The organism is Actinokineospora sp. NPDC004072, assembly GCF_053604195.1.
Genome location: NZ_JBSGHB010000028.1, coordinates 1 through 56,569, shown reverse-complemented (window position 1 = coordinate 56,569; position 56,569 = coordinate 1). Strand labels below are relative to the sequence as shown.

General features: G+C 73.5%; 51 protein-coding genes and 2 pseudogenes (1 of these 53 cut by a window edge). 33 read left to right on the top strand and 20 right to left on the bottom strand.

Annotation, left to right across the window (positions count from 1 at the left end; translation table 11 throughout):
* Nucleotides 1-375, bottom strand: the start of a protein-coding gene (locus ACWEPX_RS30740) for an ABC transporter substrate-binding protein (RefSeq protein ID WP_451900765.1). The gene continues 654 nt to the left of window position 1, outside the view; only the first 375 of its 1,029 coding nucleotides appear in the window; it begins with the start codon at nt 373-375; its stop codon lies beyond the left edge, outside the window.
* Between the two features lie 617 nt (nt 376-992).
* On the opposite strand from ACWEPX_RS30740, the gene ACWEPX_RS30735 reads away from it, so the two are divergent.
* From ACWEPX_RS30735 to ACWEPX_RS30720, 4 genes are read left to right on the top strand one after another with little or no spacing between them, the layout of a single operon-like run.
* Nucleotides 993-3,950: a nitrate- and nitrite sensing domain-containing protein gene (locus ACWEPX_RS30735; protein WP_451900764.1), complete on the top strand. Its 2,958-nt coding sequence runs from the start codon at nt 993-995 to the stop codon at nt 3,948-3,950.
* Nucleotides 3,947-4,369, top strand: a complete 423-nt coding sequence (locus tag ACWEPX_RS30730; protein ID WP_189208627.1) for a roadblock/LC7 domain-containing protein — start codon at nt 3,947-3,949, stop codon at nt 4,367-4,369. Before ACWEPX_RS30735 ends, ACWEPX_RS30730 begins: the two co-directional genes overlap by 4 nt.
* Nucleotides 4,370-4,379: 10 nt before the next feature.
* Nucleotides 4,380-5,060 carry a DUF742 domain-containing protein gene (locus ACWEPX_RS30725; protein WP_451900763.1) on the top strand — a complete coding sequence of 227 codons (681 nt, stop codon included), beginning with the start codon at nt 4,380-4,382 and terminating at the stop codon, nt 5,058-5,060.
* On the top strand, nt 5,041-5,646 hold the full coding sequence (locus tag ACWEPX_RS30720; protein WP_451900762.1) for a GTP-binding protein: 606 nt from the start codon (nt 5,041-5,043) through the stop codon (nt 5,644-5,646). Before ACWEPX_RS30725 ends, ACWEPX_RS30720 begins: the two co-directional genes overlap by 20 nt.
* 54 nt (nt 5,647-5,700) lie before the next feature.
* Here the strand turns inward: ACWEPX_RS30720 and ACWEPX_RS30715 are convergent, their stop codons facing one another.
* Together ACWEPX_RS30715 and ACWEPX_RS30710 are read right to left on the bottom strand one after the other, a co-directional pair.
* Nucleotides 5,701-7,584 (bottom strand): hypothetical protein, encoded by a 1,884-nt coding sequence (locus tag ACWEPX_RS30715; protein WP_451900761.1) that lies wholly within the window; start codon nt 7,582-7,584, stop codon nt 5,701-5,703.
* A gap of 437 nt (nt 7,585-8,021) precedes the next feature.
* Nucleotides 8,022-10,220: a helicase-associated domain-containing protein gene (locus ACWEPX_RS30710; RefSeq protein WP_451900760.1), complete on the bottom strand. Its 2,199-nt coding sequence runs from the start codon at nt 10,218-10,220 to the stop codon at nt 8,022-8,024.
* 51 nt (nt 10,221-10,271) lie between these two features.
* On the opposite strand from ACWEPX_RS30710, the gene ACWEPX_RS30705 reads away from it, so the two are divergent.
* The 4 genes from ACWEPX_RS30705 to ACWEPX_RS30690 are packed head-to-tail and all read left to right on the top strand — an operon-like array spanning nt 10,272 to nt 13,286.
* Nucleotides 10,272-10,454, top strand: coding sequence for a hypothetical protein (locus ACWEPX_RS30705; protein ID WP_451900759.1), 183 nt, complete (start codon nt 10,272-10,274; stop codon nt 10,452-10,454).
* Nucleotides 10,455-10,506: 52 nt separating this feature from the next.
* Nucleotides 10,507-11,892 (top strand): malic enzyme-like NAD(P)-binding protein, encoded by a 1,386-nt coding sequence (locus ACWEPX_RS30700; protein ID WP_451900758.1) that lies wholly within the window; start codon nt 10,507-10,509, stop codon nt 11,890-11,892.
* Nucleotides 11,893-11,901: 9 nt separating this feature from the next.
* Nucleotides 11,902-12,369 carry a cyclic pyranopterin monophosphate synthase MoaC gene (gene moaC / locus ACWEPX_RS30695; protein ID WP_451900757.1) on the top strand — a complete coding sequence of 156 codons (468 nt, stop codon included), beginning with the start codon at nt 11,902-11,904 and terminating at the stop codon, nt 12,367-12,369.
* Entirely contained in the window at nt 12,366-13,286 is a 921-nt protein-coding gene (locus ACWEPX_RS30690; protein WP_451900756.1) for a molybdenum cofactor biosynthesis protein MoaE, read from the top strand. Before moaC ends, ACWEPX_RS30690 begins: the two co-directional genes overlap by 4 nt.
* Before the next feature lie 154 nt (nt 13,287-13,440).
* Here ACWEPX_RS30690 and ACWEPX_RS30685 read toward each other — a convergent pair whose 3' ends face one another.
* The 3 genes from ACWEPX_RS30685 to moaA form a co-directional block, all read right to left on the bottom strand.
* Nucleotides 13,441-14,088 carry a transglycosylase family protein gene (locus tag ACWEPX_RS30685; RefSeq protein ID WP_451900755.1) on the bottom strand — a complete coding sequence of 216 codons (648 nt, stop codon included), beginning with the start codon at nt 14,086-14,088 and terminating at the stop codon, nt 13,441-13,443.
* Nucleotides 14,089-14,526: 438 nt separating this feature from the next.
* Entirely contained in the window at nt 14,527-14,781 is a 255-nt protein-coding gene (locus ACWEPX_RS30680; RefSeq protein WP_451900754.1) for a MoaD/ThiS family protein, read from the bottom strand.
* 5 nt (nt 14,782-14,786) lie between these two features.
* Entirely contained in the window at nt 14,787-15,836 is a 1,050-nt protein-coding gene (gene moaA, locus ACWEPX_RS30675; protein ID WP_451900753.1) for a GTP 3',8-cyclase MoaA, read from the bottom strand.
* Between the two features lie 127 nt (nt 15,837-15,963).
* Between moaA and ACWEPX_RS30670 the strand changes: the two genes are divergently transcribed.
* The 6 genes and pseudogenes from ACWEPX_RS30670 to ACWEPX_RS30645 all read left to right on the top strand — a co-directional run.
* A complete protein-coding gene (locus ACWEPX_RS30670) occupies nt 15,964-16,356 on the top strand; it encodes a TOBE domain-containing protein (RefSeq protein WP_451900752.1) in 393 nt (130 codons plus the stop codon).
* Nucleotides 16,353-17,054, top strand: a complete 702-nt coding sequence (gene modA, locus ACWEPX_RS30665; protein WP_451900751.1) for a molybdate ABC transporter substrate-binding protein — start codon at nt 16,353-16,355, stop codon at nt 17,052-17,054. Before ACWEPX_RS30670 ends, modA begins: the two co-directional genes overlap by 4 nt.
* Nucleotides 17,051-17,899: an ABC transporter permease gene (locus ACWEPX_RS30660; protein ID WP_451900750.1), complete on the top strand. Its 849-nt coding sequence runs from the start codon at nt 17,051-17,053 to the stop codon at nt 17,897-17,899. The genes modA and ACWEPX_RS30660 overlap by 4 nt, the downstream gene beginning before the upstream one ends.
* Nucleotides 17,896-18,906, top strand: a complete 1,011-nt coding sequence (locus ACWEPX_RS30655; RefSeq protein ID WP_451900749.1) for a sulfate/molybdate ABC transporter ATP-binding protein — start codon at nt 17,896-17,898, stop codon at nt 18,904-18,906. Before ACWEPX_RS30660 ends, ACWEPX_RS30655 begins: the two co-directional genes overlap by 4 nt.
* Nucleotides 18,907-18,916: 10 nt before the next feature.
* Nucleotides 18,917-19,702, top strand: a complete 786-nt coding sequence (locus ACWEPX_RS30650; RefSeq protein WP_451900748.1) for an HAD-IIA family hydrolase — start codon at nt 18,917-18,919, stop codon at nt 19,700-19,702.
* Nucleotides 19,699-20,502 (top strand): annotated as a pseudogene (locus ACWEPX_RS30645) (metallophosphoesterase); the annotation flags it as partial. The gene ACWEPX_RS30650 and the pseudogene ACWEPX_RS30645, both read left to right, overlap by 4 nt.
* Here ACWEPX_RS30645 and ACWEPX_RS30640 read toward each other — a convergent pair.
* Nucleotides 20,500-20,871, bottom strand: coding sequence for a YccF domain-containing protein (locus ACWEPX_RS30640; protein WP_451900747.1), 372 nt, complete (start codon nt 20,869-20,871; stop codon nt 20,500-20,502). The pseudogene ACWEPX_RS30645 and the gene ACWEPX_RS30640 sit on opposite strands and share 3 nt — an antisense overlap.
* 70 nt (nt 20,872-20,941) lie before the next feature.
* On the opposite strand from ACWEPX_RS30640, the pseudogene ACWEPX_RS30635 reads away from it, so the two are divergent.
* Nucleotides 20,942-22,384 (top strand): annotated as a pseudogene (locus tag ACWEPX_RS30635) (AMP-binding protein).
* 46 nt (nt 22,385-22,430) lie between these two features.
* Nucleotides 22,431-23,003, top strand: a complete 573-nt coding sequence (locus ACWEPX_RS30630; protein WP_451900786.1) for an HAD family hydrolase — start codon at nt 22,431-22,433, stop codon at nt 23,001-23,003.
* Here ACWEPX_RS30630 and ACWEPX_RS30625 read toward each other — a convergent pair.
* Nucleotides 22,960-23,169: a hypothetical protein gene (locus tag ACWEPX_RS30625; RefSeq protein WP_451900746.1), complete on the bottom strand. Its 210-nt coding sequence runs from the start codon at nt 23,167-23,169 to the stop codon at nt 22,960-22,962. The two genes, ACWEPX_RS30630 and ACWEPX_RS30625, sit on opposite strands and share 44 nt — an antisense overlap.
* A gap of 185 nt (nt 23,170-23,354) precedes the next feature.
* On the opposite strand from ACWEPX_RS30625, the gene ACWEPX_RS30620 reads away from it, so the two are divergent.
* Complete coding sequence (locus ACWEPX_RS30620) at nt 23,355-23,741, top strand: cold-shock protein (protein ID WP_451900745.1); 387 nt, start codon at nt 23,355-23,357, stop codon at nt 23,739-23,741.
* On the opposite strand, the gene ACWEPX_RS30615 is transcribed toward ACWEPX_RS30620, so the two are convergent.
* Genes ACWEPX_RS30615 through ACWEPX_RS30605 form a run of 3 tightly spaced genes read right to left on the bottom strand, consistent with a single transcriptional unit; the run spans nt 23,738 to nt 27,010 of the window.
* Entirely contained in the window at nt 23,738-24,190 is a 453-nt protein-coding gene (locus ACWEPX_RS30615) for a DUF2771 family protein (protein WP_451900744.1), read from the bottom strand. The genes ACWEPX_RS30620 and ACWEPX_RS30615 overlap by 4 nt on opposite strands.
* Nucleotides 24,191-24,200: 10 nt before the next feature.
* Complete coding sequence (locus ACWEPX_RS30610; protein WP_451900785.1) at nt 24,201-26,177, bottom strand: MFS transporter; 1,977 nt, start codon at nt 26,175-26,177, stop codon at nt 24,201-24,203.
* A gap of 47 nt (nt 26,178-26,224) precedes the next feature.
* On the bottom strand, nt 26,225-27,010 hold the full coding sequence (locus tag ACWEPX_RS30605; RefSeq protein WP_451900743.1) for a glutaminyl-peptide cyclotransferase: 786 nt from the start codon (nt 27,008-27,010) through the stop codon (nt 26,225-26,227).
* A 59-nt stretch (nt 27,011-27,069) separates the two neighbouring features.
* On the opposite strand from ACWEPX_RS30605, the gene ACWEPX_RS30600 reads away from it, so the two are divergent.
* Entirely contained in the window at nt 27,070-27,945 is an 876-nt protein-coding gene (locus tag ACWEPX_RS30600; protein ID WP_451900784.1) for a DUF3027 domain-containing protein, read from the top strand.
* Complete coding sequence (locus ACWEPX_RS30595; RefSeq protein ID WP_451900742.1) at nt 27,942-30,857, top strand: sacsin N-terminal ATP-binding-like domain-containing protein; 2,916 nt, start codon at nt 27,942-27,944, stop codon at nt 30,855-30,857. Before ACWEPX_RS30600 ends, ACWEPX_RS30595 begins: the two co-directional genes overlap by 4 nt.
* Before the next feature lie 445 nt (nt 30,858-31,302).
* Here the strand turns inward: ACWEPX_RS30595 and ACWEPX_RS30590 are convergent, their stop codons facing one another.
* Nucleotides 31,303-31,569, bottom strand: a complete 267-nt coding sequence (locus ACWEPX_RS30590) for a DUF2530 domain-containing protein (protein WP_451900741.1) — start codon at nt 31,567-31,569, stop codon at nt 31,303-31,305.
* Nucleotides 31,570-31,588: 19 nt separating this feature from the next.
* Between ACWEPX_RS30590 and ACWEPX_RS30585 the strand changes: the two genes are divergently transcribed.
* From ACWEPX_RS30585 to ACWEPX_RS30575, 3 genes are all read left to right on the top strand, one after another.
* Nucleotides 31,589-33,046, top strand: coding sequence for an NCS2 family permease (locus tag ACWEPX_RS30585; protein WP_451900740.1), 1,458 nt, complete (start codon nt 31,589-31,591; stop codon nt 33,044-33,046).
* A 48-nt stretch (nt 33,047-33,094) separates the two neighbouring features.
* A complete protein-coding gene (locus tag ACWEPX_RS30580) occupies nt 33,095-33,523 on the top strand; it encodes a MarR family winged helix-turn-helix transcriptional regulator (RefSeq protein WP_451900739.1) in 429 nt (142 codons plus the stop codon).
* Between the two features lie 89 nt (nt 33,524-33,612).
* A complete protein-coding gene (locus ACWEPX_RS30575; RefSeq protein WP_451900738.1) occupies nt 33,613-34,887 on the top strand; it encodes an MFS transporter in 1,275 nt (424 codons plus the stop codon).
* Nucleotides 34,888-35,128: 241 nt separating this feature from the next.
* Here ACWEPX_RS30575 and ACWEPX_RS30570 read toward each other — a convergent pair whose 3' ends face one another.
* On the bottom strand, nt 35,129-36,625 hold the full coding sequence (locus ACWEPX_RS30570) for a glutamate--cysteine ligase (protein ID WP_451900737.1): 1,497 nt from the start codon (nt 36,623-36,625) through the stop codon (nt 35,129-35,131).
* A gap of 177 nt (nt 36,626-36,802) precedes the next feature.
* On the opposite strand from ACWEPX_RS30570, the gene ACWEPX_RS30565 reads away from it, so the two are divergent.
* From ACWEPX_RS30565 to ACWEPX_RS30555, 3 genes are all read left to right on the top strand, one after another.
* Complete coding sequence (locus tag ACWEPX_RS30565; protein WP_451900736.1) at nt 36,803-37,630, top strand: TrmH family RNA methyltransferase; 828 nt, start codon at nt 36,803-36,805, stop codon at nt 37,628-37,630.
* On the top strand, nt 37,608-38,171 hold the full coding sequence (locus ACWEPX_RS30560; protein WP_451900735.1) for a DUF2537 domain-containing protein: 564 nt from the start codon (nt 37,608-37,610) through the stop codon (nt 38,169-38,171). The genes ACWEPX_RS30565 and ACWEPX_RS30560 overlap by 23 nt, the downstream gene beginning before the upstream one ends.
* Before the next feature lie 77 nt (nt 38,172-38,248).
* On the top strand, nt 38,249-39,076 hold the full coding sequence (locus ACWEPX_RS30555; RefSeq protein WP_451900783.1) for a phosphotransferase: 828 nt from the start codon (nt 38,249-38,251) through the stop codon (nt 39,074-39,076).
* Between the two features lie 13 nt (nt 39,077-39,089).
* On the opposite strand, the gene ACWEPX_RS30550 is transcribed toward ACWEPX_RS30555, so the two are convergent.
* Nucleotides 39,090-40,919, bottom strand: coding sequence for an ABC transporter ATP-binding protein (locus ACWEPX_RS30550; protein WP_451900734.1), 1,830 nt, complete (start codon nt 40,917-40,919; stop codon nt 39,090-39,092).
* Entirely contained in the window at nt 40,916-42,679 is a 1,764-nt protein-coding gene (locus ACWEPX_RS30545; protein ID WP_451900733.1) for an ABC transporter ATP-binding protein, read from the bottom strand. Before ACWEPX_RS30545 ends, ACWEPX_RS30550 begins: the two co-directional genes overlap by 4 nt.
* 124 nt (nt 42,680-42,803) lie before the next feature.
* Here ACWEPX_RS30545 and ACWEPX_RS30540 point away from each other — a divergent pair, with 124 nt between their 5' ends.
* From ACWEPX_RS30540 to ACWEPX_RS30530, 3 genes are all read left to right on the top strand, one after another.
* The gene (locus ACWEPX_RS30540; protein ID WP_451900732.1) at nt 42,804-43,046 is read left to right on the top strand and encodes a hypothetical protein; all 243 of its coding nucleotides are present in this window, start codon (nt 42,804-42,806) and stop codon (nt 43,044-43,046) included.
* Nucleotides 43,047-43,113: 67 nt separating this feature from the next.
* On the top strand, nt 43,114-43,995 hold the full coding sequence (locus ACWEPX_RS30535) for an AraC family transcriptional regulator (RefSeq protein WP_451900731.1): 882 nt from the start codon (nt 43,114-43,116) through the stop codon (nt 43,993-43,995).
* Nucleotides 43,996-44,058: 63 nt separating this feature from the next.
* The gene (locus tag ACWEPX_RS30530; protein ID WP_451900730.1) at nt 44,059-44,880 is read left to right on the top strand and encodes a dioxygenase family protein; all 822 of its coding nucleotides are present in this window, start codon (nt 44,059-44,061) and stop codon (nt 44,878-44,880) included.
* Nucleotides 44,881-45,477: 597 nt separating this feature from the next.
* Here ACWEPX_RS30530 and sepH read toward each other — a convergent pair.
* The 4 genes from sepH to ACWEPX_RS30510 all read right to left on the bottom strand — a co-directional run bounded on the left by sepH (nt 45,478) and on the right by ACWEPX_RS30510 (nt 50,536).
* Nucleotides 45,478-46,614 carry a septation protein SepH gene (sepH, locus tag ACWEPX_RS30525; protein WP_451900729.1) on the bottom strand — a complete coding sequence of 379 codons (1,137 nt, stop codon included), beginning with the start codon at nt 46,612-46,614 and terminating at the stop codon, nt 45,478-45,480.
* Nucleotides 46,615-46,787: 173 nt separating this feature from the next.
* A complete protein-coding gene (serC, locus tag ACWEPX_RS30520) occupies nt 46,788-47,924 on the bottom strand; it encodes a phosphoserine transaminase (protein ID WP_451900728.1) in 1,137 nt (378 codons plus the stop codon).
* Nucleotides 47,925-47,998: 74 nt separating this feature from the next.
* Nucleotides 47,999-49,360, bottom strand: coding sequence for a serine hydrolase domain-containing protein (locus ACWEPX_RS30515; protein WP_451900727.1), 1,362 nt, complete (start codon nt 49,358-49,360; stop codon nt 47,999-48,001).
* Nucleotides 49,361-49,408: 48 nt separating this feature from the next.
* Nucleotides 49,409-50,536 carry a citrate synthase 2 gene (locus ACWEPX_RS30510; RefSeq protein WP_451900726.1) on the bottom strand — a complete coding sequence of 376 codons (1,128 nt, stop codon included), beginning with the start codon at nt 50,534-50,536 and terminating at the stop codon, nt 49,409-49,411.
* A 296-nt stretch (nt 50,537-50,832) separates the two neighbouring features.
* Here ACWEPX_RS30510 and pdxH point away from each other — a divergent pair, with 296 nt between their 5' ends.
* Complete coding sequence (gene pdxH / locus ACWEPX_RS30505) at nt 50,833-51,504, top strand: pyridoxamine 5'-phosphate oxidase (RefSeq protein ID WP_451900725.1); 672 nt, start codon at nt 50,833-50,835, stop codon at nt 51,502-51,504.
* A gap of 43 nt (nt 51,505-51,547) precedes the next feature.
* Nucleotides 51,548-52,843 (top strand): MFS transporter, encoded by a 1,296-nt coding sequence (locus ACWEPX_RS30500; protein ID WP_451900724.1) that lies wholly within the window; start codon nt 51,548-51,550, stop codon nt 52,841-52,843.
* A 20-nt stretch (nt 52,844-52,863) separates the two neighbouring features.
* Here the strand turns inward: ACWEPX_RS30500 and ACWEPX_RS30495 are convergent, their stop codons facing one another.
* Nucleotides 52,864-53,217 (bottom strand): ArsR/SmtB family transcription factor, encoded by a 354-nt coding sequence (locus ACWEPX_RS30495; protein ID WP_451900723.1) that lies wholly within the window; start codon nt 53,215-53,217, stop codon nt 52,864-52,866.
* A 44-nt stretch (nt 53,218-53,261) separates the two neighbouring features.
* On the opposite strand from ACWEPX_RS30495, the gene ACWEPX_RS30490 reads away from it, so the two are divergent.
* Genes ACWEPX_RS30490 through ACWEPX_RS30480 form a run of 3 tightly spaced genes read left to right on the top strand, consistent with a single transcriptional unit; the run spans nt 53,262 to nt 56,348 of the window.
* Complete coding sequence (locus ACWEPX_RS30490) at nt 53,262-54,191, top strand: cation diffusion facilitator family transporter (RefSeq protein ID WP_451900722.1); 930 nt, start codon at nt 53,262-53,264, stop codon at nt 54,189-54,191.
* A gap of 56 nt (nt 54,192-54,247) precedes the next feature.
* A complete protein-coding gene (locus ACWEPX_RS30485) occupies nt 54,248-55,129 on the top strand; it encodes an aldose 1-epimerase family protein (RefSeq protein WP_451900721.1) in 882 nt (293 codons plus the stop codon).
* A 10-nt stretch (nt 55,130-55,139) separates the two neighbouring features.
* The gene (locus ACWEPX_RS30480) at nt 55,140-56,348 is read left to right on the top strand and encodes an amidohydrolase (RefSeq protein ID WP_451900720.1); all 1,209 of its coding nucleotides are present in this window, start codon (nt 55,140-55,142) and stop codon (nt 56,346-56,348) included.
* Nucleotides 56,349-56,569: the final 221 nt, after the last annotated feature.

Here is a 56,569-nt window from a genome sequence, read left to right as displayed (position 1 = left end):
CTTGAAGTCGGCCATCCGCTTGCTCTGCGCGGTGAAGGTGGCCGCGTAGGTCGAGAAGCTGATGTCCAGCGAGCCGCTCATGATGCCCTGGAGGGCTTCGTGGCCGCTCTTGACCACGACCGTCTCGACCTCCAGGCCCTCTTCCTTGAAGTAGCCGTTGTCGATCGCGTAGTGCAGCGGGGCGATGTCGACGACCGGGATGGTGCCCACCTTGATCTTGGTCTTCTCCAGCCCGCCCGGCCCGGGGTTGGCGGTGCCGCCGTCGTCGTCCCCGCCCAGCAGGCCGCAGCCGGTGAGGGTGGCGGCCAGCGCCACGGCCAGGGCCGCGATCGGCAGGCGGACGCGGGCAGTCCGCCTGGTAACGCTTCGGAGCATGAAGCTCTCCTCGTAGGAGGTTGGCAATTGTCGAGGTTGTGGGCCCCCCTGGCACCAGGTGGCACTCTAGAGACTTAGCACCGTTGTCACAATGAGTGCGCACCACTCTCCACCCGGTGAACTCTCTCACTGAATCAGGGGATGTCGTTGCCCCACTTGGCGCAATTACGCCGTGCTGCTGACCTGGGGTTTACCGACCGTGACCAATTGAGTGAACGGACGTTCACAATCGCCCCATTTGGCGCAACGCCTACGTCGGAATATCGCCTTTTGGATCACCCGCTGAGGATGTTGCCGACGCTAACTACCTGATACGGGGTGTGATGATGCCCTGGAAGGGTTACATCGTGGCCTAGACTTCGCTACCTTCTGTGCCCACAGTGCGGGTGCAGACCCAGCTGTAGCGGTAGGAGCGGTCTTGATGCGCGCATGCCACGTCGGTCCGAGGTGGCCCGGGGGCGTGCTGCATCATGGAGCGTCGGGGGCGTCCGCATGGATTGACCGGTTCGAGCTGGACACCGAGTAACGGGCACGGCTCAGATGCAGGGAGTGCGCATGCAGTGCCCGACGACCCAGATGGGGTCGACGCAGGCCAAGGGAAAGACGGTGGTGCTGCCGTGTCCGAGGTAGAGACGGGCGCGCAGACGCCCCGGCTGCCTGCCCGCAAGACCGTCGAAGGCGGCTCGCGCTGGAAGCTGCGCAACTGGCGGTTGCGCACCAAGCTGATCGCGGTCCTGCTGGTCCCGGTCCTGACCGCGATCGCGCTCGGCCTGCTGCGCGCGAGCTCGGAGCTGGAGCGGGCCCAGACCTTCGACGACGCCGCCAAGGCGGTGACCTCGACCCTCGACGTGGTGGCCCTCGTGCACGAGCTGCAGTACGAGCGGACCCTCGTCGTCGACTACGTCGCCCGCGGCCGCACGGGCGACAGCGGCCCGATGAACGGCCAGATCCAGAAGACCAACGCCTCGCTGACCCGGCTCAAGCAGGCCGCGGCCAACGTCTCCACCGACCGCGGCGACCTGCTGGTGGGCCTGCGCGACCAGCTGGAGGCCATCGACTCGGTCCGGCAGGCGGCCATCGACAGCGACTACCCCGACGTGGGTGTCTACCGCTCCTACTCGACCCTGCTCAGCTCGGTGCTGGGCGCGGGCGCGGAGTTCACCTCGTCGCTGGTGCAGTCGGAGATCTCCCGGCTCGGCGCGGCCTCGCTGGCCATCGTCGAGGCCAAGGAGTTCCTCAACCAGCAGAACGCCGCGCTGACCATCGCCGCCCGGCGCGACGCCTTCCCGCCCGGCTTCCTCGACCAGGCCCGCGCCGCCGACGCCAGCTTCGTGGCCTCGATCGACAACTTCCGGGCCAACGCCGAGACCGCCGAGGCGCAGTTCTTCGCCGACACCTACACCGGCGCCGAGGTCGACATCCGCGAGCGGATCAAGCTGACCGCGATCAGCCGCGCCGAGCGCGGCCTGCCGCTGCAGCTGGACATCAACGAGCTGGCCGGGTCCGCGCGGGAGGCCAGCGAGGCGCTGCGCAAGGTCGAGACCACGCTGCTGACGAAGCTGGGCAAGGCCGCGGAGGACGCCGCCGACGACGCGCTGGCCAACGCCTGGCGCGACGCGGTGATCGTGCTGCTGGCGGTGCTGGCCGCGATGGCCGTGACCTTCGTGGTCGCCCGCTCGCTGCTGGTCCCGCTGCGCGTGCTGCGCCGCGACGCCCTGGACGTGGCCAACCGGCGCCTGCCGGAGACGGTCCAGCGCATCCTCGCCGACCCCGACCCGGTCGAGGCGGCCAAGAACGCCGTCGAGCCGGTGCCGGTGTTCACCCGGGAGGAGACCGGCCAGCTGGCCCGCTCCTTCGACGCGGTGCACGACCAGGCGGTCCGGATGGCGACCGAGCAGGCGCTGCTGCGCGACAACATCAACTCGATCTTCGTCAACCTGTCCCGCCGGTCGCAGACGCTGGTCGAGCGCCAGCTCGCCCTGATCGACCGGCTGGAGCAGGACGAGCAGGACCCCGACCAGCTCGCCTCGCTGTTCGAGCTGGACCACCTGGCCACCCGCATGCGGCGCAACTCCGAGTCGCTGCTGGTGCTCTCCGGCTCCGGCCTGTCCCGCCAGCTCTCCCGCCCGGTGCCCGCCGCCGAGGTCGTCGGCGCCGCGGTCTCCGAGGTCGAGCAGTACGCCCGCATCGAGGTGCTCTCCGCCCCGGACATCTCGGTGCAGGGCCGCGCGGTCTCCGACCTGGTGCACCTGATCGCCGAGCTGCTGGACAACGCCACGTCGTTCTCCGAGCCGGACAAGAAGGTCTACGTCCGGATGGCCGTCACCCGCAAGAAGGAGCTGGCCGTCCAGATCACCGACTCCGGCGTGGGCATGTCGGCCGACGAGATCGAGGCCGCCAACCTGCGCCTGGCCGACCCGCCGGACCTCGACGTCGCCGTGACCAGGCGGATGGGCCTCTACGTGGTCGCCCGGCTGGCCAAGCGCCACGACATCAAGGTCAGGCTGCGGGAGAACGAGGACATCGAGGGCGGCCTGATCGCCCGGATCACCGTGCCCGCCGCGCTGGTGCACGCCAGCCCGGCCGCCGCGCAGCCCACGGCCGCGCTGTCGCTGCCGTCGATGCCCTCCCAGCCGTCCATGCCGTCCATGCCGGGATCGATGACCGGCTCGATGTCCTCGGCGGGCTCGCCGCTGACCCCCTCCGGCGGCTTCCCGCTGCCCCCGGCGGCCGACGAGACCGCCGCCCGGGCCAGCGGCATCGCGGGGGCCTTCACCGGCAGCACCCCGCGGGTGCGCACCGAGGGCGGCTTCCTCAGCGAGTCCCAGGTCGACCGCCCGGCCGAGGAGGTCGCCGCGCTGCCGCCGTTCCAGGTCGGCGGCGAGCCCGACGACACCGGCGGCTGGGGCCCGCCCGCCTCGCCGGAGGAGATCCGGGCCCGGCTCAACGGCCACCTGGTGGACACCGAGGAGGCGCACGCGCTCTTCGGCGCCCCGCTGGCCGCCGAGCCCGAGCCCGCCGAGCCCGCCCAGGCCGAGCACAGCGGCAACGGCATCGCCACGGCGTTCATGAAGCCCGTCGAGCGGGTCGTGGACGCGCCGACCGAGCGGCTGCCGATCTACGAGGCCGTGCTCTCCCAGTGGTTCGAGGCGGGGGAGACCGGCGCGCAGGACAAGGTCGACGAGGAGGGCGCCCCGGCCCCGGCCCCGGCCGCGGCCGAGCCCGCCCCGCAGGAGACCGGCTGGACCTCGCCCGCCGACGACGGCTGGCGGCGCGCCCGCGCGCTGCTGGACTCGCCGCCGGAGACGACCAGCACCAGCGCCGGGCTGCCCAAGCGGGTGCCCAAGCAGCACCTGGTCCCCGGGTCGGCAGCCCCGCGCGAGACCCCGGCGTCGGCCAGCACGGCCGAGCACCCGCTCGCGCCCGCGCTGCCGCCGCGCACGGCCGACGCGATCCGCGGCCGGATGTCCAGCTTCCAGCAGGGGGTGCGCCGAGGTCGACACGCCCTCATCGACGCCTACGCTGGTGACCAGAACGGTTCCGAGGAGAGCCGCCGAGACGAGGAGCAGGAGTGACCGCGTCCGCACAGCAGCCCGGCAGTTTCGGGTGGCTCATCACTGATTTCGTCCGCCAGGTGCCCGGCGTGGCCCACGCCGTGGTCGTCTCCGCCGACGGCCTGCTGCTGGCCAGCTCGCAGGGCCTGCCCCGCGACCGCGCCGAGCAGCTGTCCGCGGTGGCGTCCGGGCTGGTCAGCCTCACCCAGGGCGCCGCCCGCTGCTTCGAGGCGGGCGGGGTCAACCAGACCGTCGTGGAGATGGACCGCGGCTACCTGTTCCTGATGTCCATCTCCGACGGCTCGTGCCTGGCCGTGCTGGCCGCGCCCAACTGCGACATCGGCCTGGTCGCCTACGAGATGACGCTGCTCGTCGAGCGGGTCGGCCAGCAGATGACGCCGGAGCTGCGGGCGCAGCTCCAGGGCACGCAGCGCAGGTGAGGGGCGAGCGATGACGGGTCGTAGAGCCGCCGACCGGCGTGCCGAGGAGGACTACCCGTACCGGGACCTGTTCGACTCCGAGACCGGAGCGGACTACGACAGGTTCGACTACGGCCAGGCCGAGCGGAGGGCGACGGACATGTCGGAGCGCGGTTGGGAGGACTTGCCCGAGCACGGCGAGCCGCCGAACAGGTTCGACATCGGCGGCTTCCAGGCCAGGCTCTTCGGCGGCCCGTCCGCGGGCCTCTACGGCGACTCGGGCATCCCGGCGCAGTCGGACTGGGACTCCAAGGAGATCCCGGCCGTCGAGCCGGACCCGGTGCCGGACCCGGCCGAGCCCGCTCCGCACGAGACCGGCTCGCTGGTCCGCCCGTACACCAAGACGGGCGGGCGCACCCGCCCGGACTACGACCTGGCCATCGAGGCCTTGGTCTCCACCAGCGACCGCGGCCGCATGCCCGACCCGTCGGTGCGTGCGGAGCACCGCACCATCTGCGGGCTGTGCATGGACACCCGCTCGGTCGCCGAGGTGGCCGCCTACCTCCGGCTGCCGCTGGGGGTGGCCAGGGTGCTCATCGGCGACATGGCCGGGCTCGGGCTGGTCTCCATCCACCAGAGCGGCATGGTCGTCGGTGACCGGCCTTCGATCGAATTCATGGAAAGGGTGCTCAGTGGGCTCCGCAGGCTCTAGTCCCCTCAGCGCGCACGACGCTGCGCCGCAGCCCACCACCTCGGCCAAGATCGTGGTCGCTGGCGGGTTCGGTGTCGGCAAGACGACGTTGGTCGGCTCGGTCTCCGAGATCGTCCCGCTGACCACCGAGGCCGTCATGACCGAGGCCAGCGTGGACGTCGACGACCTGTCGTCGACCCCGAACAAGGTGACCACGACCGTCGCTATGGACTTCGGGCGCGTGTCCCTGGACTCGGATCTGATCCTGTACCTGTTCGGCACGCCCGGCCAGCACCGCTTCTGGTTCATGTGGGACGACCTGGTGCGCGGCGCGATCGGCGCGGTCGTGCTGGTCGACACCCGCAGGCTGGCCGACGCCTTCGCGTCCATCGACTTCTTCGAGGACCGCGGGCTGCCGTACATCATCGCGCTCAACTGCTTCGACCGCGTCCTGCACCACCGCATCGACGACGTCCGCGAGGCCCTGACGATCGACGCGGGCGTGCCGATCGTGACCACGGACGCGCGTGACCGCGAGTCGACCAAGGAGGTCTTGATCACCTTGGTCGAGCACGCGATGCAGCAGCGGATGTCGCGCGCGGGCTGACCCGGAGCCGATGCGGGCCTGCCCCCGGCTTCCCCGGGGCAGGCCCGCATCCGCTCATCCGGCCGACATCGCGCCGCAGCCCGCCAGATCGGCCGCGCCGTCCCCGAGGCCGCCCGCGACGCCCGCGGACAGGAAGCCGACGCCCGCAGCGGGCTCCCCGGTGCCGTCGTCGGCCCCGTTGTGCACCATTTCGCCCGCGATGACGACATCCGGCGACAGCGAGCTGAAGCCCACCCCCTCGGGGATCAGGTCCGCGACCCGCAGGTCGCCCGCGACCATCGACCCCGCAGCCGTCGCCCCCGCGGCGTCGACGAGCGACTCGACGCCGGTGAGGGTGATGTCGAAGTCGACCAGCCGCAGGCCCTGCCCGCTCCACTGCTGCCACTTCTCCAGGAAGCTGGTCCAGTCGGAGTTGACCCACAGCCCGTAGCCGCCGGTCCCGGCCCGGAAGACCCCGGAGTAGCGGCGCTGCCCGCCGATGTCGACGGTGTCGAGGTCGACCAGCCGCAACCCCGCGGCGCTCCACTCCTGCCACTTGGCGGCGAAGTTGGCCCAGTCGGCGTTGACCCACAGGCCGTAGCCGCCCGCGCCCGCGGTGAACACCCCGGAGTAGCGCAGCTGGCCGCCGAAGTCGGTGATGGTGAGGTCGTCCAGCCGCAGGCCCTGGCCGCTCCACTCCTGCCACTTGGCCACGAAGTTGTTCCACTCGGCGTTCACCCAGAGCCCGTAGCCGCCCGTCCCCGCGCGGAAGACCCCGGAGTAGCGGGGCTGGCCGTCGATCTCGGTGATGTCGAGGTCGACCAGGCGCAGCCCGGCGGCGCTCCACTCCTGCCACTTGGCGGCGAAGTTGGCCCAGTCGGCCAGCGCCCAGAGGCCGTAGCCGCCTGCGCCCGCGCTGAAGACCCCGGAGTAGCGCAGCTGACCGCCCGGCTTGCTGATCTCCAGCTCGTCCAGCCGCAGCCCGGCCCCGCTCCACTCCTGCCACTTGGCGACGAAGTGGTTCCAGTCGGCGTTGACCCACAGCCCGTACCCGCCCGACCCGGCGGTGAACACCCCGGAGTACCGCTGCCCCTGGGGGAAGCCGAGGTGGTAGGGCGTGTGGTCGCAGACCTCCCACGAGTTGGACTTCATGATGCACGGCGCAGGCGCGGTGGCGCAGTTGTCGCAGTTGGCGTTGGGCTTGCCGAAGAACCCCCACGACCCGCCGCACGAGCACCCGGACGATGCGTACTCGTCGGGCGCGCCGAAGATGTGCCCGGTCTCGTGGGCGAAGACCCGGTCGATGTTGTCCGGCCCCCACCCGTCGTTGGCGTAGGCCATGACCAGCCGCGGCCCGCCGACGGTGGCGTACCCGAAGTGCTTGAGCGGGTACTTGGTGAAGAAGGCGACGTAGGCCCAGTCGGTCCGCAGCCCGGTGCGCAGCGACTCCGCGTAGGCGGTCACCCCCGCCAGCCCCGCCGGGAACCCCAGCGCCGCCATCGCCGGGTCCCGCCAGTGCGCTTCCTTCTGGTCGTCGGGCAGCCCGCCGTCGGCCTGCACGTCGAGCGCGACGGTCCGGACGCTGTGCACCCAGGTGACCCCGCCCGGCGAGCTCTGCGCCCCCAGCCAGCTCAACCCGTTCTGCACCTCGGCGACGACCTTCGTCCGCTCATCCGCGCTGAACCGCAGCGCATCGGTCGGCCCCTCCACGATCACCACCCCCACCGCGACCCGCCCGGTGAGCCGAGCGCTCAACGCCGCCCCGGCAGCATCCTGCGCCCCCGATTCCTCCTCACCGTCGAAGTGGTCCGGCGCGTCCCCTTCCCCCCAATCCACCCCATCCAACGGCCGCCGCGCCTTGGCAGCCGCGAACTCCGCCGACTCCCGCAACGCGAACGCCGCCACCCCCAACGCCCCCGTCTCATCGAGATCGCCAAAGACCCCGCCACTCTGCGGCACCACCACACCTTGCGGAACCACAACCCCCTGCGGCACCACAGCACCTTCCGGCACCACCACACCCTCCGGCACCGCAGCCACCACCACCCGATCCCCGTACTCATGGACCACCCCACCACCAACCCCCGCGGAACCAGCCCCATCCCCCCGAACCACCACCACTTCCCGAACCCCAATGTCGCCAGCCATGCCGACACCTCCCGATAGGGACCCGCCCCAGCAGAACCTTCCGCCCCGCCGCCCCCGACCGTGGCCCAACAAAAGTCTCCCCCCACACCCCCTCTACCCCCCTGCCCAAAGGTGCCGCCACATGGACACACCCACCGCACAACCAAGCACCACAAGGGACATCGACCGCATTTCCCCCTGCTCCCTCGTCCTGGCAGCAGTTAGCCCTCCCAGGGTTAAACAATCAAGCCAGAGGGAGCATGCGCGCTTCACTCGTCGACAACAGCCACAGACGAGATCCGATGCAACGGCACCCGATGCGTCTGCTCCCCCGCAACCCCCTCCAACACCCCACCCCCCACGCGCACCGGCACCAGCACATGCCGGGTAGCCACCCCATGATTGTCCACAACGGACACAACCACCCGCCGCCCCGCCGCCATCGCCTCGCCCAGCAGCTCCACGGTCCGGGCGGACCCGCCGCCCGCCGTCACCGTCCGCCCAGCCCGGGCCGAAGCCGCCTCATCCCCCAACCGCATCCCCCGCACCACATCCAGCAACGTCGACTCATCCACCTCGCGCCCGACCGCCGCCCGCCGCACGGCCCGGCCCCCGGCGACCCGCCGCCCCGCGGGCCGCAGGTCCACGATCTGCCCGTCGGCCCCCTCCGCGGCCGGGGCGAACCCCGCCGCCCGCAGCTCCTCCAGCACGTCCAGCAGCGGGACCGGCGACACCAGCACCGTCGGCGCGATCTTGCGCAGCCGCAGCCCCACCGCGGCCGGGCTGGCCGCGACCTCGGCCAGCAGCGCCGGGTCGTCGCAGCGCAGGAAGGACGCCGCCGCCCCGCCGCGCAGCCGCCCGTGCCGCCGCGCCACGTCGTCGATGAGGTAGGTGAGCCCCTGCGGCACCGGGGTGCGCGACCGCACCCGGAAGAAGTCGTGCAGGTCCTCGGCCGAGCGGCCCGCGTCCAGCGCCCGCCGCAGCGAGGTCTCCGTGACCCGGTACACCGTCGCCGCGCCCGCCGACTCCAGGTCCGCGACCTCGGCGACCCGGGCGGCCAGGTGCGGTTCCAGCGGTCCCGGCGCCACCACCGTCAGGTCGGCCTGCACCAGGACGTGGTCCACCGGCTCGGGCATCGCCTCGGCCATCCGCTTGGCCGCGGCGGGCACGTCCTCGTCCAGCAGCGCCCGGCCCGGGCCGCTGAGCGCGCCCAGCGCGACCACGCCCAGGGCGGTGGCCTCGGCCATCGTCCAGCGCACGACGTCGTCGCGCAGCCGCCCGCCGCGGCGGGGCGCCCGCCAGGCCAGCACGGCGGCCAGCTCGTCGGCCGAGACCACGCCCGCGTCCGGGGGCAGCGCCCGCAGCACGCGCAGCCGCTCGGCGGGCGCGGTGGGCCTGCGCAGGTCGTCGGAGAGCGGGGCGAGCAGCTTGTCCCGGGCGTCCTTGCGCCCGCCGAGGCCGGGCAGCCGGGGGAGGTCGATCCAGGCGGCGGCCAGCGCGGCCCACCGGTTGGGCAGACCCGCCGCAAGCCAGGAGTCCGCCAGCGTGGTCGGCGCCCACTCCGGCTCGACCTCGCCGCTGTCGGCGACCAGCCCCGCCCCCGCGGCCAGCTCCACCAGCAGCCCCGCGCGCGCCTCGCCGACCTCGGCGGCCTTGGCGACCCGGCGGATCTCGCGCACGCCGAGCCCGCCCGCCTTGCGCACCGGCGCGGGCTCCTCCGACCACAGCCGCAGCAGGACCTCGACGTGGCGGACCAGCTCCATCGCCTCGCCCGCCGCGGTCCCGTCCACGGTCGCCCGCTGGTGCGGGACCGTGCGCAGCGGCGGCTCCACCAGCGCGGCCGGGGCGCCGCGCAGCGCGGCGGCGACCTGGCCGGGCAGGGTGACCGTCTCCCCGTCGCGGCGCACCAGCAGGCCGCGCGCGAGCAGCCGCTGGATGGGCGTCACCGCCTGATCGGGTGAACCGGTGAAGTCGGCGTCCTTGGTGCGGCCGATGCCGGTGCCGTGGGCGAGGGTGTCGAGCACCTGCCGCTCGTCGTCGTCCAGGGCCGCGAGCAGGCCGGGCACCTCGGCGGGCGCGGGGGAGGGGGTCGACGGCGGCAGGTTGCCGACCTCGCGCGCGGCGGGCACCAGCCAGACCGCGGGCCGGCCCCAGGCCAGCGCGAGCCCGCGCAGGGTGTCCACAGCGGCGGCGACCCGCTCCGGCGGCAGCTCGATGTCCAGCTCGTCCGGTGCGACCGGACCGCGGTCGGCCCCGGCGACCAGCAGCGCGTCCAGCACGGCCAGGGTGGCGGTGTCCAGGCCGTCGGCGGCCCTGGCCACCGAGGCCCGGCTCGCCGCGCGCGCGGCGAGCACGGTGGTGTCCGCGGGGCGCGGGGTGGCCAGGTCCGGGCGGGCGCGCAGCAGCGCCACCACCTGGGCCTCGTCCGCCTCGCGCAGCCATTCGGTGAGGGTGGACACCCTGACCACGGTATACGGCGTCGGGTAACCTCCGTACTGCCGCTCAGCCGAGGAGGAACAGTGGGCAAGGTAGCCAAGTCCGACCGGGTCGACCCGCACTGGAAGGGCGACGACGACAACGGCTCCCACCCCGTCAGCGAGTTGACCGCCGACCGCCAGGGCGCGCTCTCGCCCTACGGCGACCTCACGTTCCCGCTGGAGGCGGTGCCCTACGTGCACCCCGTGACGGAGATCAACAAGTAGGTATAGGGTCGGGCAGGCCGCACAAGTCCGTCCACTTCGGAAGGCCGCCGCCATGCCAGTCCCGGGTCCCGGTTACTCCATCACCATCCGCGTCGATGCGCCGCCGTCGGCGAGCGTGGCCGGGGACCTCACCAGCGCCGTCGGGCGCGTCGGCGGGGTCATCACCGCATTCGACGTCGTCGACTCCCACGCCGACAGCGTCCTGGTCGACATCACCTGCAACGCCCTGTCCGCCGACCACGCCCGCGACATCACCGAGGCGCTGCGGGCGCTGCCCGGCGTCGACGTGCGCAAGGTGTCCGACCGGACCTTCCTGGTCCACCTCGGCGGCAAGATCGAGATCAACGCCAAGGTCGCCCTGCGCAACCGCGACGACCTCTCCCGCGCCTACACCCCCGGCGTCGCCCGCATCTGCCAGGCCATCGCCGACAACCCCGACGACGCCCGCAGGCTGACCATCAAGCGCAACACCGTCGCGGTCGTGACCGACGGCTCGGCCGTGCTCGGCATGGGCAACATCGGACCGGCCGCCGCGCTGCCGGTGATGGAGGGCAAGGCGGCGCTGTTCAAGAAGTTCGCAGGCGTCGACGCCTGGCCGGTGTGCCTGGACACCCAGGACACCGAGGAGATCATCCGCACCGTCGAGCTGATCTCCTGCGTCTACGGCGGCATCAACCTGGAGGACATCGCCGCGCCGCGCTGCTTCGAGATCGAGCGCAGGCTGCGGGAGAAGCTGGACATCCCGGTCTTCCACGACGACCAGCACGGCACCGCGATCGTGGTCGTCGCCGCGCTGCGCAACGCCCTGCGCGTGGTGGGCAAGTCCATCGCCGACGTGAAGATCGTGGTGTGCGGGGTGGGCGCCGCCGGGTCGGCCATCATCCGGCTGCTGCTGCAGCGCGGACCCGCCGACGTGGTGGCCGTCGACGTCGACGGCATCGTCCACCGCGACCGCGGCGACACCGACGCCAACCTGCGCTGGGTCGCGGCCAACACCAACCGGGAGAACCAGAGCGGCAGGCTGCACGACGCCCTCGTCGGCGCCGACGTCTTCATCGGCGTGTCGGCCCCGAACCTCTTCGGCGCCGAGCAGGTGGCCACGATGGCCCCGCACCCGGTGGTCTTCGCGCTGGCCAACCCGGACCCGGAGATCGACCCGCTGGAGGCGCAGAAGCACGCCGCCGTGGTCGCCACCGGCCGCTCGGACTACCCGAACCAGATCAACAACGTGCTGGCCTTCCCGGGCGTCTTCCGCGGCCTGCTCGACGCCCAGGCGCACACCATCACCGACGCCATGCTGCTGGCCGCCGCCGACGCGATCGCCGACGTGGTGGACGGCGAGCGGCTCAACGCCTCGTTCATCGTCCCGTCGGTGTTCGACGCCGCGGTCGCCCCCGCGGTGGCCGAGGCCGTCCGCAAGGCCGCGGGCGGGCACTAGCATCGGACCGTGGGTGAACTGAGCCACGTCGACGAGACCGGGGCCGCCCGGATGGTCGACGTCTCCGCCAAGTCCGTGACCGCGCGCTCGGCCGTCGCCACCGGCGTCGTCCGCACCACGCCGGAGGTCATCGGCCTGCTGCGCCGCGACGGCCTGCCCAAGGGCGACGCCGTGGCCACCGCGCGCATCGCCGGGATCATGGCGGCGAAGAAGACCGCCGAGCTGATCCCGCTGTGCCACCCGATCGCGCTGTCGGGGGTGGCCGTCGACCTGGCGCTGGGCGAGTCCGAGGTGGCCATCACCGCGACGGTGCGCACCAACGACCGGACCGGGGTGGAGATGGAGGCGCTGACGGCGGTCGCCGTCTGCGGCCTCGCCCTGCACGACATGATCAAGGCCGTGGACCCCCGGGCCACGCTCGACGCGGTGCGCGTGGAGCGCAAAGAGGGCGGCAAGCACGGGGAGTGGGACCGGTGACCCGCACCGCGCGGGTGGTCACCGCCTCCAACCGGGCCGCGGCGGGGGTGTACGAGGACAAGACCGGGCCGCTCATCGTCGCGTGGCTGCGCGAGCGCGGCTACGCGGTCGAGGACGCCACCGTGGTCCCCGACGGCGCTCCCGTGGAGGCGGCGCTGCGGGCGGCGGTGGCCGCTGCCGTGGACGTCGTCGTGACCACGGGCGGGACCGGCATCACCCCCACCGACCGCACCCCGGAGGCCACGCGGGCCGTCATCGAGTACGAGGTCCCCGGCCTGGCCGACGCCATCCGGGCCGCCGGTCTGCCCGCCGTCCCCACCGCGGTGCTGTCGCGGGGGCTGGCCGGTGTCGCGGGCCGGACGCTGGTGGTGAACCTGCCGGGCTCGACCGGGGGCGTCAAGGACGGCCTCGGCGTGCTGGCGGGCGTGCTCGACCACGCCGTCGACCAGCTGCACGGCGGTGACCACCCGCGGGTGCGGGAGGAGCGCCCTGCTGCCCGGGTGCTGCGGGCCGAGGTCGTCGACGCCCCGATCGACGTCGACACCCACGCCGCGCTGGTGGCCGACGCCGCCGCTGGTGCCGTCGTCACCTTCGCCGGGGTGGTCCGCGACCACGACCGCGGTCGCGGGGTGGTCGCGCTGGACTACGAGGGGCACCCGTCTGCCGGGGCGGTCGTCGAGGAGGTCGCTGCCGAGGTGGCCGGGCGGCACCCGGGGGTGCGCGCGCTGGCCGTCTCGCACCGGATCGGGGCGCTGCGCATCGGGGACGTCGCCCTGGCCTGCGCGGTCTCCGCCGAGCACCGGCGGGCGGCCTTCGCCGCCTGCGCGGACCTGGTCGACGAGGTCAAGGCGCGGCTGCCGATCTGGAAGCACCAGACCTTCACCGACGGCACCGACGAGTGGGTCAACTGCCCGTGACCGTGCCCTGGATGGCGGGATCATGTGTCGCGATCACATGATCCCGCCACCAGGACGTCTGCTCATAGGCCTCCAACGGAGAATGCCCGAACCCCACCCGCCGGGGAATTGCGGGTGGGGTTCGGGGAGGGGGAGAAGAACGAGCCGGGGACTACTACTTCGTGGCGATCTTCTGACCCACGAGGATCAGGTCCGGGTCGCCGATGTAGTCCTTGTTCTTCTGGTAGAGGTCCTGCCAGCCGCCCTTCAGCTTCAGCTTCGTGGCGATCTTGGACAGCGAGTCGCCCTGGACCACGGTGTAGTCGCCCTTGGGGTTGCTCTTGGCAACGACCGAGACGCTGCGCGGGGCCTGCTGCTTCTGCTGCTTGGGGGCAGCGGTGGACCGCTCGCCGCGCGCCTTGGTCTGCGACTTGGTGTACGACGGCGTGCTCTTGGCCGCCGGGGCCGCCGAGCCCGCGCGCTTGCCGCACACCGGCCACGCGCCGATGCCCTGGGTCTGCAGGACCCGCTCGGCCACCGCGATCTGCTGCTCGCGGGACGCCTGGTGCGGCATCCCCTTGCCACCGTGGGCTTGCCAGGTACTCGGCAGGAACTGCAAGCCGCCGTAGTAGCCGTTGCCGGTGTTGATCTGCCAGTTGCCGCCGCTCTCGCACTGGGCGACAGCGTCCCAGTTGACGCTGCTGTCGGCGGCCGCCGGGGAGGCGGCCACGGCCATCGACGCGCCGAGGGCGACGCCGGCCACGATCACGCGGGCCAGGAATCGCTGGACGGCCGACTCGCTGTGCTTACCTCGATTACCCATCGCCATCTCTCCTCCCGCGCCTGCGTGCTGGCGGGCGGGCCCGCACTCCAGGCCCGTTCCGGGACCGCCGTCCCGGCCACCACGCCGCGCGGCCGAGCCGCTCGTCGTGGTCCCTCGTCCCCTGTCCGGAGGTCGCTTTCGCTCGGGGTTGGTTCCCAGGGGCCCGCCGGACAGGGGCTCGGCGCTGCGGACTCCCGGGTCGTGCAGGCTGATCGTGGATCAGCCCGTAGCGACGGTACGTAACCGGAATTGGAAGGGAAAATTCTGTGACCTGTGACCGTAATCACAGTAACAACGCGATTCTTGCCTCGATCTGAGGGAAACCTGCAGGTCACGCGGTCTGAACTCGGCCGTGATCAAGCCGTGTCCTGGCCGAAATAATTCACTCTAAGTGAGTTTTGGCTCACGTCCGATCCAGCGTGATCGGCCATTCGAGGTTTAGCCGCCGGCAAAGGGGGGTAGAACGTCGAGCGCGTCGCCGTCACCCACTCGTGTCGACCGGTCACGCACCGCAATCGAATTCAGCAGGAAACTCGACGCCGCCAGCACCCGGCGGAGGTCCGCCCCGCGGCGCTCGGCGACGGCGGTCAGCGCGTGCTCGACCGTCGCCGGGTCGGTCAGCGCCACGTCCTCCTCGGCCACGCCCGCCGCGGCCCGCGCGCCCGCGAAGTAGCGCACCCTGACGGTGATCACGTCCCTCAGCCCCCGATGGCGCTCATCGGCCGGATCGGCTGCGCGAACCCGGCGTCGTTGATCCGGTGGCCCGCCAGCTTGGCCCACATCGCCGCCCGCCACAGCTCGGCCAGCTCCGCGTCGGACGCCCCCGCCCGCATCGGCCCGCGCAGGTCGGTCTCCCGCTGGCTGAACAGGCACGACCGCAGGGCGCCGTCGGCGGTGAGTCGGGTGCGGTCGCAGGCGGCACAGAACGGCCGGGTGACCGAGGCGATGACGCCCACCTCCGCGGGCCCGCCGTCGACCAGCCAGCGCTCGGCGGGCGCCCCGCCGCGCGGGGCCGGGCTCGGGGTGAGGGTGAACCCGGCGGCCAGCAGGTCCAGGATCTCCGCGGCGGTGACCATGCTCGCCCGGTCCCAGCCGTGCTGCGGGTCCAGCGGCATCTGCTCGATGAACCGCAGGTGGTAGCCGTGGTCGAGGCAGTGGCGCAGCAGCGGGACGGCCTCGTCGTCGTTGATCCCGCGCAGCAGCACCGCGTTGACCTTCACCGGGGTGAGCCCCGCGGCGCGGGCGGCGGCCAGCCCGGCGAGCACGTCGTCGAGCCGGTCGCGGCGGGTGATCGCGGCGAACCGCTCGCGGTCGAGGGTGTCCAGGGAGACGTTGATCCGGTCGAGCCCGGCCTCGGCCAGCGCGCCGGCCCGGCGGACCAGGCCGATGCCGTTGCTGGTCATGGAGATCGTCGGCCGCGGGGACAGCGCCGCGGTGGCGGCGATGATGCCCGCGATGCCCTTGCGCAGGGTCGGCTCGCCACCGGTGAACCGGACGTTCGTCACGCCGAGCTGCCGCACGGCGATCGTGATCAGGCGGACCAGCTCGGCGTCGGTGAGCAGGTCGCCGCCGGGCAGCCAGTCGAGGCCCTCGGCGGGCATGCAGTAGGTGCAGCGCAGGTTGCAGCGGTCGGTCAGGGAAACCCGCAGATCGGTCGCCACGCGGCCGAAGCGGTCCACCAGCCCGGGCGCGTCCGGCCTGCCGGGTGGACCGGGGAGGCCGGGGAACCCGAGGTCGACGGGGCTCACCCGATCCAGCGTAGTGGGCTCATCACCGCATCGATCGAAGCGTGCAACCCTCCGGGGTGTCGCAGAATCCGCGGAAGCGGGTGGTTGTGCCTGGTATCGCCGCGGATGCGGGGCTAGGGTGCCGGTTGTGCCGCAGTACCGGTTTTCCGAGGCCGCCCGCCTGATGGGGGTAAGCGACGACACGGTGCGCCGCTGGGCCGACGCGGGCCTGCTGCCCGCCACGACCGACGCCGCAGGTCGCAAGGTGGTCGACGGCGCCGCCCTGGCCGCCTTCGCCCGCGCGCAGGCCGACGAGGTCCCCGACCCGACCGGCGTGTCCCGCTCGGCCCGCAACCGCTTCGTCGGCCTGGTCACCCGGGTCGTGGCCGACAAGGTGATGGCGCAGGTCGAATTGCAGTGCGGCCCGCACCGGGTGGTGTCGCTGATGAGCGCGGAGGCCGTGGACGAGTTGGGGCTGGAACCGGGGGTGCTGGCCGTGGCGCTGACCAAGGCGACGCACGTGGTGGTGGAGACGCCGTGAGACGGGCCCTGGCGGCCCTGGCCCTGCTCACCGCCTGCTCGACCGGCCCGGACCGCCCGGTCGTCACCGTCTTCGCCGCTGCGTCGCTGACCGAGTCTTTCACCGCGCTGGCCGCGCAGTTCGAGGCCGCCCACGACGTCGAGGTCCGGCTGAACTTCGCCGCGTCGTCCACCCTGGCCCAGCAGTTGCGCACCGGCGCGACCGCGGACGTGATCGCCACGGCCGACGAGGCCACGATGGCCAGGGTCGCGCCCCCGTCCCCGCGCGTCTTCGCCACCAACCGCCTGGTCATCGCCGTGCCCCCGGGCAACCCGGGCCGGGTGCGGGGCCTGGCCGACCTGCCCCGGGTCGTCACCGTCGTCTGCGCCCCGCAGGTCCCGTGCGGGTCCGCGACCGCCGAGGTCCTCGCGTCCGCGGGCGTCGACCTGCGCCCGGCGAGCGAGGAGCAGGACGTCAAGGCGGTCCTGACCAAGGTCGCCGCCGACGAGGCCGACGCGGGCTTGGTCTACGTCACCGACACCCGCACCGCGAAGGTCGAGGCCATCGACTTCCCCGAATCCGCCGCAGGCACCAACCGCTATCCCATCGCCGCCCTGCCCGACGCCCCCCACCCGGACCTGGCCCGGCAGTTCGTGGACCTGGTCCTGAGCCCCGCGGGCCGGGCCACCCTCGCCGACCACGGCTTCGGCCCGCCATGAGGCGTGCGTCGCCTGCGGGCGGGCAGCGGGTCGACGGGGCGTGGGGGCTGGCTGGCCGGGCCAAGGGCGGGGCGGCCGGGGAGCACGGCGGGGGCGGTGTTCCGCTTGTCCTGTGGGTGCCCGCCGTGGTGGGGCTGGCGCTGGTAGGGCTGCCGATCTTCGGGCTCGTCCTGCGCAGCGACCTCGCGGCGTGGCCGCGGCACGTCACCAGCCCGGGCGCCGTCGCCGCGCTCTGGCTGTCGCTGCGCACCGCCGCCGCCGCGACCCTGCTGTGCCTGGTGCTCGGCGGACCCCTCGCCGTGGTGCTGGCCCGGGTGCGCGGGATGCGGCTGGTGCGGGCCGTCGTCCTGCTGCCGCTCGTGCTGCCGCCCGTGGTCGGCGGCCTGGCGCTGCTGTACCTGCTCGGCCGCACCGGCCTGGCCGGGCAGGTGCTCGACGCCGCCGGGATCCGGGTGCCCTACACCACCGCGGCCGTCGTGCTGGCGCAGACGTTCGTCGCCATGCCCTTCTTGGTCGTCGGGCTGGAAGGGGCGCTCAGGACCGCGGGCCAGCGGTACGAGGCCGTCGCGGCGACGCTGGGGGCGCGGCCGTGGACGGTGTTCCGCCGGGTCACCGTCCCGCTGGTGCTGCCCGCCCTCGGGTCCGCGCTCGTCCTCTGCTTCGCCAGGGCGCTCGGGGAGTTCGGGGCGACCATCACCTTCGCGGGCAGCCTGCAGGGCGTCACCCGCACGCTCCCGCTGGAGGTCTACCTCCTCGGCGAGACCGATGTGGACGCCGCGGTCGCCGTCTCCCTGCTGCTGGTCATCGTCGCCGTGGTCGTCGTGGCGTTCGGGCGGCGGGCGTGAGGGCGGACGTGCGCCTCGCCCGCGGCGCGTTCCAGCTCGACGTCAGCATCGCCGCCGAGGGGGTGGTCGCGGTCATCGGGCCCAACGGCTCCGGCAAGTCCACCCTGCTCGACGTGCTGGCCGGGCTCCTGCGGCCCGACGACGGCCGCGTCGAGGTCGCCGGGCGCGACGTCACCGCGCTGCCCCCGCACCGGCGCCGGGTCGGCCTGCTGGCCCAGGACCCGCTGCTGTTCCCGCACCTGACCGCCCTGGCGAACGTCGCGTTCGGCCCCCAGGCCCGCGGCGCGGCCGACCCCCTGGGCGCCGCCCGCCGCTGGCTGGCCGAGGTCGACGCCGCCCACCTGGCCGACCGCAGGCCGCGGACCCTCTCCGGCGGGCAGGCCCAGCGGGTGGCCATCGCCAGGGCGCTGGCCGCCGATCCGGACCTGCTGCTGCTCGACGAGCCCTTCGCCGCCCTCGACGTCGACGCCGCCCCCGCCCTGCGCGGCCTGCTGCGCCGGGTCCTGCGCGACCGCACCGCCGTCGTGGTCACCCACGACCCGCTCGACGCCCTGGCCCTCGCCGACCGCGTCCTGGTCATGGACGGCGGCCGGGTCGTCGAGCAGGGGCCCACCCGCACCGTGCTCAGCCGCCCCCGCACCCCCTTCACCGCCCGCATCGCCGGGCTCAACCTCGTCCCCGGCGTGGCCGCCGCCGACGGCCTGCACGCCGACGGCCGGGTCATCGCCGGGAAGGTCGAGGCCCGCCCGGGGGAGCAGGCCGTGGCCGTCTTCCGGCCCGCCGACGTGGCCGTCTACACCGAACCGGTGCACGGCAGCCCCCGCAACGTCTTCGCCACCACGGTCACCAGCCTCGAACCGCACGGCGACCTCATCCGCGTCCGCACCCCCGGCCTGGCCGCCGACCTCACCGCCGCCGCCGTCGCCGACCTGGCCATCGAGCCCGGCTCCGCGGTGTACCTCAGCGTCAAGGCGACAGAGGTCACCGTGCACGCCGCCACTGGGTAGCCTGCGCAGCATGTGGGCCTACCTCATGGACATGGACGGCGTGCTGGTGCACGAGGAGCACCTCGTCCCGGGCGCGGACAAGCTGGTCGCCGAGCTGGCCGCGAACGGCACGCCGTTCCTGGTGCTCACCAACAACTCGATCTACACCCCGCGCGACCTGCGGGCCCGCCTGCTGCGCAGCGGCCTGGACGTGCCCGAGCAGGCCATCTGGACCTCCGCCCTGGCCACCGCCAGATTCCTGGACACCCAGCGCCCGGGCGGCTCGGCGTTCGTCATCGGCGAGGCGGGCCTGACCACCGCGCTGCACGAGGTCGGCTACGTGCTGACCGACCGCGACCCCGACTACGTGGTGCTCGGCGAGACCCGCACCTACAGCTTCACCGCGATCACCCGGGCCATCCGGCTGGTCGAGGAGGGCGCCCGGTTCATCGCCACCAACCCCGACGCCACCGGCCCCAGCCGGGAGGGCTCGCTGCCCGCCACCGGCTCGGTCGCCGCGCTCATCGAGCGGGCCACCGGCCGCTCCCCGTACTACGTCGGCAAGCCCAACCCGCTGATGATGCGCTCGGCGCTCAACGCCCTGGGCGCGCACTCGGAGAACACGCTGATGATCGGCGACCGGATGGACACCGACGTGCGCAGCGGCCTGGAGGCGGGCCTGAAGACGATCCTGGTGCTCACCGGCATCTCCACCCGCGACACCGCCGAGCTGTACCCGTACCGGCCGACCCGCGTGGTCGACTCGGTGGCCGACCTGGTTGGCAACTCCCTCGACCCGTTCGGCGAGGGCGCGTGACGGAGGGCTCGCCTAAGGTCGGTGCCGTGGAGACGTACGTGGTGGGCGACGTGCACGGCCACCGCGCCGAGCTGGCCGCCGCGCTGCGGGCGCACGGGCTCCTCGACGAGCGCGACGACTGGGCGGGCGGCGCCGCCCACCTGTGGTTCCTCGGCGACTTCGTCGACCGCGGCCCGGACGGCATCGGCGTCATCGACCTGGTGATGCGCCTGGCCGAGCAGGCGGGCGCGCAGGGCGGGCGGGTGGAGACCCTGCTCGGCAACCACGAGATCCTGCTGCTGGGCATGCGCCGCTTCGGGGAGGCCGAGGTGCCATCGGACTTCGGCCCGCGCAGCTTCGCCCGCAGCTGGGAGATGAACGGCGGCCTGCGCTCCGACCAGGACGGCCTGACCGACGCCCACGTCGAGTGGCTGGTGGGCCGCCCGGTGCTCGCGCTGGTCGGCGACCACCTGCTGATGCACTCCGACACCCTGGAGTACCTGGCCTGGGGCGACGGCATCGAGGAGATCAACGCGACCGTGCAGGCGATCCTGCGCTCGTCGGACATCGTCGAGTGGTGGGAGGTCTGGCGGCGGATGACCACCCGCTACGCCTTCCGCGGCCCCGACGGCGAGCAGGTCGCCGACGAGCTGCTGGCCGTGCTGGGCGGGCGGCAGGTCGTGCACGGCCACAGCGTCATCGCCGACCAGCTCGGCGTGCTCCCCGCCGACATCGACGGGCCGTACGAGTACGCGGGCGGCAAGGCCCTGGGCATCGACGCGGGCCTGTTCGTCGGCGGGCCGTGCCTGGTGGTGCGGCTAGGCGCTGACGATCCGGCTGCCGAGGGGGACCAGGGAGACCGGGATCATCTTGAAGTTGGCGATGCCCAGCGGGATGCCGATGATGGTCAGGCAGAGCAGGAAGCCGGTGACGATGTGGCCGATGGCCAGCCACCAGCCCGCGAAGACGATCCAGATGACGTTGCCGATCGCTGACGCGACGCCCGCCTCCCGGCGCGTCTCGATGGTGCGGCCGAACGGCCAGAGCGCGTAGTTGGCGATCCGGAAGGACGCCAGCCCGAACGGGATCGTGATGATCAGGACGCAGCAGATGATCCCGGCGATGACGTAGCCGATCGCCATCCACAGCCCGGACAGGACCAACCAGATCACGTTCAGCAGCGTTCGCATGCCTCCCATTGTCCCGGATGCGCGGATGTGCTTGCGTGAGGTCGGGCACACCCCCGGCGAAGGGAAGCCGATGACCAGCTACGACTCCGGCGCCTCGACCGTCCCGCTGCTCGGCGACACGATCCCGGCGAACCTGGCCCGGACCGCGGCCCGCTTCCCCGACCGCGACGCCCTGGTCGAGTTCGCCACCGGCCGCCGCTGGACCTACGCGGAGTTCGCCGCCGACGTCGACCGGGTGGCCCACGGCCTGCTGGCCCGCGGCGTCGGCACGGGCGACCGGGTGGGCATCTGGGCCCCCAACTGCGCGGAGTCGACACTCGTGCAGTACGCCACCGCCCGCATCGGCGCGATCCTGGTCAACATCAATCCCGCGTACCGGGTCTCGGAGCTGGAGTACGTGCTCAACCAGGCGGGCGTCCGCACCCTGGTGGCCGCAGAGTCGTTCAAGACCTCCGACTACGCCGCGATGATCGCCGAGGTGCGCCCGCGCTGCCCGCAGCTGCGCGACGTCCTGCTGATCGGCGTCGACGACCTGCGCGCCGACGGCGACCCCGCCCTCCTCGACGCCATCGCCCTCTCGGCCGACGACCCGATCAACATCCAATACACCTCGGGCACGACCGGCTTCCCCAAGGGCGCGACGCTGTCGCACCACAACATCCTCAACAACGGCTTCTTCGTCGGCGAGCTGTGCGGCTACACCGAAGCCGACCGCATCTGCATCCCGGCACTCCGGGCCGTGGGATGATTGCCATCCCGGCTTGACCGGTCGGCGTCGGCACCTGGTCGGCGAGGATCTCAACTATCACTGCTTCGGGATTGTCATCGGCAACCTGGCCGAGGCCGCATGCCCTACATGCGCCCTCGGTCATGCGCGGGCCGCTCCGGGCCGCCCCCGGTGTCCACCCAGACCCGCGCCGACGACGGCATCGACCGCAGGGTGGGCACGGTCGGGCGGGTGCACCCGCACCTGGAGGTCAAGATCGTGGACCCGGCGACCGGGCGGACCGTGCCGCGCGGGGAGGCGGGGGAGTTCTGCACGCGCGGCTACTCGGTGATGCTCGGCTACTGGGACCAGCCGGATATGACCGCGGAGGCCATCGACGCGGCGCGGTGGATGCACACCGGGGATCTGGCGGTGATGGACGCCGACGGGTACATCCGGATCACCGGCCGGATCAAGGACCTGGTCATCCGCGGTGGCGAGAACATCTACCCGCGCGAGGTCGAGGAGTTCCTCTACACCCACCCGGACATCCTCGACGCGCAGGTCATCGGGGTGCCGGACGAGCGGTACGGCGAGGAGCTGATGGCGTGGGTGCGGCTGCGCCCGGGCGCCGGGCCGCTGACCGCGGAGTCGCTGCGCGAGTTCTGCGCGGGCAAGCTCGCCCACTACAAGATCCCGCGCTACGTCCACGTCGTCGACGAGTTCCCGATGACGGTGACCGGCAAGGTCCGCAAGGTGGAGATGCGCGAAGCCGCGCGGCGGATCCTGGGGCTGGGGCGCGGGTAGCGTCGACCGGGTGCGCGATGACCTGGCGGTCGGCTTCGACCTCGACATGACCCTCATCGACCCGCGGCCCGGGATGGTCGCGGCCATGAACGCCCTGGCCGCCGAGAGCGGGCTGGCGCTGGACGGCGAGGCGTTCGCCGCGGCGCTCGGGCCGCCGCTGGACATCGTCTTCCGCGGGTTCGAGGCCCCCGAGGAGCGCATCCCCGGCCTGGTCGCCCGCTTCCGCGAGCTCTACCCCGGGGTCGTGGTCCCCGCCACGGTGCCGATGCCGGGCGCGGGCGAGGCGCTGGCCGCGGTCAAGGACCTGGGCGGGGCCACCCTCGTCGTCACGGGCAAGTACGAGCCCAACGCGGTCCTGCACGTGGAGACCTTCGACTGGCCCGTCGACGTGGTGGCGGGCGGGCGCTGGGCCGAGGCCAAGGGCGGCATGCTGCGCGAGCACGGGGCGCAGGTGTTCGTCGGCGACCACGAGGGCGACGTGCTGGGCGCCAAGGCCGCGGGCGCGATCGCGGTCGGCGTGGCCACCGGGCCGTGCGACGCCGACGCCCTGCGCGCGGCGGGCGCGGACGTCGTCCTCACCGACCTGACCGAGTTCCCCGCCTGGCTGCGTTCCCTCTGACCACGTGCGCGACGGCCACGCCGAGCCCGACCGGCAGGGCCATCGACACCGCCCACAGCCAACTCGCTTGCCGGTCGAGGGCGGCGAGCACGAAGATGGCGACCACCGCCAGCAGGCCGACGGTGAACAGCGCCACAGCGGCGATCATGGTCCGGGGAGCGGTCATAGCGGGAGGATAGTTCGCCACCGGCGCGAGCCCTCCCGGCGATGACACCCGGAGGGGGACGAGCCGAACCGGCCCCCGCTGCCTTAGTCTTGGCAGACGCGCGTCCTGCGGTGGTCCCAGGGCGCGTTCGTCTTGCGGGGCGCGCGGGCGGGCGGGCAGTTGACGACGAGGGAATGGTGAGAGCGGTGCCGACCGGCAGGGTCAAGTGGTACGACACGGCGAAGGGCTTCGGGTTCGTCACCCAGGACGGCGGTGAGGACGTCTACGTCCGCGCCTCCGCCTTGCCCACCGGGGTCACCGGGCTCAAGGCGGGCCAGCGCATCGAGTTCGGGGTGGCCGACGGCCGCCGCGGGCCGCAGGCGCTGTCCGTGCGGCTCATCGACGCGCCGCCGTCGGTGGTCGAGGCGCGGCGGCGGCCAGCCGAGGAGCTGCACGGCCTGGTCGAGGACATGATCAAGATGCTGGAGTCGACGGTGCAGCCGGACCTGCAGCGCGGGCGCTACCCCGACCGCAAGGTCACCAAGCGGGTCGCCGAGGTGGTCCGGGCCGTCGCGCGGGAGCTGGACCCCTAGTCCCGCGCCTGCAGCACCCAGTACCCGGTGGGGACGGGCGTCTCGCCCTGGACGATGGCCAGCCGCTGCACGGCGGCGAAGAGCAGGCGGTCGTCCTCATTGGGGAGTTCCAGCGTGTAGGCGTACTGGCGGAACTGGCCGGGCACGAAGATCCGGCTGCTGCCGTCGACCCGCTCGCCGTCGCGGTTGAGGTAGGAGAACACCACGCCCCACGGCTCCTTGGCCAGGGCGACGGGCACCGAGATCTGCACCGGGTAGCCGGGGCGGATGGCCAGCGTGACCACCGCGTCGGCGTCCTGGTCGCAGGTCAGCGTCTCCAGGTCGCAGAGGATCTGCGGGTGGGCGCGGACGGACTCGCCGTCGGCGTAGAAGGTCACCTCGGGCGGCGGCACCGCCCCGCAGCCCGCCAGGGCGAGCGCGGCGGCCAGGATCGCGATGGTCTTGCGCACGCAGCCGACCCTACGGGGCGGGATCCGGCGGGCCCTCGTGCAGGGTGGCGGGTCGCCACCCCGACGACGGCGGGAGCGGCAGCTCGCTGGTGCGGTCGGGCCGGATCGGCCGGTCGCCGCCGAGGCCGGGGATCAGCGACTGCCCGCGCCGGGTCATCACCGTCTGGGCGATGCCGACCGCGAGCAGGGCCGAGACGACCAGGAAGCCGATCCACCAGGTCGGCGGCAGCAGCACGCCGACCGCGCCGCCGAACACCCAGCTGAGCTGGAGCACGGTCTCGGAGCGGCCGAACGCCGAGGCGCGCGACTCCTCGGGCAGGTCGTCCTGGATGACCGCGTCGAGGCTGTTCTTAGCCAGCGCGCTGGCGATCGCGCCGACCAGGCCGACGACGGCCGCGGTGGTGATCCCGGCGGCGAAGGTCGCCACGACCGTGGCCGCCAGCGCGGCGACCGCGCAGCCGAGCACCACCTGCTCGGGGTTGCCGACGTGGACCCGGGCGCCGATGGCGTTGCCCACGAAGCTGCCGATGCCCGCCGCGGCGGCGATGACGCCGAGCAGCAGCACCTGCTGGAACGGCTCGGCCTCGTACTCCGCGCGCACGGCGAACGCGGCGAACATCATCAGGAAGCCGGTCAGCACCCGGATCGTCCCGTTGCCCCACAGCGCGACCACGATGTGGCGGCCCATCGGCTGCCTGCGCCCCTTGGCCGGGTGCGCCTTGATCGACGCGGGCACCTCGCCCTCGGTGACCTCCACCCAGGCCGGGATGCGCAGCGCCTGCACCGCCCCCACCGCGCTGATGACGACGGTGAACCACAGCGCGCCCGCCGAGCCGAACGGGGCGGCGAAGGCCGCGCCGATCCCGCCGAACACCGCGCCCGCGAACAGGCCGAACACCGTCAGCCGCGCGTTGGTCTTGGCGAGGGTGATCTCCGGTGGCAGCACGCGCGGGGTCACCGCGGCCTTGAGCACGGTGAACGACTTGGACAGCACCATCTTGCCCAGCGCGGCCGGGTAGAGCAGCCAGCTGTCGAAGTTGAGCGCCATGATCAGGCACATCAGCGCCTGGCCTGCCGACACCGCCGACATCGCCAGCCTGCGGCCGCGCTGGATGCGGTCCAGCGCGGGGCCGATGACCGGCGCGACCAGGGCGAACGGGGCCACGGTGATCAGCAGGTAGAGCGCGACCTTGCCCTTGCTCTCGCCGCTGGCCGCGGAGAAGAACAGGGTGTTCGCCAGCGCGACGGCCATCGCGGCGTCGCTGGCGTAGTTGAGCATCGTGGCGTAGGTCAGCGCGGTCAGGCCGGACTTCTCCGCGCCGTCGGCGCCCGCCGCCCTGCGGAACGCGCTGACCGCCTGCGTGGTCAGCTGCCTGCTGCGCAGCGCGGCGACCCGGGTGACGGTGAGCTTCTTCGGGAAGCGCGGCGCGCCGGGGGCCTCGTCGGTGGGCCGCTCGGCGGGGTCGCCGGGCGGCTCGTCTCGGCGCCGGTCGTCGGGGTAGCGCTCGTCCGCGTGCCGGTCGCCGGGGTACCGGTCATCGGGGTACCGGACGTCGGGGTGCCGGTCATCGGAGTAGCGGTCGTCCGGGTAGCGGCTGGCGGGGTAGCGGTCGTCGGCGTACCGGTCGTCGCCGCGGCGGGGGCCGTCCGGGTGGCGCGGGTCGCGGTGGTCCGGGCGGGGCCGGGCCGGGGAGCCCCAGCCGCGGGACTCGCGCGCAGCCCCGCGGTGGTCGCCGTGGCGGTCCTCGTAGCGGTCGGCGAAGTGGTCGTCGCGCCACGGCGGGCGCGGGCGCGCGGGCGGGTAGTCCTGCGGGTAGCGGTCGCCGAAGGTCTCGAACTCCGGCTCGTCCTGGCGCTCGTAGGGCTGGGTCGGCCGGTTGCGCGGGGGCGGCGCGGCGGGCCGCCAGTCCGGTTGCGGCGCGTCCGTCCAGCCCTTGCGGCCGCGCTTGGGCCGCCGCGGGGGCTGATCAGGGGAACCGGAGCGCATCACGCTCCCCATCCTGCCGCATCGCCGCACCTGCCACGTGCGCCGGCTCAGCCGCGGTCCGCGGTGAACCGCACCCGGAACATCCGGGGCCAGAGCTTGCCGGTGACCAGGAACTCGTCGGTCCCGGGCACGTGTGCGATCCCGTTGAGGACGTCGGTCGCCGCGCGCTCCTCCTCGGTCAGCAGACCGGACAGGTCGATGTCGGCGGTGACCGCGCCCGAGCCCGGGTCGATGCGCACGATGCGGTCGGTCTGCCAGACGTTGGCGTAGACCGCGCCGTCGACGCACTCCAGCTCGTTGAGCCGCAGCACCGGCTCGCCGCCGCGGCGGACGGCGACCTCGCCGATCGGCGCGAAGCTGTCCGGGTCGCGGAAGGTGAGGGTGTCGCTGCCGTCGCTCATCACCAGCCGCCCGCCGTCGTGGCACAGGCCCCAGCCCTCGCCGGGGTAGCTGACCCGGCGCAGCTCGGCCAGGCTCTCCCGGTCGCGCTCGATGGCGATCCCGTGCTGCCAGGTGAGCTGCCAGATCCGGTCGCCCACGACGGTGATGCCCTCGCCGAAGAGGTCCCCGGGCAGCGCGGTGCGGGCCCGCACCTGCCCGGTCTCCGGGTCGGTCGCGCGCAGCTCGGAGCGGCCGACCAGGCCGGTGCCCTCGTAGAGCACCCCGTCGACCAGCTCCAGGCCCTGGGTGAAGGCGGTGGGGTCGTGCGGCACCTCGGCGAGCACGTCGACCCGCAGCTGCACCACCTGGACCGGTGGTCCTGCGGCGCACCCGGCGAGCTGCGGGACGGCCAGGAGCAGGGCAGCGATCACGGGCAGGGACAGCGCGCGCACCCGCTTAGCGTGACACGGCTGAGCGGGTGCGTGCAGGCGTGCGGCACAATCCGAGGGTGATGACGCCGACGCCCGCACCCCAGGACGTGACCGACCCCGCGCTGCTCGCGGCGGTCGACCTCGCGCGCGCCGCCGCCGAGGCGGAGGCGGGCGACGAGGTGGGCGCGCACGTCGCCGTCACCCCGGAGGACGCCCACGCCGCCACCCACCTGTTCGAGGCCGACAAGCCCGGCTACGCGGGCTGGCGCTGGGCGGTGACGGTGGCCCGCGCCCCGGGCTGCGACGTGACGGTCAGCGAGGTCGTGCTGCTGCCCGGCCCGGACGCGCTGGTCGCGCCGCCCTGGGTGCCGTGGCAGGAGCGGGTGCGCGCGGGCGACCTCGGCGTCGGCGACCTGCTGCCGACCGCCCCCGACGACTACCGCCTGGTCCCCGGCTACGCCGCCTCCGACGACCCCGCGGTCGAGGAGCTGGCCGCCGAGGTCGGCCTCGGCCGCCAGCGGGTGATGTCCCGCGAGGGCAGGCTCGACGCGGCCGACCGCTGGCGCTCCGGGGAGTTCGGCCCCGGCTCGGACATGGCCCGCAGCGCCCCGGCCCACTGCGGCACCTGCGGCTTCTACCTGCCGATCGCGGGCTCGCTCGGCGCGGCCTTCGGCGTCTGCGGCAACGAGATCGCCCCGGCCGACGCGCGCGTCGTGCACGCCGAGTACGGCTGCGGCGCGCACTCGGAGGCCGAGGTCGAGCAGGTCTCCCCGGTCCTGGTGGCCGACCTGATCTACGACGACGCGCAGCTGGAGGTCTCCGAGACCACCCCGGCCGAGGTGCCCGAGGACCCGGCGGTCTCCGAGGTCGCCGACGCGCCGCTGCCCGCCGCCGAGGCGGACGAGGACGAGAGCGAGCCCACCGTCGACGTAGAGCCGGCCGAGTCGCCGGAGTGAGCGCCGACCCCTTCGGCACCGCCGCCCTGCGCGCGTCGGTGCTGGGCGCGTGGACCTCATCGCCCACCCGCTTCCGCGAGGACGCCAACGCCGAGGAGGACCTCTACCTCGGCGGCTACCGCGACCGCCTGCTGGTCGAGCTGGCCCAGAACGCCGCCGACGCGGCCGGGTCCGACGGCGTGCTGCGGGTGGAGCTGGTCGACGGCGAGCTGCGCGCGGCCAACACAGGAAGGCCGCTGGACGCCGAGGGTGTCGCCGCGCTGTCGTCGCTGCGCGCCTCGGCCAAGCAGCGCGGGGTGGGGCAGTTCGGCATCGGCTTCGCCGCCGCCCTCGCCGTCACCGACGCCCCGCGCGTGGTGTCGACCTCCGGCGGGGTCGCCTTCTCCGCCGAGCGCACCGCCGCCGCCGTCGCCGACCACCCGGACCTGGCGGCCCGCGCCGCCGAGCGCGGCGGCCGGGTGCCGGTGCTGCGCCTGGTCTGGCCGACCGACGAGGCCGCCCCGCCCGCCGGGTTCGCCACCGAGGTCCGGCTGCCGCTGCGCGCGGGCGTCGACGGGCAGGCGCTGCTGGCCGCCTTCGCCGCCGAGGCCGCCGACCTGCTGCTCGCCCTGCCCGCGCTCACGCGCATCGAGATCGCGGGCACGGTCTGGTCCCGCACCGACGAGGACGACCGGCTGACCATCCGCGGCCCCGGCGAGCCGCTGTCGTGGCTGGTGCACCGGGTGTCCGGCACGCTGTCGGACGAGGTGCTGGCCACGCTGGGCGTCGAGGCCCGCGAGCGGTCGCAGTGGACGGTCACCTGGGCGCTGCGGCTGGACGCCGACGGCGCGCCGCGCCCGCTGGACACCGACGTGCTGCACGCCCCGACCCCGACCGACGAGCGGCTGTCGCTGCCCGCCCGGCTGGTCGCCACCGTGCCCATCGAGCCCAGCCGCAGGCGGGCCCGCTCGGGCCCGGCCGCCGACGAGGTGCTGGCCGCGGCCGCCGCGGCTTACCCGGGGCTGGTGGCGAAGCTGCCCGCCAAGCGGCGCACGGCGCTGGTGCCGCGCACCGGCTTCCCGCTGTCCGAAGTGGACGACCGGCTGCGCGAGCTGGTGCTCGCCGCGCTGCGCCGGGCCGAGTGGCTGCCCGCCGCGGGCTCGGGCTGGCTGACCCCGGCCCGCGCCCGGGTGCTGGACGTGCCCGCGCCCGGCCTCGCCGACCTGCTCGCCGAGGTCATCCCCGACCTCGCCGACGGCGCGCTGTCCGAGCCCGCGCACACCGGCGCGCTGGGCGCGCTGGGGGTGACCCGGCTGCGGCTGGCCGAGGTCGTGGCCGCCATCACCGGCACGTCCCGCCCGCCGCAGTGGTGGCACCGGCTCTACACCGCGCTCGCCCCGGTCGTGGAGGCCGACGCGACCGCCCGCGAGGAGCTGGGCGGCCTGCCGGTCCCGCTGGCCGACGGCCGCACCCTCCCCGGCCCGCGCGGCGCGCTGCGCTACGACGGCGACCCGGACCTGCTCGACCTGCTGACCCGCACCGACGTCGGCGCCCTGCGGGTGATCCACCCCGCGGCCGCCCACCCGGTGCTCGACCGCATCGGCGCCCGCCCCGGCACGGCGGCCGACCTGCTGGAGAACCTGCGCGACGCCGTCGAGCGCAGCATGGACGACCACGAGTCCGGGGTGGACACCGCCGACCTGGTCCCGATCGTCCTGCGCCTGGTCCAGGACTGCGGCGCGGTCGAGCTGCCCTGGCTGGGCGCCCTGGCCCTGCCGGACTCCGTGGGCGACTGGCGGCGCGCCGACGAGCTGGCCCTGCCGGGCTCGCCCCTGCTCGACGTCCTCGACCCGGACTCGCCGATCGGCGTGCTGTCGCCGTCGCTGGCCGAGCAGTGGCCGGAGTCGGTCCTGACCGCGGTCGGCGTCCTCGACGCCTTCGCCGTGGTGGTGGACGAGTCGCCCACCGGCCCCGACCACGACCTCGCCGACGAGGCCGACTGGTGGGACGCCCTGCCCGAGCCGCCGCGGCGGCTGGTCGGCATCCGCGACCTGGACCTGGTCGCCCCGGACGCCTGGCCGCGCGCGCTGCGCCTGCTCGCGGCCGAGCCGACGACCTGGCGGGCGCTGGTCGACCCGGACGGCTATGCCGCGTGGTGGATCGGCAGGCATGCGTCGCTGGCAGGCGCGCCGCCCACGGCCTGGCGCATGCCCGACGCCGACGCGCTCGTCGGGCTCTACGACCCGCTGCCCGAGGTCGGGGTCGACGCCCGGGTGCTGGAAGCGATCGGCGTGCGGACGGAGCTGGCGGTCGACTCGGCCTTCGACGCCGAGGAGCTGCTGGAGCGGCTGGCGGACCCGGAGCGGGAGGTGCCCGCGGGGGTGGTCCTGCGCGCGCACGCGGCGTTGGCCGCCGCGGTGCGGGACGAGGTCGTGGACCCGGAGGACGTCCCGCCTGCGGCGGGGGCGCGGACGCTGGCCGGGGTGGTCGGCGAGGACTGCGTGGTGGTGGACGGGCCGTGGCTGCTGGCCGTCTTGCCGGAGAGCGAGATGGTGGCCGCTGGGGCGGATTTCGCCCTGGCCGAGGCGCTGGCGGATCTGCTGGACCTGCCGCTGGCGTCGGAGGAAGTGGCTGGGGAGGTGGTGTCTTCCGGGGAGTATGTGGCGTGGGGGGAGCTGGGGGCTGTGGTGGCGGCTTGTGATCTGCTGGGTGAGGGGGTTCCGGCTGGGGGGCCGGTGGTGCACGACAAGTTGGTGGTGCGGTTGGCGGGTGGGGATCAGCAGGTGTCGTGGTGGGTGGATGAGCGGGGGGTGGCGCATTGCGAGGATGTGCCGGAGGCGTTGGGGCGGGTGTTGGCGTGGACTACGGATCGGTGGGGGGAGCGGTATTTGTTCACGGCGTTGATTGAGGAGCCTGGGCTGTATCTGGGGTGAAGTGCGGGGGCGCGTTGCGGGCAGCCCGACCACCGGCGGATGCTGCGCACCGCCGCAATCACCGCTGGAAGCCGCCCAAATTCACGCCGCCTTCAGGCAGCCGTGGGAGTGGTTGGGCGGCCTTGGGGGTGGGTGCGCGGGTTGCGGCGGTGGTGCGCGGGTTGCTTTGTGGGTCCGATGGGGTGAACTCGCATTCGCGGGGACCCCTAAGCGAAGCGCCGCTTGGGCGTGAAGAGCGGTGGAGCGGGCGAGGCCCGTTCACGCCCCCGCGAGTTTAGCGGCGCTTCGCTCCCCGCGAATGCGAGTTCACCCCATCGGACAGGCTTCGGGGGCGCGTTGCTGTTTCGTGGGGGGTGGCGTTGCTGTTTGTGTGGTGGCGCTGCTTAAAGCTCTTCGTGGTGTGCCAGGCGTTTTGCTCTTGTGCTCTTGTGCTCTTGCCCTGCTGCTAGTCCAGCTTCTGGGCGCCTCGGCGGCCCGATTTGGCGGCGTGGCGCTGCCAGGTCATGATGGCCGCGCCTACTATGCCGAGGGCTGCGCCTGCCAGGGTCGTCCACAGCCAGACGGGGGGTAGGCCCGTCGGGATGACGGTGAGGGTCAAGGCGGCCAGCAGCCAGATTCCGGTGCCGACGTAGACGATGGGCCCCAGATCCAGCAGCCGTGCGGGCAGCGGGGGTGGGGGGCGCAGGGGTTGGTCCGGGCGTGGTTCAGGCACAGCGGGAGGCTACGGCACGATGGCCAGCGAGAGCACCGGGCGGCGGTCCGGGGTCGACCGGTTCTTCAAGATCAGCGAGCGGGGGTCGACCGTCGGGCGGGAGGTGCGCGGCGGGATCGTGACCTTCGTGACGATGGCCTACATCGTCGTGCTCAACCCGCTGATCATCGGCAGCTTCGCCGCGGACGACACCACGGCGCACCGGGACCTGTTCGGCAACATCCTGCCGGTCAACCAGGTCGCGGCGGCCACGGCGCTGGTGGCCGGGGTCATCACCATCCTGTTCGGGCTGATCGCCAACTTCCCGTTCGCGCTGGCGACCGGGTTGGGGATCAACACGCTCGTCGCCGTGTCGATCGCGCCGCAGATGACGTGGCCGGAGGCGATGGGGCTGGTGGTGGTCAACGGCATCGTCGTGCTGCTGCTGGTCGTCACCGGGGTGCGGACGGCGGTGTTCAACGCCGTGCCACCCGCGCTCAAGTCCGCGATCGCGGTCGGGATCGGACTGTTCATCGCGCTGATCGGGCTGGTGGACGCCGGGTTCGTGCGGCGGATCCCGGACGCGGCCAACACCACCGTGCCGGTCGGGCTCGGGATCAACGGGTCGATCGCGTCGTGGCCGACGCTGGTGTTCGTCGTCGGGCTGGTGGTCACCTCGATCCTCATCGCCAAGCGGGTCAAGGGGGCGATCCTGATCGGGGTCGCCGCGGGCACCGTGCTGGCCATCGTGATCGAGGCCATCGTCAAGGCCGGGCCGTCGGCCGGGGTCAACCCCAAGGGGTGGAACCTGGGCTACCCCGCCCTGCCCGACGACGTCTTCGGCATCCCCGACCTCTCCCTGCTCGGCGACGTCTCCTTCGGCGCGTGGTGGCGCGTGCCCGCGCTGACCGCCGCGCTGCTGGTGTTCACCCTCGTGCTCACCGACTTCTTCGACACCATCGGCACCATGACCGGCCTGGGCCGGGAGGCGGGCCTGGTCGACGCGGACGGCAAGCTGCCCAACACCGGCAAGGCGCTGTTCATCGACAGCGTGGGCGCCATCGCGGGCGGTGCGTCGTCGACCAGTTCGAGCACCGTCTACATCGAATCCGCGGCGGGCATCGCCGAGGGCGCCCGCACCGGCCTGGCCAACGTCGTCACCGGCCTGCTGTTCATCGCCGCGATGTTCCTGACACCGCTCTACCAGGTGGTGCCGATCGAGGCCGCCGCGCCCGCGCTGGTGATCGTCGGCGCGCTGATGATGTCCCAGATCCGCGACATCGACTTCTCCGACTTCACCATCGCGCTGCCCGCGTTCCTGACCATCGTGGTGATGCCGTTCACCTACTCCATCGCCAACGGCATCGGCGCGGGCTTCGTCAGCTATGTGCTGCTGCGCCTGGTGACCGGGCGTGCGCGCGGCGTGCACCCGCTGATGTGGATCGTGTCGGCGGCGTTCATCGTCTACTTCGCGATGGGGCCGATCCAGGGCCTGTGACCCAGCCGACCGTGGCAGCCGCGCCGTTAGTGAGGTATGCTAACGATCGTGTCCCCGGAGCAGTCGACCTTGACCAGCAGGCTGCGGCTTGCCGTCGTGCGGCTCAACCGCAGACTCCGGGCGCAGCGCACCGCCACGGTCAGCCTGACCCAGATCTCGGCGCTGTCCTGCCTGCACAAGTGCGGACCGCTGACCCCCGGTGAGCTGGCGGCCAAGGAGGGCGTGCAGCCCCCGTCGATGACCAGGGTCATCGCCGCGCTGGAGGACATGGGCTACGTCACCCGCCGTCCGCACCCGAGCGACGGCAGGCAGGCGATCGTCGCCCTCACCGAGACCGGGCTGGTCTACATCAAGGGCGAGATCACCGCGCGCGAGGCGTGGCTGGACGAACGGCTCAACGAGCTCGACGACGAGGAACGGGAGATCCTCTCCCGCGCCGCCGAGATCATCGACAGGATGGCAGGTAAAGCGGACTAGTGCGGACGACAGCGGGCACACCGGAACAGCTCTCCCCTACCCCCGCACCGTCGCCGCCCAGCCCGCCGCGTCCGTCCACCCAGGACGGGATGTTCGCGTCGCTGCGGGTGCGCAACTACCGCCTCTTCGCCGGGGGCGCGCTGCTGTCGAACACCGGCACCTGGATGCAGCGCATCGCCCAGGACTGGCTGGTGCTCGTCCTGACCGACAACAACCCGGTCGTCCTCGGCATCGCCGCCGCCCTGCAGTTCCTGCCGACGCTGGTGCTGTCGCTGTGGGCGGGCGTGCTCGCCGACCGGATGGACAAGCGCAAGCTCCTCATCGGCCTGCAGACCGGCATGGCGCTGAGCGCGCTGGTGCTGGGCGTGCTGGACGTCACCGGCGTGGTCGAGGTGTGGCACGTCTACGTCCTGTGCCTGGTGCTCGGCGCGTTCTCCGCGGTCGAGGTGCCGGTGCGCCAGTCGTTCGTCGTGGAGATCGTGGGGCGGGCGCAGCTGACCAACGCCGTGGCGCTCAACTCCACGAACTTCAACCTCGCCAGGATCGTCGGCCCGGCGATCGCGGGCGTGCTGATCACCCTCGTCGGCACCGGCTGGCTGTTCCTGGCCAACGCGGTGCTGACGGGCGCGGTGATCGCGGGCCTGCTGCTGATGCGCGTGGCCGACCTGCGCCCCTCGCCGCGGGTGGCGCCGCGGCGCGGCCAGCTGGTCGAGGGCCTGCGCTACGTGCGCGGCCGGTCGGACATCCTGACGGTGATGGTGCTGGTGTTCTTCGTCAGCACGTTCGGGATGACGTTCTTCGTCTCGCTGGCGATCGCCGCCGCAAACGTTTTCCACCAGGACGCCAGCGGGTACGGCCTGCTGTCGACCACGCTGGCCGTCGGCACCCTCGCTGGCGCGCTGCTGGCCGCCCGGCGCAGCTCCCGCGGCCAGCCCCGGCTGCGGCTGCTGCTCGGCTCGGCCCTGGTCTTCGGCGTCCTGCAGGTCGCGGTCGGCCTGATGCCCAGCTACGGGCTCTTCGCCATCGGCCTGATCCCGGTCGGCCTGGCCCTGATGACCTTCATGACGGCCGCCAACGCGACCGTGCAGCTGGCCGCCGCGCCGGAGATGCGCGGCCGGGTGATGGGGCTCTACATGCTGGTCTTCGTCGGCGGCAACCCCCTGGGCGCGCCGATGACCGGCTGGCTCGCCGACCAGTTCGGCGGCCGCTCGCCGTTCCTCGTCGGCGGCGCGGTGGCCGCCCTGGCCGCCCTGACCTGCGGCCTGCTCCTGATGCGCCGCGGCGGCGTCCGGCTCTCCCCGGCCAACTGGACCCGGCCGCGCATCCTGCGCCGGGACCGCCCCGCCGCGACCCGCAAGTCGTAGAGGATCTGGCGGCGTGCCCCAGGTCACCCCGACGCGGGTATTGCCAGGAGAACTGAAGTAAGGCTAACCTAAGTCTTGTCCGCTTCGTGGTGGGAGCGGCAGTCAGTTCGGGAACCGAGTGGCCCCCGCTTCCAGCGTCCGGAAGCGGGGGCCATCACCGTGCCCGGCGGGGGCTTGTCGGAGCATCCGCCGGAACCGCCCGTCTTGCCACCCTGCCGCACGTGCAACTACCTGGCAACGGCTAGTCCAGCACCGGCCAGGTGTGCACGGGCTCGCCCGCCTCGCTCAGCTCCACGTACCGGCTCAGCATCCCGCTCAGGGCGGCCTCCCGGTCCAGGCCGCGCGCCTCCAGCAGGGTGACCGTGTCGCGCTGCCACGACGACCCCGTGCGCCGGGCCAGGCAGCGCGCCTCGATGATCCCGAGGTAGCGCTCGCGGGCGCCGTCGGAGACCCCGCAGTCGGCCAGGCCCTCGTGCGCCATCGGCAGCAGCTTGCGCAGCACCAGCTCGTCCGGCGGCACCCAGCCAGCCCCCGGCCAGTACAGCTGGCTGCCGAAGGCGTGCCGGGCGGCGGCGTGCAGGTTCTCCTCGGCCGCCTGGAACGACATCTGGGTCCACAGCGGATAGTCCTGTGTGGCCAGCGCCCGCTGCGCGCCGTAGAAGAACGCGGCGTTGGCCATCATGTCGACCACCGTCGGCCCGGCGGGCAGCACCCGGTTCTCCACCCGCAGGTGCGGCACGTCGTCGCAGATGTCGTACACCGGCCGGTTCCAGCGCCAGATGGTGCCGTTGTGCAGCCGCAGCTCGCTGAGCTGGGGCGGGCGGCCCCGGTCCAGCGCCTCCAGCGGGTCCTCGTCGTCCACTTCGGGCAGCAGGCCGGGGAAGTAGCGCACGTTCTCCTCGAACAAGTCGAAGATCGAGGTGATCCACCGCTCGCCGAACCACACCCGGGGCCGCACGCCCTGGTTCTTCAGCTCCTCCGGTCGGGTGTCAGTCGCTTGGAGGAACAGGGGGATGCGGGTCTCGTGCCAGAGCGCCTTGCGCAGCATGAACGGGGAGTTGGCGCCGATGGCGACCTGCACCCCCGCCAGGCACTGGGCGGCGTTCCAGTTGGCGGCGAAGTCCTCCGGCGAGACCTGCAGGTGCAGCTGCAGCGAGGTGCACGCCGCCTCGGCCAGGATCGAGTCCTGCACCCGGCGCAGCTTCTCCGCCCGCCTGCCGGGCAGCGGCGTGCCCTCCATGTGCAGCACCAGCTCCTCGCCGCGGGCGGCGAAGATCTGCTCGTTGAGCCGGTGGTAGCGCGACTTCTGGGTCAGCCAGCGCACTTCCAGGTGCTCGGGCCGCAGCGTCGGCAGCATCCCGATGATGACCAGCCGCGCGCCTGCGTCCAGCGCCTTGAGCGAGGCCCCGGCCAGCGACTCGACCAGCTCGGACTCCAGCTGGGTCGCCTGGTGCCCGCCCAGCGGCCGGGGCGGCACGTTGAACTCCAGGTTGTGCTGGCCCAGCTCCAGCGTGTAGCAGGGATCGCCGATCTTCTCCAGGACGGTGGTGTTGAGCATGGCCGGGCCCAGGCCCTCGTCGACGAGGTTGAGCTCGATCTCCATGCCCATGTGCGGCGGGGCGGCGGCGAAGCCGCCCTCGGCCAGCATCCGCCCCAGGGCATCCAGGCAGCGGCGCATCTTCGCCCGATAGCGCTGCCGGTCGAGACCGCCTGGTTCGATGGCTACGTTCTGGCCCATGACGCCCCTCCCGTCCGTCCGGCTCGTCAACCGGAACCTGCGCGGGAGGCCAACGTTGGCATAGGGCTCACTTCCTAATCTAGCGGCCAAACTGGTGCCGTCAGTTATCCCGAGGTAACGCTGAGCAAGCGGCGGGGACACCTGGGCGCGGCCGCCGTGGCGTGCGACACTGCGCGGGTGGCGCAGGTGATCGAGGTGGCGGACCCCGGGGACCCGCGGTTGGCCGACTTCCGGGATCTGACGACCGCCGACCGCAGGCCGGACCGGCCGGGCGGGCGCGGGTTGGTGATCGCCGAAGGCGTGGTCGTCGTGCAGCGCCTGCTCGCCTCCCGCTACCCGGTGCGCGCCCTGCTGGGCGTCCCGCGCCGCATCGAGGCCCTGGCCGACGACCTGGCAGGCTGCGACATCCCGGCCTACGCCACCAGCGCCGAGGTCATGGCCGAGACCGTCGGCTTCCACCTCAACCGCGGCGTGCTCGCCGCCGCCGACCGGGCCGAGCCCGTGCCGCTGCCGGAGCTGCTGGCCGCCGCGCGCACCATCGCCGTGCTGGAGGGCGTCGGCGACCACGAGAACCTGGGCGCGCTGTTCCGCAACGCCGCCGCGCTCGGCGTCGACGCCGTGCTGCTGGGCCCCGGGTGCAGCGACCCGCTGTACCGGCGCAGCGTCCGCGTCTCGATGGGGCACGTCCTCGCCGTCCCGTTCGCCCCGCTGCCCGACTGGCCCGGCGGGCTGGACCTGCTGCGGGCGGCCGGGTTCCGGGTGCTGGCGCTGACCCCGCGCGCCGACGCCGTGCCGCTGGCCGAGGTCGCGGGCGGCGGCCGGGTGGCGCTGCTGCTGGGCTCGGAGGGGCCCGGCCTGACCGATGCGGCCATCGCCGCAGCCGACGCCGCCGTGCGCATCCCGATGTCGCGCGCCGTCGACTCGCTGAACGTGGCGACCGCGGGCGCGGTCGCGTTCTACGCACTCACCGAAGGAGCCCGGGGTGGAACTGCGCGCCAGGGATGAGCGGGCCGTGCTCGTCGGCGATGACCGGGAGGTCGACCCGGACACCCTGCCGCTGGGCGCGGACCTCACCGCCGACCTGCGGGACTGGGCCAGGGTCGCCGGTGCGGTCGGGCGCGCGGAGGGCGATGCCGCCGCCGCGGTCGTCGCCCGCCGCGGCCGCCAGCTCGCCGCCCGCGTCGCCGAGGCGCTGAACACCGAGGTCAGCTACGCCGACCCGGTGTCGGGGGACGTGGCGGTGCTGGCCCCGCCCGCCCCGGTGGCCAAGCCCGAGCCGCCGCCGGAGCCCACGCCGTGGGGGACCGGGCTGCTGGTGGCGGCGTTCGCGTTCACCCTGGTGGTGTTCGCCGTGGGGACGCTGACGTCCACGCTGAACGAGACCTCGCCGCTGCTCGCGGTCGGCGCGAACGTGGTGGTCACCGGGGGCCTGCTGCCGTCGGTGTGGCTGACCCGGGGCGTGCCGGTCTGGCGCTGGGTGGCACTCGGCGTCGCGGTCGGCATCTTCGCGGGCTGGGTGGCGCTGCCGTTCATCATCTTCGGCTAGTGCCGCCCTGGCTGCCCGCCTGGTGCGCCGAGCACCTGGGGGCCGAGCCGGTGGGGGTGCTGTTCGAGCGGCGCCAGATGTCGGCGGTGCTCGGGCTCGCGCTGGCCGACGGCCGCGAGGTCGTGGTGAAGGCGCGGGAGGACGGCGGCCGCGCCGCCGCGTGCGTCGCCGCCCAGGCGGGGCTGGCCGCGCGCGGCTTCCCGTGCCCCCGCCCGCTCACCCCGGTGATCGCGGTCGGGCCCCTGGCCGTCCACGCCGAGGAGCACCGCCCCGGCGGCGATGTGCTGCGCGGCGACTCGCCCGCGGTCGCCGCCCGCTACGCGGCGGTCTTCGCCCGGCTGATGGCCGAGCTGGCCGAGGTGGCCGTCCCGCCGCCCCTGCCCAACCCCCGCTGGGCCCGCTGGGACCACGGCGACCCCGGCCTCTGGCCCGCGATCGCGCTGCTGGACGAGCGCGACCAGGCCGCCGTGCCCGCGCACGTCACCGCGGTCGCCCGCCGCGCCCGGGACCGCCTGCTGGCCGCCGACCTGCCCCCGGTGCTGGGCCACGCCGACTACGAGGCCCAGAACCTGCGCTGGCGCGGTCCGGCCATCTGGGCCGTGCACGACTGGGACAGCCTGGCCTGGCAGCCGGAAGCGGCCCTGGTCGGCGCGGCCTCCGGCACGTTCGCCAGCACGACACCGCCGACCCTGGCCCCGGTCGACAGCTCGGCGGCCTTCCTGGCGGCCTACCAGCACCACCGCGGCCGCCGGTTCACCCCGGCCGAGGTGGAAGTGGCGTGGGCGGCGAGCCTCTGGCCCGCCGCCCACAACGCCCGCTGGGAAGCCCTGCACGGCGACCCGCCGCGCTGCGGGGCCGCCCTGCGCGCCCAGGCGGCCGAACGCCTCCGGCGCGCGGGCGCCTAGGCCCGGGATAGGTCTAGACCAAGGAGTCGCGCCAGCGGCCGTGCAGGGCGGCGAAGCGGCCCGCTTCGGCGATCAGCTCGGCGGGCGAGCCGTCCTCGACGACCCGGCCGTCGTCGATCACCAGGACCCGGTCGGCGATGAGGACCGTGGACAGGCGGTGGGCGATGATCAGCGCCGTGCGGTCGGCCAGCACCGACTCCAGCGCGCCCTGCACCGCCCGCTCGGTCGGGATGTCCAGGCTGGAGGTGGCCTCGTCCAGCACCAGCACCGACGGGTCGGCCAGGAAGGCGCGGGCGAAGGCGACCACCTGCCGCTGGCCTGCCGAGAGCCTGCCGCCGCGCTTGCGGACGTCGGTGTCGTAGCCGTCGGGCAGGCGGGAGATGAACTCGTGCGCGCCCACCGCCCCCGCCGCCGACTCGATCTCCGCGCGCGTCGCGTCCGGCTTGCCGAGGGCGATGTTGTCGGCCACCGACCCGGCGAACAGGAAGTTCTCCTGGGTGACCATCACCACCGCCTTGCGCAGCTCCGCGTCGCTGATGTCGGTCAGCGCCACGCCGTCGAGCCGGACCGCGCCCGAGGTCGGGTCGTAGAAGCGGGCGACCAGCTTGGCCAGCGTGGACTTGCCCGCCCCGGTCGGCCCGACCAGCGCCACCGTCTGGCCTGCCGGGATGCTCAGGTCGAACTCCGGCAGCACCACCGGCCCGCCAGCGCTGTAGCCGAACTCCACCCGGTCGAAGGTGATCGCCCGGCCCCGCGCCGACGGCGGCAGGGCGACCGGGGCCGCGGGCTCGCGCACGTCCGGCTCCTCCTCCAGCACGCCGGAGATCTTCTCCAGCGCCGCCGTCGCCGAGGAGTAGGCGTTGGCGAACATCGCCATGTCGTCCAGCGGGTCGTAGAAGCGGCGCAGGTAGAGCAGGAACGCCGTGAGCACGCCCAGCTCCAGGCCGCCGCCGACCACCCGCCACGCGCCGATCAGCAGCACCGCGGCCAGGCTGATGTTGCCGACCAGCCGCACGGTCATGGTGAACACCGCCACCACGTCCAGCGCCCGGTGGTTGGCGGCGCGGAAGCTGTCGTTGAGCCCGGCCATGATCGACTCGTTGCGCGCCTCGCGGCGGAACGCCTGCACCGCGCGCATGCCGTTCATCGTCTCGACGAACTGCACGATGACCTTGGCGATCGCCCCGCGGGTGTTGCGGTAGGCGGCGTTGGAGTTGCGGAAGAACCAGCGCGCGGCCAGCAGCAGCGGGATGAACCCGGCCAGCACGAACAGCGCCAGCGGCGCGTCGAGCACCAGCAGCAGCACCGCGATCCCGGACACCGTCAGCAGCGCGGAGAGCAGGCCGTCGATGCCGTTCTCCAGCAGGTCGTCGAGGGAGTCGACGTCGCTGGTCAGCCGGGAGATGACCTTGCCGGAGGTGTAGGACTCGTGGAACGACAGCGACAGCCGCTGGGCGTGCCGGAAGATCCGCTGCCGCAGGTCGAGCAGCACGTCCTGGCCGATCCGCCCGGACAGCCGCAGGAAGGCGTAGCGCAGGACCGCGGAGGCGACCATCGACCCCAGGTACCCGCCGACGCACCACGCCAGCGCCGAGGCGTCCCCGCCGACGGCGGCCGGGATGCCGTTGTCGATGGCCGCGGCGATCAGCAGCGGCCCGGCCAGCGAGGCGGCGTTCTCGGCGATGACCAGCACCAGCGCCAGCACCGTCGCGGCCGCGTGCGGGCGCACCAGCTCGCCGAGCAGGGCGCGCGAGCGCTTCTGCAGGCGCAGCGTCGCCTGCTGGGTCAGGTTCTCGGTGTCCTCGGCGGCGACGCCGCGCCACTCGGCTTCCGGGGTGCTCATACGCTCGTCCGTTCGTTGTCCAGAGTGGACAGCAGCGATCGGTAGGCGGGGTTGGTGGCCAGCAGCTCGGCGTGGGTGCCCACGGCGGTGATCCGGCCGCCGTCGAGCATCGCAACCCGGTCGGCCAGCTGCACCGTGCTCGGCCGGTGCGCCACGACCAGCGCCGTGACCCCGGAGAGCACGCTGCGCAGGGCGTGCTCGACCTCGGCCTCGGTCTGCACGTCCAGCGCCGAGAGCGGGTCGTCGAGGACCAGCACCTTCGGCCTGCCGACGACCGCGCGGGCCAGCGCGAGCCGCTGGCGCTGCCCGCCGGAGAGCGACAGGCCCTGCTCGCCGATGCGGGTGTCCAGGCCCCACGGCAGCTCGTCGACGAACTTCTCCGCCTGCGCGATCCGCAGCGCGGTGCGCACGTCCTCCTCGGTGGCCCCGGGCGAGCCCAGGCGCACGTTCTCGGCGACGCTGGCGGAGAACAGCACCGCGTCCTCGAAGGCCGTGGCCACGGCGGTGCGCAGCTCGGCCAGCGGCAGGTCGCGCACGTCGACCCCGTCGACGGTGACCCGCCCGCCGGTCACGTCGGCCAGCCGGGCGACCAGCGCGGTCAGCGTCGTCTTGCCCGAGCCGGTCGGCCCCACCAGCGCGACCGTCTCGCCCGGGCGGACCTCGAGGTCGACGCCGGAGAGCACCTCGGCGCCGGAGGGGTAGGCGAAGCGGACGTCCTCGAAGCGCAGCAGGCCCGCGCCGTCGGCGGGCAGGTGCCGGGGGGACTCCGGGTCGCTGATGGTGACCTGCGAGTCGCGGACCTCCCAGTACCGCTCGGCGGCCGTGGCGGTCTGGTTGGCCTCGGCCAGCAGCCACCCGATCGAGTCCACCGGCCAGCGCAGGTAGACCGCGACCGTGATGCCCGCCACCAGCGTGCCGACGGTCATCGTGCCGTTGGCGATGCCCAGCGAGCCGACCAGCAGCTGCGCGGCGATGCCCAGCTCGGGCAGCATGATCACCGCGCACCAGAGCGCGGCGAGCACCCGGACCTTGGCCAGCTCGGTGCCGCGCAGCTCGCGGGCCTGCTCGGCGAACCGCCTGGCCAGCTCGGGCCCGCGGCCGAACGCCTTGAGCACCCGAATGCCCAGCGCCGACTCCTCGACCGTGGTGGCCAGGTCGCCCTCCTGGTCCTGCGCCCTGCGGGAGAGCACGGAGTACTTCTTCTCGAACCGGGTGCAGATGGCGATCAGCGGCAGGGAGCAGGCCAGGGTGATCGCGCCCAGCAGCGGGTCGAGGAAGAACAGCACGCCCAGGCCGATGACCATGGTCAGGGAGTTGACGACCAGGAAGATGCCCGCGAACGCGATGAACCGGCGGATGGTGGACAGGTCCGACACCGCGCGGGAGAGTAGCTGCCCGGACTGCCACTGGTCGTGGAAGGCGATCGGCAGCCGCTGCAGGTGGGAGTACAGGTCGGCGCGCAGATTGGCCTCGACCCGGGTGCTCGGCCCGGCGATGAGCCTGCGCCGGGTGAAGAACAGCGCCGCCTCGGTCGCGCCCAGCACGGCCACCGCGACGACCGGCCAGATGAGGCCCGCGGTGTCGCCTGCGGCCACCGGGCCGTCCAGGATGCGCTGGATGACCAGCGGGATCGTCAGCCCGCAGATCATCGAGCCCAGCACCGCGGCCGCCGAGCCGACGACCCGGCCGCGCACCGGGCGCAGGTAGGGGCCCAGCCGCGTGATCGAGGCCAGGCCGCCGCGTTTCGGTTCGGTCTCCATGCGCTCCCCCAGGGCAGTCGGCCTTCGACGGTACGCGGCGACCCGCGCCTGCGCACCCGAGTTTCCTACCTGCAGCGCGCTGGAGGTCAACTCCTCCACAGTGGACAGCGGCTATCCTTGGCCCATGACGCGACCGGAGCCGGTGCGGTTCCTGCGCACCGAACCGACCATGGCCTTCCCGCAGGGCAGGCTGCTGGCCCTGCGCGACGCCCGGCTGCACGTGCTGGCCCCCGACGGCTGGGACCGCCTGGGCCGGGGCAGGCCAGCGGGCGCCCAGTGGGTCAGCCGGGCCGAGGCCGAGGACTGGCTGGAGCACCAGGGCTGGGACAGCGCCCTGCTCGACGCCGTGCCCGCCGCCGAGAGCTGATCACATCGCGTTCCCAACCAGCCCACCCCGTGTCATCGTGGATTGGTCTGGACCTTGGGGAGGGATGATGCGCGGAACCACGGTGCCGCCGGGGACGCCCTGTCAGGCGCAGCGCGAGGGTGTGCTGCCCATGCACCGGCTGGAGGTGTTCGACGACCTGCCGTTCGCCATCGGCACGTTCGACTCGATCGGCCCGATGTCGCGCGCGGACTTCCCGCACCGGCACACCTTCCACGAGATCGTGCTGGTCACCAGCGGTCGCGGCGCCCACGTGGTCGACCTGGCCCGCTGGGAGCTGCGGCCGCCGCACCTGTGCGTGATCGCCCCCGGCCAGGTCCACCACTGGGACGCCCGCGGCCTCGACGGGCACGTCGTGCTGTTCACCGACGACTTCCTGCTCGACCACCCGGGCGACCGGGCGGTGCTGCGGGCGCTGAGCGCCCGGCCCTGGCTGGACGTGCCCGACGACGCCCCCCGGCTCATCGAGGAGATGCGCGCGGAGTACGAGTCGCGCGCGGAGGGCTCGGACTCGGTGCTGCGCGCCCTGCTGCACGTGCTGGTCGTGCGCGCGGCGCGGGCCGCCCGGCTGGCCCCGCCCGCCCGAGCTGGTTCGGTGGCCGAGGAATTCGCCCGGCTGCGGGCGGGCTCGCAGCTGTGGTCGGTGCGCGCCTACGCCGAGCGCATCGGGGTGACCCCCGGGCACCTGACCCAGGCGGTGAAGGCCGCGACCGGCCGACCGGCCTCCGAGTTGGTCCGCGAGACCCGCGTCCACGAGGCGAAACGCCTGCTCGCGCGCACCGACCTGACCGTGCGGCAGGTGGCGGCCCGGGTGGGGTTCGGCGACCCCGCGTACTTCTGCCGGTTCTTCCGCCGGGAGACCGGGTTGAGCCCGGGTGATTTCCGCCGTGGGAACGGCACCCACGGTTTTCACCACGACCAGCCAGGTTAGTCCATCGTCCTGACCAGGGCGGGGTTCGTAGTTTCGGGAGCAAGTCCCGAACAAGGAGTCGGAATGGAAGACCGAAACCTCAGCCGCAAGGCGGTGCTGCGCGCCGCCCTGGCCGCGGGCGTCACCGTGCCCGCGGCGTTCGTCGCCGCTCCCGCGCTGGCCCGCACCCTGCCCGCAGGCACGACGCTCGAACCCACCCCGATGTGCGACGACGGCGATGACCCCACGCCGCCGCAGATGGAGGGCCCCTACTTCAAGCCGAACTCGCCCCGCCGCAACTCCCTGGCCGGTGATGGCGCGGGCACCCGGCTCACCGTCAGCGGCTACGTCTTCGGCCTGGCCTGCGTGCCGATCGGCAACGTCCTGCTGGACTTCTGGCAGGCGGACAACGCGGGCAACTACGACAACGTGACCTACCGGTTCCGCGGCCACCAGTACACGGACGCGAACGGCGCCTTCAACCTGACCACGATCGTGCCGGGCCTCTACCCGGGCCGCACGCGGCACATCCACGTCAAGGTCCAGGCCCCGGGCAGGCCGATCCTCACCACGCAGCTGTACTTCCCGGGCGAGCCCCGCAACAACACGGACTCGCTGTACGACCCGCGGCTGCTGATGAACGTCCGCAACGCGGGCGGCGGGCGCGAGGCGACGTTCGACTTCGTCCTCAACATCCAGCAGAACCCCACCACGACCCGCCCGACCTCGTCGAACCCGACGACGACGACGACGAACTCGCCCGGCGGCACCTGGGCGGTCGGCACGCCGTACACCGCGGGCGCCCGGGTCACCTACGGCGGCAGCAGCTACGTCTGCCTCCAGGCCCACACCGCCCAACCCGGCTGGGAGCCCCCGAACACCCCGGCCCTCTGGCGCCTGGGCTGATCGCGGACGGCCGCATGGCGGCGCCCTCCACCTAGGCCGCCATGCGCCCCCGTCATCCAGATGCCATGCCCATCTGGATGCGCAGGACGACGCGGTTGGGATGATGCGGTCATATGGTCGCATCATCCCAACCGCGTCACCGCGCGTCCGGAGCCTGCCGCAGGGGGGCAGGCGCGGGTGGGCGCCGGGCATCGCCCGGAGCAGCCGTCGGCAGGCGCAGCCGTGGTCCGGGGCAGGCCAGGGCCGGAGGGGGCCAGGGCCAGCGGGGGCGTGCCGGAGAGGGCGTGCCGGAGAGGGCGCAGCCGGGGGACATCGGGAGGCCGCCGGGGCAAGCGGCCGACCACCCGGTTGCGCCGCCCCTGCCGCCCGCCCACGTCCGCCTGGCCTCGGCCACCGGCCCAGAGACCCGAGCCACCGCTACCCGCGAGTCTCTATCGGCACGCGGGTGCGTCTGCGTCGCCTGTCGCCCCTGCCCTTACCCGTTCGCGCCGTTCACCTGGGCTTCCCGGTCGACCTGGCGTGCCAGCTCCGGTCGCTCGGTGCGCTGAGGGCGGGCATCGGCGCGGCCGGGTTGGTGCCGTGGTGCGCGCCGCTGGGTTAGCCGCGGTTGGAGCGGGTGCCGAGCAGGACGTCCTCCCAGGAGGGGACGATCGGGCGGGTCTTCTTGCCCTTGGCGCGGCGTGGGGGTTCGGATTTGCGGGCGGGTTCGTCGATGAGGGCGGTCTGGTCGGCGGCCGTGGGCTGGGTGGGGGGTTCGGCTGGGGTGGTCAGCTCGAAGTCCTCCACGTAGTCCGCGGGGTCGACCGCGGCGGGCTCGGCGGTGGGCTCGGGCTCGCGGGGGGTGGGCTCGGCGGCGTCCAGTTCGGCCACCGGGTCGTAGGCGGGTGGCTGGGGGTCGCCTGCCTGCTCGCGGACCGGCTCCTGGACGTACGGCTCGCGGGCCTGCTCGCGCACGTAGGGCGCCTGCTCCCGAACGTGCGGCTCGCGGACGTACGGCTCCCGGGGCGGCGGCGCGGGTGCGTCCACCGCACTGACCTCGAGGGACGACGCCTCCAGCGCGGCGGGCTCCGGGCGGGGTGGGAGCAGGGTGGGGTCGATGTTCAGGGCGGCCTGGGCCAGCTCGGTCACCGGGCGCACGGTGCGCAGCGGGCGGGCGGGCTGGGGGTCGAGCAGGTCGTGGGCGTGCTCGTCCAGCGGGGTGACCGTGCCGCCGTGGGCGCCCGGGTGGAAGGCCCAGTGGGCGCGGTTGACCGAGCGGCCCGCGGTCCAGCAGAGCTGGACGATCCAGCGGCCGTCCTCGCCGCGCCAGGAGTCCCAGACGGCGGCGGTGTAGTCCTGCCCCCGAAGGGTGAACACATGCAGGCAGATCTCGCCGAGGGTCTGCAGGTCGGGGCCGTCCTCGCGGACCGGGTGGGCGCGCTGGGCCAGCTCGGCGGTGCGCGAGCGCTCCAGCAGCACCGGGTAGGCGAAGCGCTCGACCTTGGCCGTCGGGATGCCCGCCGCCTCGGCTACCTGCTCCACGGACTCGCCCGCGCGGATGCGGGCCTGGATCTCACGAGGACGCATCTGGCTCTCCAGCTCGATCTCGATCTGGCCGAGTCGGGTGACGTCCCCGCGGGCGGCCGCCCGCAGCCGCTCGTCGGCCGGGAGCGTGAAGCGCTCACCGCGCGCCGGGTCCTCGCAGATGACGGTCTTGCCGCCATCGGCGAGTCCGACGACCCGCAGCGCGCGCATCGCGACCCTCCCGTACGACGTGAGCAGACATCACTCGTCAGCGTCCCACGGTAAATCGGCGAAGTGCCCTGACGCGCTAGGCGCGCCGCGATCCCCGTGACATCCTCTTGTGATCTTGCCGTATCCGCCGCCCCGCCCGCACCCCCTAATGGGGGCACGGGCAGGGGGAATCCTCAGGCGATGCGCTCGACCACCCAGTCGATGGCCGACGTGAGCGTGGTCACATCCGTGGGCTCGATGGCCGGGAACATGGCGACCCGAAGCTGGTTGCGGCCCAGCTTGCGGTACGGCTCGACGTCGACCACGCCGTTGGCCCGCAGCACCTTGGCCACGGTCGCCGCGTCCACCGAGTCAGCGAAGTCGATGGTGCCCACGACCTGCGAGCGGTGCGCCGGGTCGGCGACGTAGGGGGAGGTGTAGGCGGTCTTCTCCGCCCAGCTGTAGAGCCGGTCGGAGGAGTCCTTGGTCCGCGCGACGGTCCAGTCGAGGCCGCCCTGGGCCAGCATCCAGTCGATCTGCTCGGCCAGCAGGAACAGCGTCGCCACCGCCGGGGTGTTGTACGTCTGGTCCTTGACCGAGTTGTCCAGCGCGACCGGCAGCGACAGGAACTCCGGCACCCACCGGTCCGACGCGCCGATCTCGGCGACCCGCTCCAGCGCGGCCGGGCTCATCAGCGCCAGCCACAGCCCGCCGTCGGAGGCGAAGCACTTCTGCGGGGCGAAGTAGTAGACGTCGAAGTCCTCGGCCTTGACCGGCAGCCCGCCCGCCCCCGAGGTCGCGTCGATGGCGACCAGCGCGCCCTCGGACCCGGCGGGCCGCGCCACCGGCACGGCCACGCCGGTGGAGGTCTCGTTGTGCGCCCAGCCGACGAGGTCGCAGCCCTCGGCGTAGGCGATCTCCGGGGCCGAGCCGGGGTCGGCGGCGACCACGACCGGGTCGGCCAGGAACGGCGCGCCCTTGGTGACCTTGGCGAACTTGGCCGAGAACTCCCCGTAGGTGAAGTGCTGGGCGCGCTCGCGGACCAGGCCGAAGGCCGCGGCGTCCCAGAACGCGGTGGTCCCGCCGTTGCCCAGCACGACCTCGTAGCCCTCGGGCAGCGCGAACAGCTCGCGCAGCCCCGCCCGGACCCGCCCGACCAGCGACTTCACCGGCTTCTGCCGGTGCGAGGTGCCCAGCAGCTTCGCGCCGTCCGAGGCCAGCGCCGCGATCTGCTCGGGGCGGACCTTGGACGGGCCGCAGCCGAAGCGGCCGTCGGACGGGCGCAGGTCCGCGGGCAGCTCCAGCGTGCTCGGGTCGGCGGTTCGGGTCATCGTGGGGGCCTTTCGCGTGCGGTGTACTGGTCACCCCGGCGGCGTTGGCGGCGGCGGTGACCAGTCTCCCACCCCTAGCTGATGCCCGACTGCCAGCCCTTCTCGTCCACCCCGCCCGGGATGGCCTCCGGCGTGCCGTAGGGCTCCCTGGTGAAGATGAAGGTGGCCAGGTCGAAGTGCGAAGGCGCGCCGTCCGCGGTGCGGTGCAGCTCCAGCGTCTCGCCCGCGTAGTAGCCGTCCAGGCCCGTCCACCTGTCGGGACCGGCCGGGCGGAAGCGCGACTGGCGGCCCCGGCCGCTGACCGGCGCCAGGTTGAGCCACCGCTCGGGCAGCAGGCGCAGCACGTACGGCGTCGGGCCCCAGTGCCACAGCCCGGTCAGGGCCAGCAGCGCCGGGTCGTGGTCGGGCAGCGGGGCCCACTCGGCGGGCAGCGCGGGCTCGTGCTGCTCGACGAGGTTGATCAGGTCGAGGGCGACGGTGCTGACCGCGACGCCGGAGGTCGAGTTCGCGGTGACGAACGCGCCGGTGCCGGTGCGCTCGTCGGCCAGGACCATCGCCAGGAAGCCGGGCATCGAGCCGCCGTGCCCGGCCAGCCGCCGCCCGCCCATGCGCAGCACCTGCAGGCCCAGGCCGTAGCCCGAGGTCCACTCGTCGGCGTCGTCGACGTGCGCGGGCTCGCGCATCTCGGCGACGGTGTCCGGGTGCAGCACACCCGCGCTGTCCCCGGCGATGAGCCGGGTCCAGCGGGCCAGGTCGTTGGGGGTGGACCAGAGCTGTCCGGCCGGGGCCATCGCCACCGCGTCCGGGGTCGGCTCGGGCAGCAGCACGTCGGCGAACGGGTGCACCGCCCAGCCCGGCGCGGCCGGGGCCTGCGGCATCGGGGTCGTGCGGGTCATCTCCAGCGGCCGCAGGATCTCGGCCTCCAGCGCCGCCAGCCAGGAGCACCCGCGCAGCCGGGCGACGACCTCGCCGAGCACGCCGTAGCCCACGTTCGTGTAGTGGAACCGCGCGCCGGAGCGGTGCCGCAGCGCGTTCTCGGCCAGGCTCTGCTCCAGCGACCGCCAGTCCGCCCCCGGCGCCCGCTCCCACCACGCCCCGGGCGACTCCGAGGTCAGGCCCGCGGTGTGGGCCAGGAGCTGGGCGATGGTGACCGCGCCGAACGACGTGCCCGGCACGTGCTTGTCCAGCGGGTCGTTGAGGTCGAGCTTGCCCTCGTCGCGCAGCCGCATGACCAGCACTGCCACGAAGGTCTTGGTGATCGACCCGATCCGGTACTGCGTGTCGGCCGTCGGGGTCTGCCCGTCGACCGACCCGCGCGCGCCGAACCAGGCCAGGGCGCCGTCGCGCACCACACCGGCGGTGATGGAGGGCGCGCGGCTCTCGGCCTGCTCGACCGCGACTCGGCGCAGCAGGGCGTGTTCAGTGGTCTGCAGCATGAGTGGAATTGTCGGTCATAAAGCAATCCGATAAGACCGACGGCCTTTCTACGAAAGCGGGGTGACGGTGGCCCAGCCCTCGACCTCGTCGGGCTGGCGCGGGCCGGGGCCGATGTAGGCGGCGGCGGGCCGGACCAGGCGGCCGGTGCGCTTCTGCTCCATGATGTGGGCGCACCACCCGGCCGTGCGGGCGCAGGTGAACATCGCGGGCATCATGTGCGGCGGCACCTCGGCGAAGTCGAGGATGACCGCGGCCCAGAACTCCACATTGGTCTCGATGGCGCGGTCCGGGCGGCGCTCGCGCAGCTCGGCCAGGGCGGCCTGCTCCAGCGCGGCGGCGACCTCGTAGCGGGCGGCGCCCAGTTCGGCGCAGGTGCGGCGCAGCACCCGGGCGCGCGGGTCCTCGGCCCGGTAGACCCGGTGCCCGAAGCCCATCAGCCGCTCGCCGCGGTCGAGGATGCCGCGCACGACCGCGCGGGCGTCGCCGGTCCGCTCGACCTCGGCGATCATCGGCAGCACGCGGGCGGGCGCGCCGCCGTGCAGCGGGCCGGACATCGCCCCGATCGCCCCGGACAGCGAGGCGGCCACGTCCGCCCCGGTGGAGGCGATGACGCGGGCGGTGAAGGTGGAGGCGTTGAGGCCGTGCTCGGCGGCGGAGACCCAGTAGGCGTCCACGGCCTTGACGTGCGCGGGGTCGGGCTCGCCGCGCCAGCGGGTCATGAACCGCTCGGTGATGGTGCGGCACTGGTCGACCCGCCGCTGCGGCACCGCGGGCTGGTGGATGCCGCGGGCGGACTGCGCCACATAGGACAGCGCCATGACCGACGCGCGGGCGAGCTGGTCGCGGGCCTCGTCGTCGGTGATGTCCAGCAGCGGCTGGTAGCCCCAGATCGGGGCCAGCATGGCCAGCCCGGCCTGCACGTCGACCCGGACGTCGCCGGAGTGCACGGGGATCGGGAACGGCTCGGCGGGCGGGAGGCCGGAGCCGAAGCGGCCGTCGACCAGCAGCGCCCACACGTCACCGAACGTGACGCGCCCGGCCAGGTCCTCGATGTCCACACCGCGGTAGCGCAGCGCGCCGCCGTCGCGGTCGGGCTCGGCGATCTCGGTGCGGAAGGCGATCACGCCCTCCAGGCCGGGTCGGAACCCGTCGTCGGCCTTCGGTTCGGTGTGCACCGCACTGTGCATGGGTCCGCCCTTTCGCGCCAAGCCCCGACTCTGCTCGCGCGGGTTCCCGCCCATACCAGGGTCGCCGAAGGCGGCTCCGCACGGCTGCCGGACAACCTTGCTCCCCGCGGCCGACGTTAGCAATCGTTCACGCGGGTGTCTTCGGTCACGATCCAGTGGAACGATCCAGCGACCCCCGGTCGGGGGAGGTGGGCGGTGTCACCGTCTGGGCGGTTCCCGTTCACCTGGAATCCCCGTACCGTCGGCCGCACGTGCGGTGACCCCCCACCTGGATGGAGAAGCCGATGGCGGACGGCCCTGACGTAGCGGACATCACGCTGGAACTGCCGAGCATGCGGGTCTCCTACGAGACCGGTGCGCTGAGCGAGGCCGAGCTGGCCGACACCTGGCACGAGCAGCTGCAGGCGTGGTTGGACGAGGCGAAGCGGGCCGGGCTGGCCGAGCCGAACGCGATGGTGCTGGCCACCGCGGGCGCCGACGGGATGCCGTCGTCACGCACGGTGCTCGCCAAGGGCCTCGACGCCAGGGGGCTGGTCTTCTTCACCAACTACACCTCCGCCAAGAGCCACGACCTCATGGCCGCCCGCTACGCATCCGCCACGTTCCCCTGGTACGGCCTGCACCGCCAGGCGACCGTCCGCGGGACCGTGGAGAAGGTGAGCCCGGCCGAGACCGCCGCCTACTGGGCCAAGCGCCCGCGCGGCTCGCAGCTGGGCGCCTGGGCGTCGCCGCAGTCGATCGTGGTCAGCGGCCGCGCCGCGCTGGAGGCCGCCCTGGCCAATGTGGAGCGGCGCTTCGCCGACGCCGAGACCGTGCCGGTGCCCCCGCACTGGGGCGGCTGGCGCATCCAGCCGGAGGTCGTGGAGTTCTGGCAGGGCCGCCGCGACCGCATGCACGACCGGCTGCGCTTCAAGCAGACCAGGGACGGCTGGAAGGTCGAGCGGCTCGGGCCGTAAATCACACCCGACCAGGTCGTTAGTTGACCTAAGCTAACGACCTGTGACCCTGAAAGAGCGCCCGCGCGGGTTCCTCAGCCGGGCGTTGATCGACACGCGCCCGCTGCGCATCCGGGACTACCGCAGGCTGTGGGTGTCGACCGCCATCACCGCGATCGGCAGCCAGCTCACCGCGGTCGCCGTGCCCAAGCAGATCTACGACCTGACCGGCTCGTCGGCGTGGGTCGGGCTGACCGGCGCCGTCGGGCTCGTGCCGCTGCTGGTGTTCGGCCTGTGGGGCGGCGCGATCGCCGACGCCTTCGACCGGCGGCGGGTGCTCATCATCAGCAACGCCGGTGTCGCGGTCACCTCGGTGCTGTTCTGGCTGCAGGCGTTCGCGGGCCTGGGCTCGGTGTGGGTCGTGCTCGCGCTGCTGGGCCTGCAGCAGGCGTTCGTCGCGGTGAACATGCCCGCGCGCAGCGCCGCGGTGGCCCGCTTGGTCCCGCCGGAGCTGCTGCCGCCCGCGAACGCGCTGAGCTTCACCACCTTCACCTTCGGCATGGTGTTCGGCCCGCTGGCCGCTGGCGCGCTGATCCCGCTGCTCGGATTGTCCACTTTGTACCTCATCGACAGCGTGGCCTTGGTGCTGGCGCTGGGCATGGTGTTCCTGCTGCCGCCGATCGAGCCGGGCGAGGGCGCGTCGCGGCGGGCGGGGCTGCGGGACATCGCCGACGGCTTCCGCTACCTCAGCGCCCGCAAGCTGCTGCTGATCAGCTTCCTGGTCGACGTCATCGCGATGGTGGCGGGCATGCCGCGGGCGCTGTTCCCGGAGATGGCCGAGCGCGTCTTCGGCGACCCGCCCGGCGGCGGGCAGGCGCTGGGCTGGCTCTACGCCGCTATCCCGCTGGGCTCGGCGCTGTTCGGCCTGTTCTCCGGCTGGTTCTCCCGGCTGACCAGGCAGGGCGCGGTGATCACGGTCGCCATCGTCGCGTGGGGCCTGTCGGTCGCGGCCTTCGGCATGGTGTCCTCGCTGTGGCTGGCCGTGGTCTTCCTGGCCCTGGGCGGCGGCGCGGACCTCATCAGCGCGGTGCACCGCAGCTCGATGCTCCAGACCGAGGCGACCGACGAGATGCGCGGGCGCATGCAGGGCGTGTTCACCGTGGTCGTCGCGGGCGGACCCCGCATCGCCGACCTGCTGCACGGCTGGGGCGGCGCGGCCGTCGGCCCGGCGCTGGCGGCGACGGCGGGCGGCGTGCTCACCGTGGTGCTGACCGTGGTCGCGGTGGCCGCGGTGCCCTCGTTCTGGCGCTACCGCTTCCAGCCGGAGAAGCTGGCGGACAAGACCCAGCCGTCGTCCTAGCCGTCTTCCTGGCCGTCTTCTCAGTCGTCGTCCGGCAGGCCGGAGGTCTCGTGGTCGGCCCGGAACAGGGCCTCGTCGAGCAGCCTGCGCAGGTGCGAGCCGCGGGCCCGGTAGAAGACCCGGCGGCCCTGCTTGCGGGTGGCCACGAGGCCCGCGAGGCGCAGCTTGGTCAGGTGCTGGCTGGCGCTGGTCGGGCCGACGCCCGCCAGCTCGGCCAGCGTCGTGACGTCCCGCTCGCCGCCGTCGCGCAGGGCCCAGAGGATGCGCAGCCGGGTGGCGTCGGACAGCATCGCGAACACGCCGACCGCGGTGTCCACCTGCTCGTCGGTGGGCTCGCCGGTGCGCGCGTGGTGGTCGTCCGATGCGGAATGCACAACACCTTCACAATCGACTAGGTATGCAGGTATCGTCCGCTGCCATGGGACACGGCCACGGGCACGGACATGGGCACGATCGCACCGATCCCGCCCTGGAGACCAGTCGGCGGGGCCTGCGGGCGCTGAAGATCTCCTTCGCCGTGCTGCTGGCGACCGCGGCCGCCCAGGCGGTCCTGGTGGCCGTCACGTCCTCGGTCGCCCTGCTCGGCGACACCCTGCACAACCTGGCCGACGCGCTGACCGCCGTCCCGCTCGCGGTGGCGTTCCTGCTCGGCCGCCGGGCCGCGACCAAGCGCTTCACCTACGGCCTCGGCCGCGCCGAGGACCTCGCGGGCCTGGTCGTGGTGGCCCTGATCGCCGCGTCGGCCGTGGCCGCCGGGTACCAGGCGGTGGCGCGCATCCTCGACCCGCGCCCGGTCGAGCACCTGCCGCTGCTGGCCGCGGCCGGGCTGGTGGGCTTCATCGGCAACGAGTGGGTCGCCCGCTACCGCATCCGGGTCGGCCGGGAGATCGGCTCGGCCGCGCTGGTCGCCGACGGCCTGCACGCCCGCACCGACGGCTTCACCAGCCTGGCCGTGGTCGCCGCCGCGGCAGGCGCGTGGCTGCGCATCCCCTACGCCGACCCGATCATCGGCCTGGGCATGGCCGCGCTGATCGCCCTGGTGCTGCGCGCCGCCGCCCGCGAGGTCTTCGGCCGCCTCCTCGACGGCATCGACCCCGCGCTGGTGGAGCGCGCCGAGATCGCCCTGGCCACCGCGCCGGGCGTGCGCGGGGTGGACGCCGTGCGGCTGCGGTGGGTGGGGCACCGCCAGTACGCCGAAGCGGTGATCGTCGCCGACGACGACGCGACGCTGGTGGCCGCGCACGCCATCGCCGTCACCGCCGAGCGCCGCCTCCGCGATGCCCTCCCGCGCCTGGACGGGGTGACCCTGCACGTCGACCCGGCCTCGTGCGCCGGGCCGCACCGGTAGCCGAAAAGGTTGCGCCGCATGGGAAACCGCCGCCGAGCGCCGTAGTGTGTGGGCACATGGACGCACCGATGGGCGAGCAGATCGTGATCACCCGCGACGAGGCCCGCGCCGTCGTCACCTCCCGAGGGGCGACGCTGCGCGAGTTCTCCACCGCGGGGGTCGACTACACCGAGACGTTCCCGGCGGACGCGACCCCGCCGCTGGGCGCCGGGTCGGTGCTGGTGCCCTGGCCCAACCGGGTGGCGGGGGCGCGCTGGGCGGGCGGCGCGCTGGAGGTCACCGAGCCCGCGCGCGGCAACGCGATCCACGGCCTGGTCCGGCACGAGGAGTGGGCCGTGGTGGAGCGCTCGGCGTCGCGGGTGCGGCTGGCGGTGTCGGTGAGGGAGCGGCCGGGCTGGCCGCACCCGTTCCGCACGGAGATCACCTACGCGCTGGACGAGCGGGGGCTGGCCGTCACGCACGTCGTCGTCAACACCGGGGACGCCGTGATGCCGTTCGGGGTGGGGGCGCACCCGTACCCGCGGCCGGGCAAGGGCGTCGACTGCGCGCTGCGGCTGGCGGCGACCACGCACCTGCCGCTGGACCCCGACCGGATGGTTCCCGTCGGCGGCCAGTCGCCCATCGACCCGGCCCTGACGACCGGGGCCCCGCTGCGGGCGCTGAGCCTCGACGACGCCTTCGGCGGCTGCGAGCCCGACGCCGACGGCGTGGTGCGGCACTGGCTGCGCGGCGAGGGCGGCGGCGTGCTGGTCTGGGCCGACCCGGTGTTCCGCTGGGTGCAGGTGTTCACCCCGCCGGAGTTCCCCGGCGCGCAGGGCCAAGCGGTGGCCATCGAGCCGATGACCTGCCCGCCGGACGCGCTCAACTCCGGGGTGGACCTGATCGAGCTGGCGCCTGGGGCGACGTGGACCGGGTCCTGGGGTATTTCGCCTTGCTAACATTCTGGGTGTGACGATCGCAGTAACTGGTGGATATGTGGTCCCCGTCGTCGGCGAGCCGATCGACGGGGGAACGGTGCTGATCGACGACGGCAAGATCGTCGCGGTCGGCGCGGACGTCGAGGTCCCGGCGGGCGCGACCATCGTCGACGCCGCCGGGAAGTGGGTGCTGCCCGGCTTCGTCGAGGCGCACGGCCACCTCGGCGTGCACGAGGAGGCCGAGGGCTGGGCGGGCCAGGACACCAACGAGATGACCGACCCGGTCACCGCCAAGGTCCGCGCCCTCGACGCCGTCAACCCGGCCGACGAGGGCTTCCGCGACGCGCTGGCGGGCGGGGTGACCACGGTGGTGGTCAAGCCGGGCTCGGGCAACGTCATCGGCGGCCACACCGTCGCCCTGAAGACCTGGGGCCGCACCGTCGACGACATGCTGATCCGCGACGCGGTCAGCATGAAGAGCGCCCTCGGCGAGAACCCCAAGCGCGTCTACGGCGAGAAGAAGACGATGCCGTCGACCCGCCTCGGCGTCGCCGCGGTCATCCGCGAGCACCTCACCAAGGCCCAGGACTACATCGCCCGCCGCGCGCACGCGGCCGAGGAGGGCAAGCCCTTCGAGCGCGACCTCACCCTGGAGGCCCTGGCCGCGGTCCTGGAGGGCACCCTCCCCTGGTGCCAGCACGCCCACCGCGCCGACGACATCGCCACCGCGATGCGCCTGGCGGACGAGTTCGGCTACAAGCTGATCCTCAACCACGGCACCGAAGGCCACCTCCTGGCCGACACCATCGCCGAACGCGGCATCCCGGTGATCATCGGTCCGCTGTTCACCACCCGCTCCAAGGTGGAGCTGCGCAACCGCCACCTCCGCAACCCCGGCATCCTGGCCCGCGCAGGCGTCAAGATCGCCATCACCACCGACGCCCCCGTCATCCCGATCGACTTCCTCGTCCACCAGGTCACCCTGGCCGTCAAGGAAGGCCTGGACCCGGCCGAGGGCCTGCGCTCCATCACCGTCAACCCGGCGAGCATCATGGGCCTCGACGACCGCGTCGGCGCCCTGGCCCCCGGCCTGGACGCCGACCTGGTCCTCTGGTCCGGCGACCCCCTCAACGTCATGAGCCGAGCCCTCAAGGTCTACATCGCCGGCCGCGAGGTCTACACCTACGACGAAACCACGGGCAAGGGCACCACCACAGACCCGTACTACCGCGAGAACTAACAAACAACAAACCAGACAACAAGGCCCGCCCGGAACACACCCGGGCGGGCCTTACTAATTAGAGCGCAACGCCACCACCCACAAAACAGCAACCGCCCCACCCAAAGTGTCCGATGGGGTGAACTCGCATTCGCGGGGAGCGAAGTGCCGCTAAACTTGCGGGGGCGTGAACGGGCTTCGCCCGCATCGCCGCTCTTCACGCCCAGCGGCGCTTCGCTTAG

Bases quoted from the DNA above. Each gene is read 5' to 3' on its own strand.
- ACWEPX_RS30575 (WP_451900738.1), top strand. From the start codon at position 33,613: ATGTTCGCGTCGCTGCGGGTGCGCAACTACCGCCTCTTCGCCGGGGGC.
- serC (WP_451900728.1), bottom strand. From the start codon at position 47,924: ATGACCCGAACCGCCGACCCGAGCACGCTGGAGCTGCCCGCGGACCTG.
- ACWEPX_RS30540 (WP_451900732.1), top strand. From the start codon at position 42,804: ATGACGCGACCGGAGCCGGTGCGGTTCCTGCGCACCGAACCGACCATG.
- ACWEPX_RS30490 (WP_451900722.1), top strand. From the start codon at position 53,262: ATGGGACACGGCCACGGGCACGGACATGGGCACGATCGCACCGATCCC.
- ACWEPX_RS30725 (WP_451900763.1), top strand. From the start codon at position 4,380: ATGACGGGTCGTAGAGCCGCCGACCGGCGTGCCGAGGAGGACTACCCG.
- pdxH (WP_451900725.1), top strand. From the start codon at position 50,833: ATGGCGGACGGCCCTGACGTAGCGGACATCACGCTGGAACTGCCGAGC.
- ACWEPX_RS30610 (WP_451900785.1), bottom strand. From the start codon at position 26,177: ATGCGCTCCGGTTCCCCTGATCAGCCCCCGCGGCGGCCCAAGCGCGGC.
- ACWEPX_RS30515 (WP_451900727.1), bottom strand. From the start codon at position 49,360: ATGCTGCAGACCACTGAACACGCCCTGCTGCGCCGAGTCGCGGTCGAG.
- ACWEPX_RS30530 (WP_451900730.1), top strand. From the start codon at position 44,059: ATGGAAGACCGAAACCTCAGCCGCAAGGCGGTGCTGCGCGCCGCCCTG.
- ACWEPX_RS30535 (WP_451900731.1), top strand. From the start codon at position 43,114: ATGCGCGGAACCACGGTGCCGCCGGGGACGCCCTGTCAGGCGCAGCGC.
- ACWEPX_RS30485 (WP_451900721.1), top strand. From the start codon at position 54,248: ATGGACGCACCGATGGGCGAGCAGATCGTGATCACCCGCGACGAGGCC.
- ACWEPX_RS30550 (WP_451900734.1), bottom strand. From the start codon at position 40,919: ATGAGCACCCCGGAAGCCGAGTGGCGCGGCGTCGCCGCCGAGGACACC.
- sepH (WP_451900729.1), bottom strand. From the start codon at position 46,614: ATGCGCGCGCTGCGGGTCGTCGGACTCGCCGATGGCGGCAAGACCGTC.
- ACWEPX_RS30640 (WP_451900747.1), bottom strand. From the start codon at position 20,871: ATGCGAACGCTGCTGAACGTGATCTGGTTGGTCCTGTCCGGGCTGTGG.
- ACWEPX_RS30700 (WP_451900758.1), top strand. From the start codon at position 10,507: ATGCCAGTCCCGGGTCCCGGTTACTCCATCACCATCCGCGTCGATGCG.
- ACWEPX_RS30585 (WP_451900740.1), top strand. From the start codon at position 31,589: ATGGCCAGCGAGAGCACCGGGCGGCGGTCCGGGGTCGACCGGTTCTTC.
- ACWEPX_RS30555 (WP_451900783.1), top strand. From the start codon at position 38,249: ATGTCGGCGGTGCTCGGGCTCGCGCTGGCCGACGGCCGCGAGGTCGTG.
- ACWEPX_RS30630 (WP_451900786.1), top strand. From the start codon at position 22,431: ATGACCCTCATCGACCCGCGGCCCGGGATGGTCGCGGCCATGAACGCC.
- ACWEPX_RS30660 (WP_451900750.1), top strand. From the start codon at position 17,051: ATGAGGCGTGCGTCGCCTGCGGGCGGGCAGCGGGTCGACGGGGCGTGG.
- ACWEPX_RS30600 (WP_451900784.1), top strand. From the start codon at position 27,070: ATGACGCCGACGCCCGCACCCCAGGACGTGACCGACCCCGCGCTGCTC.
- ACWEPX_RS30545 (WP_451900733.1), bottom strand. From the start codon at position 42,679: ATGGAGACCGAACCGAAACGCGGCGGCCTGGCCTCGATCACGCGGCTG.
- ACWEPX_RS30570 (WP_451900737.1), bottom strand. From the start codon at position 36,625: ATGGGCCAGAACGTAGCCATCGAACCAGGCGGTCTCGACCGGCAGCGC.
- ACWEPX_RS30625 (WP_451900746.1), bottom strand. From the start codon at position 23,169: ATGACCGCTCCCCGGACCATGATCGCCGCTGTGGCGCTGTTCACCGTC.
- ACWEPX_RS30650 (WP_451900748.1), top strand. From the start codon at position 18,917: ATGTGGGCCTACCTCATGGACATGGACGGCGTGCTGGTGCACGAGGAG.
- ACWEPX_RS30685 (WP_451900755.1), bottom strand. From the start codon at position 14,088: ATGGGTAATCGAGGTAAGCACAGCGAGTCGGCCGTCCAGCGATTCCTG.